The 57,671-nt window shown below is 70.7% G+C and carries 40 protein-coding genes (2 of these 40 cut by a window edge); 24 read left to right on the forward strand and 16 right to left on the reverse strand.

Translation table 11 applies throughout. The features are described 5' to 3' along the window. Both DFR74_RS17100 and DFR74_RS17105 read left to right on the forward strand, forming a co-directional pair. On the forward strand, positions 1–23,418 hold the 3' portion of the coding sequence (locus DFR74_RS17100) for a non-ribosomal peptide synthetase (protein WP_113975145.1). 1,893 nt of this gene lie to the left of the window's left edge; the window shows 23,418 of its 25,311 coding nt (coding positions 1,894–25,311); the start codon falls outside the window, past its left edge; its stop codon occupies positions 23,416–23,418. Between the two features lie 39 nt (positions 23,419–23,457). Further along, complete coding sequence (locus DFR74_RS17105; protein WP_067513171.1) at positions 23,458–23,676, forward strand: MbtH family protein; 219 nt, start codon at positions 23,458–23,460, stop codon at positions 23,674–23,676. Between the two features lie 47 nt (positions 23,677–23,723). Here DFR74_RS17105 and DFR74_RS17110 read toward each other — a convergent pair whose 3' ends face one another. Further along, positions 23,724–25,031 (reverse strand): helix-turn-helix domain-containing protein, encoded by a 1,308-nt coding sequence (locus DFR74_RS17110; protein WP_147265844.1) that lies wholly within the window; start codon positions 25,029–25,031, stop codon positions 23,724–23,726. 306 nt (positions 25,032–25,337) lie between these two features. On the opposite strand from DFR74_RS17110, the gene DFR74_RS17115 reads away from it, so the two are divergent. Both DFR74_RS17115 and DFR74_RS17120 read left to right on the forward strand, forming a co-directional pair. Beyond that, on the forward strand, positions 25,338–25,526 hold the full coding sequence (locus tag DFR74_RS17115) for a hypothetical protein (RefSeq protein ID WP_067513175.1): 189 nt from the start codon (positions 25,338–25,340) through the stop codon (positions 25,524–25,526). 130 nt (positions 25,527–25,656) lie between these two features. Then, positions 25,657–25,818 (forward strand): serine hydrolase, encoded by a 162-nt coding sequence (locus DFR74_RS17120; RefSeq protein WP_113975146.1) that lies wholly within the window; start codon positions 25,657–25,659, stop codon positions 25,816–25,818. Between the two features lie 40 nt (positions 25,819–25,858). Here the strand turns inward: DFR74_RS17120 and DFR74_RS17125 are convergent, their stop codons facing one another. Then, complete coding sequence (locus DFR74_RS17125) at positions 25,859–26,764, reverse strand: oxygenase MpaB family protein (protein WP_067513177.1); 906 nt, start codon at positions 26,762–26,764, stop codon at positions 25,859–25,861. Positions 26,765–27,131: 367 nt separating this feature from the next. Between DFR74_RS17125 and DFR74_RS17130 the strand changes: the two genes are divergently transcribed. From DFR74_RS17130 to DFR74_RS37185, 11 genes are all read left to right on the forward strand, one after another. Further along, positions 27,132–27,356, forward strand: a complete 225-nt coding sequence (locus DFR74_RS17130) for a hypothetical protein (protein ID WP_067513179.1) — start codon at positions 27,132–27,134, stop codon at positions 27,354–27,356. Next, positions 27,344–27,541 carry a hypothetical protein gene (locus DFR74_RS17135; RefSeq protein WP_067513181.1) on the forward strand — a complete coding sequence of 66 codons (198 nt, stop codon included), beginning with the start codon at positions 27,344–27,346 and terminating at the stop codon, positions 27,539–27,541. Before DFR74_RS17130 ends, DFR74_RS17135 begins: the two co-directional genes overlap by 13 nt. Before the next feature lie 291 nt (positions 27,542–27,832). Beyond that, positions 27,833–28,702: an MlaE family ABC transporter permease gene (locus tag DFR74_RS17140; RefSeq protein ID WP_067513183.1), complete on the forward strand. Its 870-nt coding sequence runs from the start codon at positions 27,833–27,835 to the stop codon at positions 28,700–28,702. Next, entirely contained in the window at positions 28,703–29,566 is an 864-nt protein-coding gene (locus DFR74_RS17145) for an ABC transporter permease (protein ID WP_067513185.1), read from the forward strand. 9 nt (positions 29,567–29,575) lie between these two features. Continuing rightward, complete coding sequence (locus DFR74_RS17150; protein WP_067513187.1) at positions 29,576–31,021, forward strand: MCE family protein; 1,446 nt, start codon at positions 29,576–29,578, stop codon at positions 31,019–31,021. A 2-nt stretch (positions 31,022–31,023) separates the two neighbouring features. Further along, positions 31,024–32,046, forward strand: a complete 1,023-nt coding sequence (locus DFR74_RS17155; RefSeq protein ID WP_067513189.1) for an MCE family protein — start codon at positions 31,024–31,026, stop codon at positions 32,044–32,046. After that, the gene (locus tag DFR74_RS17160; RefSeq protein WP_067513233.1) at positions 32,043–33,056 is read left to right on the forward strand and encodes an MCE family protein; all 1,014 of its coding nucleotides are present in this window, start codon (positions 32,043–32,045) and stop codon (positions 33,054–33,056) included. Before DFR74_RS17155 ends, DFR74_RS17160 begins: the two co-directional genes overlap by 4 nt. Beyond that, on the forward strand, positions 33,047–34,153 hold the full coding sequence (locus DFR74_RS17165) for an MCE family protein (protein WP_067513191.1): 1,107 nt from the start codon (positions 33,047–33,049) through the stop codon (positions 34,151–34,153). The genes DFR74_RS17160 and DFR74_RS17165 overlap by 10 nt, the downstream gene beginning before the upstream one ends. Beyond that, positions 34,150–35,259: an MCE family protein gene (locus DFR74_RS17170; protein WP_084538075.1), complete on the forward strand. Its 1,110-nt coding sequence runs from the start codon at positions 34,150–34,152 to the stop codon at positions 35,257–35,259. Before DFR74_RS17165 ends, DFR74_RS17170 begins: the two co-directional genes overlap by 4 nt. Continuing rightward, positions 35,256–36,434 carry an MCE family protein gene (locus DFR74_RS17175; RefSeq protein ID WP_067513194.1) on the forward strand — a complete coding sequence of 393 codons (1,179 nt, stop codon included), beginning with the start codon at positions 35,256–35,258 and terminating at the stop codon, positions 36,432–36,434. The genes DFR74_RS17170 and DFR74_RS17175 overlap by 4 nt, the downstream gene beginning before the upstream one ends. A 27-nt stretch (positions 36,435–36,461) precedes the next feature. Further along, positions 36,462–37,280 carry a hypothetical protein gene (locus tag DFR74_RS37185; RefSeq protein WP_228815330.1) on the forward strand — a complete coding sequence of 273 codons (819 nt, stop codon included), beginning with the start codon at positions 36,462–36,464 and terminating at the stop codon, positions 37,278–37,280. An 8-nt stretch (positions 37,281–37,288) separates the two neighbouring features. Here the strand turns inward: DFR74_RS37185 and DFR74_RS17185 are convergent, their stop codons facing one another. The 8 genes from DFR74_RS17185 to DFR74_RS17220 all read right to left on the reverse strand — a co-directional run bounded on the left by DFR74_RS17185 (position 37,289) and on the right by DFR74_RS17220 (position 48,309). Further along, positions 37,289–38,524: a TetR/AcrR family transcriptional regulator gene (locus tag DFR74_RS17185; protein WP_067513196.1), complete on the reverse strand. Its 1,236-nt coding sequence runs from the start codon at positions 38,522–38,524 to the stop codon at positions 37,289–37,291. Positions 38,525–38,668: 144 nt separating this feature from the next. After that, on the reverse strand, positions 38,669–39,916 hold the full coding sequence (locus tag DFR74_RS17190) for a TetR/AcrR family transcriptional regulator (RefSeq protein WP_067513235.1): 1,248 nt from the start codon (positions 39,914–39,916) through the stop codon (positions 38,669–38,671). Positions 39,917–39,998: 82 nt separating this feature from the next. Continuing rightward, entirely contained in the window at positions 39,999–41,933 is a 1,935-nt protein-coding gene (locus DFR74_RS17195; RefSeq protein WP_067513198.1) for an acetoacetate--CoA ligase, read from the reverse strand. Positions 41,934–41,956: 23 nt separating this feature from the next. Next, positions 41,957–42,772 (reverse strand): HpcH/HpaI aldolase/citrate lyase family protein, encoded by an 816-nt coding sequence (locus DFR74_RS17200; protein ID WP_067513200.1) that lies wholly within the window; start codon positions 42,770–42,772, stop codon positions 41,957–41,959. Next, the gene (locus DFR74_RS17205) at positions 42,769–43,257 is read right to left on the reverse strand and encodes a MaoC family dehydratase (protein ID WP_067513202.1); all 489 of its coding nucleotides are present in this window, start codon (positions 43,255–43,257) and stop codon (positions 42,769–42,771) included. The genes DFR74_RS17200 and DFR74_RS17205 overlap by 4 nt, the downstream gene beginning before the upstream one ends. Continuing rightward, complete coding sequence (locus DFR74_RS17210) at positions 43,254–44,414, reverse strand: acyl-CoA dehydrogenase family protein (protein WP_067513204.1); 1,161 nt, start codon at positions 44,412–44,414, stop codon at positions 43,254–43,256. The genes DFR74_RS17205 and DFR74_RS17210 overlap by 4 nt, the downstream gene beginning before the upstream one ends. Next, on the reverse strand, positions 44,411–46,708 hold the full coding sequence (locus DFR74_RS17215) for an acetyl/propionyl/methylcrotonyl-CoA carboxylase subunit alpha (RefSeq protein WP_113975156.1): 2,298 nt from the start codon (positions 46,706–46,708) through the stop codon (positions 44,411–44,413). The genes DFR74_RS17210 and DFR74_RS17215 overlap by 4 nt, the downstream gene beginning before the upstream one ends. 5 nt (positions 46,709–46,713) lie before the next feature. Beyond that, positions 46,714–48,309, reverse strand: coding sequence for a carboxyl transferase domain-containing protein (locus DFR74_RS17220; RefSeq protein ID WP_067513206.1), 1,596 nt, complete (start codon positions 48,307–48,309; stop codon positions 46,714–46,716). A gap of 89 nt (positions 48,310–48,398) precedes the next feature. Here DFR74_RS17220 and DFR74_RS17225 point away from each other — a divergent pair, with 89 nt between their 5' ends. Next, a complete protein-coding gene (locus DFR74_RS17225) occupies positions 48,399–48,992 on the forward strand; it encodes an SACE_7040 family transcriptional regulator (protein ID WP_067513208.1) in 594 nt (197 codons plus the stop codon). An 87-nt stretch (positions 48,993–49,079) separates the two neighbouring features. Here the strand turns inward: DFR74_RS17225 and DFR74_RS17230 are convergent, their stop codons facing one another. Further along, a complete protein-coding gene (locus DFR74_RS17230; protein ID WP_267898907.1) occupies positions 49,080–50,096 on the reverse strand; it encodes an NAD-dependent epimerase/dehydratase family protein in 1,017 nt (338 codons plus the stop codon). Between DFR74_RS17230 and DFR74_RS17235 the strand changes: the two genes are divergently transcribed. Both DFR74_RS17235 and DFR74_RS17240 read left to right on the forward strand, forming a co-directional pair. Further along, complete coding sequence (locus tag DFR74_RS17235) at positions 50,050–50,289, forward strand: helix-turn-helix domain-containing protein (protein WP_067513212.1); 240 nt, start codon at positions 50,050–50,052, stop codon at positions 50,287–50,289. The genes DFR74_RS17230 and DFR74_RS17235 overlap by 47 nt on opposite strands. Continuing rightward, positions 50,282–51,514 carry a type II toxin-antitoxin system HipA family toxin gene (locus tag DFR74_RS17240; protein ID WP_084538080.1) on the forward strand — a complete coding sequence of 411 codons (1,233 nt, stop codon included), beginning with the start codon at positions 50,282–50,284 and terminating at the stop codon, positions 51,512–51,514. Before DFR74_RS17235 ends, DFR74_RS17240 begins: the two co-directional genes overlap by 8 nt. Positions 51,515–51,547: 33 nt before the next feature. Here DFR74_RS17240 and DFR74_RS17245 read toward each other — a convergent pair whose 3' ends face one another. Continuing rightward, the gene (locus DFR74_RS17245) at positions 51,548–52,408 is read right to left on the reverse strand and encodes a haloalkane dehalogenase (protein WP_067513216.1); all 861 of its coding nucleotides are present in this window, start codon (positions 52,406–52,408) and stop codon (positions 51,548–51,550) included. Positions 52,409–52,528: 120 nt separating this feature from the next. Here DFR74_RS17245 and DFR74_RS17250 point away from each other — a divergent pair, with 120 nt between their 5' ends. Together DFR74_RS17250 and cobM are read left to right on the forward strand one after the other, a co-directional pair. After that, the gene (locus tag DFR74_RS17250; protein ID WP_067513218.1) at positions 52,529–52,954 is read left to right on the forward strand and encodes a PPOX class F420-dependent oxidoreductase; all 426 of its coding nucleotides are present in this window, start codon (positions 52,529–52,531) and stop codon (positions 52,952–52,954) included. Positions 52,955–53,015: 61 nt separating this feature from the next. After that, entirely contained in the window at positions 53,016–53,762 is a 747-nt protein-coding gene (gene cobM / locus DFR74_RS17255; RefSeq protein ID WP_067513220.1) for a precorrin-4 C(11)-methyltransferase, read from the forward strand. Positions 53,763–53,773: 11 nt separating this feature from the next. On the opposite strand, the gene DFR74_RS17260 is transcribed toward cobM, so the two are convergent. Then, positions 53,774–54,160, reverse strand: coding sequence for a hypothetical protein (locus tag DFR74_RS17260; protein ID WP_067513222.1), 387 nt, complete (start codon positions 54,158–54,160; stop codon positions 53,774–53,776). 178 nt (positions 54,161–54,338) lie between these two features. Continuing rightward, complete coding sequence (locus DFR74_RS17265) at positions 54,339–54,971, reverse strand: SMI1/KNR4 family protein (RefSeq protein WP_067513224.1); 633 nt, start codon at positions 54,969–54,971, stop codon at positions 54,339–54,341. Positions 54,972–55,103: 132 nt separating this feature from the next. Here DFR74_RS17265 and DFR74_RS17270 point away from each other — a divergent pair, with 132 nt between their 5' ends. The 4 genes from DFR74_RS17270 to DFR74_RS17285 all read left to right on the forward strand — a co-directional run bounded on the left by DFR74_RS17270 (position 55,104) and on the right by DFR74_RS17285 (position 56,984). After that, the gene (locus DFR74_RS17270) at positions 55,104–55,433 is read left to right on the forward strand and encodes a hypothetical protein (RefSeq protein ID WP_067513226.1); all 330 of its coding nucleotides are present in this window, start codon (positions 55,104–55,106) and stop codon (positions 55,431–55,433) included. A gap of 189 nt (positions 55,434–55,622) precedes the next feature. Continuing rightward, complete coding sequence (locus tag DFR74_RS37190; RefSeq protein WP_067513228.1) at positions 55,623–55,871, forward strand: type I restriction enzyme endonuclease domain-containing protein; 249 nt, start codon at positions 55,623–55,625, stop codon at positions 55,869–55,871. 82 nt (positions 55,872–55,953) lie between these two features. After that, on the forward strand, positions 55,954–56,541 hold the full coding sequence (locus DFR74_RS17280) for a DUF3558 domain-containing protein (RefSeq protein WP_067513230.1): 588 nt from the start codon (positions 55,954–55,956) through the stop codon (positions 56,539–56,541). 68 nt (positions 56,542–56,609) lie between these two features. Continuing rightward, positions 56,610–56,984 (forward strand): hypothetical protein, encoded by a 375-nt coding sequence (locus DFR74_RS17285; RefSeq protein WP_067513236.1) that lies wholly within the window; start codon positions 56,610–56,612, stop codon positions 56,982–56,984. A gap of 17 nt (positions 56,985–57,001) precedes the next feature. Here DFR74_RS17285 and DFR74_RS17290 read toward each other — a convergent pair whose 3' ends face one another. Both DFR74_RS17290 and DFR74_RS17295 read right to left on the reverse strand, forming a co-directional pair. After that, positions 57,002–57,445, reverse strand: coding sequence for a PIN domain-containing protein (locus DFR74_RS17290; RefSeq protein ID WP_198161881.1), 444 nt, complete (start codon positions 57,443–57,445; stop codon positions 57,002–57,004). Next, a protein-coding gene (locus DFR74_RS17295; protein ID WP_067513232.1) for a ribbon-helix-helix domain-containing protein crosses the window boundary here: on the reverse strand, positions 57,442–57,671 show its 3' portion. 1 nt of this gene lie beyond the right edge of the window; 230 of the gene's 231 nt are visible here — the last part of the coding sequence; its start codon straddles the right edge of the window (only 2 of its three bases are visible, at positions 57,670–57,671); its stop codon occupies positions 57,442–57,444. Before DFR74_RS17295 ends, DFR74_RS17290 begins: the two co-directional genes overlap by 4 nt.

Consider the following 57,671-nt stretch of genomic DNA (forward strand, 5'->3'; position numbering starts at 1 on the left):
CTGGTGCAGGTGCTGGACGCGATGCCGGTCAACGCCAACGGCAAGCTGGACCGCCGGGCCCTGCCCGAGCCCGACTTCGCCTCGGCCGCAGTCGAATACCGCGAGCCCAGCACGGAGTCCGAGCGCCGGGTGGCGGAGATCTTCGCCGACCTGCTCGGCGTGGAGCGCGTGGGCGCCGACGACGACTTCTTCAACCTGGGCGGCAATTCGCTGCTGGCCACCCGCGCCATCGCCCGGGTGGCGGCGGCGCTGGGTGCGGCCGTCGACGTGCGCGACTTCTTCGACCGGCCCTCGGTGGCCGCGCTGGCGGCGCTCGCCGGCACCGCCGCGCCGCGTCCGGCGCTGGTGGCGGGCCCGCGCCCCGAGCACCTTCCGCTCTCGCCCGCGCAGCGGCGCATGTGGTTCCTCAACCGGTTCGGTGACGCGTCCTCGGCCGTCGACAACATCCCGGTCGCGCTGCGCCTGCGCGGCGCTCTCGACATCGCGGCGCTCTCGGCCGCGATCACCGATCTGGTCGCCCGCCACGAGATCCTGCGCACCGTCTACCCGCAGACCGCGCACGGCCCCGCGCAGGTGGTGCGGCCGGTGCACGCGGTGTTCGATCTCGCGCCCTCGCAGATCCCCGCCGAGCGGCTGGCCGACGCGGCGCGCGCGGTGGCGGCACAGGGCTTCGACGTGACCGACGAGATCCCGGTGCGGGTGCGCCTGCTGACCAGCGGACCGCAGGACCACACCCTGGTCCTGGTCGTGCACCACATCGCGGCCGACGGCGTGTCGCTGGGCCCGCTCATGCGCGACCTGGTCACCGCCTACACCGCGCGCCGCGCGGGCACGGCCCCCGGCTGGGCGCCGCTGCCGGTGCAGTACGCCGACTACGCGCTGTGGCAGCGCGAGGTGCTGGGCTCCGAGGACGATCCGGAGTCGGCCGCCGCCCGGCAGCTGGCTTTCTGGCGCACCGAATTGGCCGAGCTCCCGGCGCAAGTGGACCTGCCCGCCGATCACGCCCGCCCCGCCGTCGCGTCCGCGCGCGGCGCGGTGCACGAGTTCGCGGTCGACGCCGAGCTGCGCGCCGCCGTCGACCGGGTGGCGGCCCGCTGCGGCGCGACGCCGTTCATGGTGGTGCACGCCGCGCTCGCCGCGCTGCTCGCGCGGCTGTCCGGCACCGCCGACATCGCGATCGGCACGCCGGTCGCGGGCCGGGGCGAACCCGCGCTGGACGATCTGGTGGGGATGTTCGTCAACACGCTGGTGCTGCGCACCCAGGTGCGGCCGGGGGTGAGCTTCGACGAGTTGGTGGCCCACGCCCGCGAGCGGGACCTGCGCGCCTTCGCGCACAGCGACGTGCCGTTCGAGCAGCTGGTGGAGGTGCTCAACCCGGCGCGTTCGCAGGCCAGGCACCCGCTGTTCCAGGTGGCGCTGTTCATGCAGAACATGGGCCCGGTCGCGCTGACCATGCCCGGACTGGCCACGGAGCTGGTCGATTTCGACTCCGGCTTCGCGAAGTTCGATCTGCAACTCACCCTCTCCGACTCGCCGCGCGGCGGCTACCGCGCGGAATTCACCTACGCCACCGACCTTTTCGAGGACGCGACGGTGGCGGAGTTCGCCACCAAGTTCGTGCGGCTGCTGCGCGCCGCCGTCACCGATCCGGCGATGCCCGTGGGCGATATCGCCCTGCTCGACGCGGGCGAACTCGACTACGTCACCGCCAGCTGGAATGCCAGCGGGCACAAGGTGGCCGACCGCTTCCTGCACGAGGGCTTCGACAACCAGGTGCGCCGCACACCCGGCGCGCTCGCCCTGGTCGCCGATGGTGACGCGCGGCCCGGACTGACCTACACCGAGCTGTCCGAGCGCGCCAATCAGCTGGCCCGGCTGCTCATCGACACCGGAGTCGGCCCGGAATCCCTTGTGGTGCTGGCGATGCCGAGGTCTGTCGAGCTGGTGGTCGCCATGTACGCGGTGCTGCGCGCGGGTGGGGCGTACGTGCCGGTGGACCCGTCGCATCCGGCCGAACGCATCGGCCACATTCTCGACACCGCGGCCCCGCACAGCATTCTCACCACCCGTGCGGCGGGCTTCACGGTGCCCGTGCGTGTGCCGGTGCACCATCTGGACGAGCTGGACCTCACCGGGTTCGGCACCGGCAAGATCGGGGACCGCGAGCGCGTCGCGCCGCTGCATCCCGAGCATCCGGCCTACGTGATCTTCACGTCCGGCTCCACCGGCCGTCCGAAGGGCGTGGCGACCAGCCACCGCGCCATCGCCAACCAGCTCGCGTGGATGCACGACGAGTACCGGCCGCGCACGGGGGACGTGTACCTCCAGAAGACCGCGACCACCTTCGACGTCGCGCTGTGGGGCTACTTCCTGCCGTTGCGCGCCGGAGCCCAACTGGTGCTGGCGACGCCCGACGGGCACCGCGACCCGCGCTACATCGCCGAAACCGTTGCGCGGTACGGGGTCACGCTCACCGACTTCGTGCCGTCGATGCTGGCGGTGTTCGCGGCGCACACCGAGGCGGGCGAATTGTCCTCGTTGCGTGACGTCTTCGTCATCGGTGAGGCGCTGCCGCCCGAGACGATCGCCGCCTTCCACGATGTGTGCGACGCCGGCCTGCACAACCTCTACGGACCCACCGAGGCGGCCGTCTCCATCACTTATCGCGAGGTCACCGCCGCCGACGGGCCGCTGGTGCCCATCGGAGAGCCGGAGTGGAATTCGCAGGTGTACGTGCTGGATTCGCGTCTGCACCCGGTGCCGATCGGCGTGCCCGGCGAACTGTACCTGGCGGGTGCCCAGCTCGCCCGTGGGTATCACCGCCGGGTCGACCTGACCTCGGACAGGTTCGTGGCCAACCCTTTCGGGCTGCCCGGCGAGCGCATGTACCGCACCGGCGATCTGGTGCGCTGGAGCCCCGACGGTGAACTGATCTACCTGGGCCGCGCCGACTTCCAGATCAAGTTCCGCGGCCAGCGCATCGAACTGGCCGAGATCGAGACGGCCCTGCTGACCGCGCCCGAGGTGGGTCAGGCGGCGGTGCGCTTGGTGACCGGCGAGACCGGCGACTACCTGACCGGCTACGTGATCCGCACGCCAGGAGCGGAATTGGACCTGGACGCGGTGAAGGCGGGTCTGTCACGCCTGCTGCCCGCGTACATGGTGCCGACGGCGCTCGTGGAACTGACCGAGTTCCCGCTCAACACCAGCGGCAAGCTGGACCGCAAGGCCCTGCCGGTACCCGAGTTGCGCGCCAAGGCTTTCCGCGCGCCGGTCGACGCGGCGCAGCGCTTGGTGGCGGCCGTGTTCGCCGGGGTGCTGCGTGCCGAGCGGGCCGGTCTGGACGATGACTTCTTCGCGCTCGGCGGCAGTTCACTGGACGCCACGCAGGTCACGGCCCGCGTCGGCGAGGCGCTGGGCGTGCGGGTGCCGGTGCGCGCGCTGTTCGAGGCGTCGACGGTCGAGGGCTTCGCGGCCGCCGTGACCGCGCTGACCATCGAGGGGGAAACCCGCCCGCCGCTGGCGCGCCGCGAGCGGCCCGCGCGGATTCCGTTGTCCCCGGCGCAGAGTCGACTCTGGTTCCTCAACCGGATCGAGAGCCAGGAGGGCGGTGCGGCCGTCTACAACCTGCCGGTGGTGCTGCGCCTGACCGGCCGGTTGGACGCGCGGGCGCTGGAACGCGCCGTGCTGGACGTGCTGACCCGCCACGAATCTCTGCGCACCCTCTATCCGGAAGGCGAGGACGGCCCCTACCAGTCGATCCTGGACGCCGGGGAGATCGGCCTGACCCTGAACCCGGTCGCGGTGGCACCCGCCGAACTGCCCCGGGTGGTCGCGGCCATCGCGGGCGGCGGCTTCGACGTCACCTCGGAACCGCCCGCGCGGGTGGCGCTGCTGTCGGTCGCCGATGATCGCGGGGCTCCCGCCGACGAGCACGTGCTGGTTTTCGTGGTGCACCACATCGCGGCGGACGCGCTGTCGCTGGCGCCGCTGGTCGCGGATCTGGTGCGCGCGTACCGTTCCCGGCTCGCGGGCGCGGCGCCCGGCTGGGACGACCTGGCCGTGCAGTACGCCGACTACAGCCTGTGGCAGCGGGAACTGCTGGGTTCGGCCGAGCGGCCCGGCGACCTCGCGCACCGGCAGCTGCGGTTCTGGCGCGACACCCTCGCGGGCCTGCCCGCCGAGCTGCCGCTGCCCACCGACCGCCCGCGCCCCGCGCGCCCCACCCAGCGCGGCGCGGCCGTGGACCTGGCGGTCGGCCCCGAGGTCACCGCCGCGTTGCGCGCGCTGGCGGCCCGCTCAGGGGCGACGCTGTTCATGGTGCTGCACGCCGCCTTCGCCGCGACCCTGGCCCGTCTGGGCGGGGGCGACGACATCGTCGTCGGCACGCCGGTCGGCGGCCGCGGCGAGCGGGCGCTCGACCCGCTGATCGGCATGTTCGTCAACACCCTCGCGCTGCGCACCCGGCCCGTGCCGCAGCGGTCGTTCGCCGACTTCGTGGCCGAGGTGCGCGACGCCGATCTGGCCGCCTTCGCCCACGCCGACCTGCCGTTCGAGCAGTTGGTCGACGCCATGGACGTCGACCGCGACACCGGCGCGCACCCGCTGTTCCAGGTGCTGCTCAGCGTGGGGAACGCGCGCCTGGCGGGCCCTGCCGCGATCGAGCTGCCGGGCTTGACGGTCGAACCCGTCGAGATCCCCGACGAGGGCGCGAAGTTCGATCTGCACCTGGTGCTGAACGAATCCGCGTCCGGCCTCACCGGCGCGCTGCGCTACGCCACCGACCTCTTCGACGCCGAGACCGTCACCGCCGTGGCGGCCCGGTTGCGCCGGCTGCTCGCGGCCGTGGCCGCCGACCCGGAGCTCCCGCTGGGCGAGATCGACCTGTTCGACGCCGCCGAACGCGCGCTCGCCCTCGAGGGTTTCAACGCGACCGCGCACCCGATCGACGAATTCGCCACGCTCGCTTCGCTGTTCGACGCGCAGGCGTCGCGCACCCCGGCGCGTCCCGCGCTCACCTTCGAGGGTGAGACCGTCACCTACGGCGACCTCGCGGCCCGCGTGAACCGGCTGGCCCGGTGGCTCATCGGCCAAGGCGTCGGTCCGGAATCGCTTGTCGCCCTGGGGATGCGGCGCGGCATCGACCTGGTCACCGGTATGTACGCGATCGTCGCCGCGGGCGGCGGCTACGTGCCGATCGACCCCGACCACCCCGCCGAGCGCACCGCGCACGTCCTCGACACCGCCGCGCCCGTCGCGGTGCTCACCTCGGGCGAGGACCTGGCTCTGGATGTCGCGCAGGTCCGCATCGACCGGCTCGACCTGTCGGGCTACTCGGCCGCGCCGATCACCGACGCCGAGCGCACCGCCGCGCTGCGGCCCGGCAACACCGCCTACGTGCTGTTCACCTCCGGCTCCACCGGCCGGCCCAAGGGCGTCGCGATGACCCACGGCGGCATCGTGAACCGGCTGCTGTGGATGCAGTCCGCGCACGTCACGCTCGGCGCGGCCGACGTCGTGGTGCAGAAGACGCCGGTGACGTTCGACGTGTCGATTCCGGAGTTCTTCTGGCCCTTGCAGATCGGCGCGCGCCTGGTGCTCGCCGCGCCCGACGGGCACCGCGACCCCGCGTACCTGGCCGACCTGATCCGCCGCGAAGGCGTCACGGCCGCGCACTTCGTGCCGTCCATGCTGGCCGCCTTCGTGGCCGAGGAACCGTACGTCCCCAGCCTGCGCCACATCTTCTGCTCGGGTGAGACGCTGCCCGCCGCCACCGCGCGGCGCGCCCGCGCCCTGACGTCGGCCCAGGTGCACAACATGTATGGCCCCACCGAGACCGCCGTGGAGGTGTCGGCGCACCGGGTGACCGACGCCGATCCGGAAGTGCTGCCGATGGGCGGCCCCAACTGGAACACCCGGATGTACGTGCTGGACGCGCGGTTGCGCCCGGTGCCCGTCGGCGTGCCCGGCGAATTGTTCATCGCCGGTGCGCAAGTGGCGCGCGGCTACCTGGGCCGCCCGGATCTGACCTCGGATCGCTTCGTCGCCGACCCGTTCGGCGTGCCCGGCGAACGCATGTACCGCACCGGCGATCTGGTGCGCTGGACGCGCGCGGGAGAGCTGGAGTTCCTGGGGCGCACCGACTTCCAGGTGAAGGTGCGCGGCCTGCGCATCGAGCTGGGCGAGGTCGAGGTGGCGCTGCTGGCCGTGCCCGGCGTCGCGCAGGCTGCCGTGCTGGTGCGTGACGATCACGGCACCGGTGACCAGCTGGTGGCCTACCTGGTGGCGGACGGCCCGCTGGACGTGGCGGTTGTGCGGGAGTCGGTGGCCGGGCGGTTGCCGGGCTACATGGTGCCGACCGCCTTCGTGGTGCTCGACGCCTTCCCCGTCACCGCGTCGGGCAAGCTGGACCGCAAGGCGCTGCCCGCGCCGGAGGCTCCGTCGGTCGAGTTCCGTGCGCCGTCGGGCCCGGCGGAAACACTTGTCGCCGAGACCTTCCGCGCACTGCTGGGCGCCGAGCGGGTCGGCGCCGACGACGACTTCTTCGCCCTCGGCGGCAACTCGCTCATCGCGACCCAGCTCGCGGCGCGCCTGTCCAAGGCGGCGGGCGCGACGGTGCCGGTGCGCGCGGTGTTCGACGCGTCCACCGTGCGCGACCTGGCGGCGCACCCGGCCCTGGACGGCCGTGTCTCCGAGACACCCGTGGCCTTGCCGCCGCTGGTCGCCGGTCCGCGCGAGACGCCGATCCCGCTCTCGGTCGCGCAGCGGCGCATGTGGTTCCTCAACCGATTCGACAGTGCCGGTGGGGGATACAACATCCCGTTCGCGCTGCGGCTCACCGGCGCGTTGAACACCGAGGCGCTCGGCCTCGCCATCGCCGACGTGATCGACCGGCACGAGACGCTGCGCACCCTGTATCCCGAACACGACGGCGTCGCCACGCAGGTCGTGCTGCCGCCGGGCACCCACCTGGTCGACGCGCAACCGGTGCCGGTGCGCACCGCCGAACTCCCCGCCCTCGTCGCCGAGGCCGCCGGCGCCCCGTTCGACGTGACTTCCGAAGTGCCGCTGCGGATCCGGCTGCTGCATGTCGCGGACGCGGGCGAGCCGACCCACGTGCTGCTGTTCGTCGTGCACCACATCGCCGCCGACGGTTGGTCCTTCGCGCCGCTCACCCGCGACCTGGCCGCCGCCTACGTGTCGCGCTGCGCGAACACCGCCCCCGCGTGGCCGCCGCTGCCCGTGCAGTACGCCGATTTCGCGCTCTGGCAGCGAACCGCCCTGGGGGCCGCCGACGACGAGAACTCCCTGCTGGCAAGGCAATTGCGCTTCTGGACCGAGCGGCTCGCCGGTATTCCCGACGTGCTGGAGCTGCCCTCGGATCGCCCGCGTCCCGCCGTCGCGTCGAACCGGGGCGGCGCGGTCACCGGGCGCCTCGACGCCGCGCTGCACCGCGACATCCTGCGGATCGCCGCCGAGCACCGCGCGACCCCGTTCATGGTCCTGCACACCGCGCTCGCGGCGCTGCTGAGCAGGCTGTCGGGCACCGGCGACATCGTGGTCGGCGCGCCGGTCGCCGGGCGCGGGGACGAGGCGCTGGACGAGCTGGTCGGCATGTTCGTCAACACCGTGGTGCTGCGCACCCCCGTGCGCGGCGACGCCACCCTGGCCGCCCTGCTCGGCACGGCCCGCGCGGCCGACCTGGCCGCCTTCGATCACGCCGAAGTGCCGTTCGAGGATCTGGTCGACGCGCTCAACCCGGTCCGCTCCCAGGCCCACGCCCCGATCTACCAGGTCGCGCTGACGCTCCAGAACCAGGCCGCGCCCGACTTCCGGCTCCAGCGCCTGGCCATCGGCGCGCTCGAGGTCGGCCCGGCGCCCATCCAGTTCGACCTGGACTGGACCTGCTCGGAACGCCACGGCGCCGAGGGCGCGCCCGAGGGCATCGATGTGCACCTGCACTACGCGACCGACCTGTTCGACGAGAGCACGGCCGCGGGCTTCCTCGCCGGATTCGAGCGCGTGCTGCGCGCCATGGCCCGCGATCTCGGCACGGCCGTCGGCGACGTGGAATTGCTGTCGCAGGCCGAACGCGGCCTGCTGCTGTCGGAGCGCAACGCCACCGCGCACCCGCTGGCCGAGGAGACCCTCGACGATCTGCTCACCGTCCGCGCCGCCGCCGAGCCGAACGGTCACGCGGTCACCTTCGAGGGCGCATCCCTCACCTACGGTGAGCTGGCGTCGCGCGCGAATCGCCTGGCGCGCTTGCTGATCGCGGCGGGTGTGGGCCCCGAGTCGATCGTCGCGCTGGCGGCGCTGCGCTCGCTCGACATGCTCGTCGCGATGTACGCGATCGTCCGCGCGGGCGGCGCGTACCTGCCGCTGGACCCGGCGCACCCGGCCGATCGCCTGGCCCAGCTGCTCGACAGCGCCGACCCGGCCCTGGTGCTGGTGGTGGGCGGCGCCGAACCGGAACTGCCCGCCGGGACCGCGACCCTGCGCCTGGACGACCTCGACCTCACCGGCTTCGCGGATACACCGGTCACCGACGCCGAGCGCATCGTCGCGCTGCGGCCCGACAACACCGCGTACGTGCTGTTCACCTCCGGCTCCACCGGCCGGCCCAAGGGCGTCGCGGTGAGCCACCGCGCCATCATGAACCAGCTGCGCTGGCTCGAGCACCGCTACGAGGTGACCGCCGCCGACCGCATCCTCCAGCGTGCCCCGCTGACCTTCGACGTGTCGGTGTGGGAGTGCTTCCTGCCGATCGCGGTCGGCGCGCCGCTGGTGATCGCGCGACCGGGCGGGCACCTGGACCTCGAATACTTCGCGGGTCTGCTGCGCGAGCACGGCATCACCATCGCCGAGTACGTGCCGTCGGTGCTGGCCGCCCTCCTCGGCGAGGGGATGGGCGACGCGCTGCGCTCGTTCCGCCACCTGCACTGCGGCGGCGAGGCGCTGACCCCCGATCTGCTCGCCGCGATCCGCGCGAGCTTCGACGGCGCGATCCACAACTCCTACGGGCCCACCGAGGCCGCCATCTCGGCGGTCTTCCACGAGTTCACCGACGCCGACGTGGCGTCGGGCCGGGACGTCGCGATCGGGCGGCCGTGCTGGAACACCCACGTATACGTGCTGGACGCGCGCCTGCGGCCGGTGCCGGTCGGGGTGACCGGCGAGCTGTACCTGGCGGGCGATCAGCTGGCGCGCGGCTACCACCGGCGGCCGGGCATCACCGCCGACCGGTTCGTCGCCGATCCGTTCGGTGCGCCGGGCGCGGTCATGTACCGCACCGGCGACCTGGTGCGATGGAACCGCGAGGGGGATCTGATCTACCTGGGCCGCAACGACTTCCAGGTGAAGTTGCGCGGCCAGCGGATCGAGCTGGGCGAGATCGAGTCGGCGCTGGCCGCCGTGGACGGCGTCACCAACGCCGCCGTGGTGGTCGCCGAGGACACCTCGGGTGCGGACAGTCTGGTCGGCTACGTGAGCGGTGCGGACCTGTCCGCCGACACCGTGCGGGACCGGGTGCGCGACCGCCTGCCCGGCTACATGGTGCCCGCGCACCTGGTGGTGCTGGACGAGATGCCGCTCACCGCTGTCGGCAAACTGGACCGCAAGGCGCTGCCCGCCGTCGAGTTCGCGGGCGGCACCGCCTACCGCGCGCCGCGCGAGGGCGCCGAGGCGGTGCTCGCCGCGCTGGCGGGTGATCTGCTCGGCGGCGAGCGGCTGGGCGCCGACGACGATTTCTTCGCGCGCGGCGGCAATTCGCTGCTGGCGATGCGCCTGGTCGCGCGCGCCAATGCCGCGCTCGGGGCGGCGCTCACCGTGCGGGAAGTGTTCGAGGCCCCGACGGTCGCGGCGCTGGCCGCGCGGGTGACCAGCGGTGCCGCACCGCGGCCCGCGCTGGTGGCGGGGGAGCGGCCCGAGCGAATCCCGTTGTCGCTGGCGCAGACCCGCATGTGGCTGCTGCACCGGCTCGACCCGGATTCGCCGGTCTACAACATCCCGATCACCATCCGGCTGGCCGGCGCGCTCGACGTGGCCGCGCTGCGCGCCGCGCTCGGCGACGTGATCGCGCGGCACGAATCGCTGCGGACCGTCTTCCCCGCCGACGCCGACGGGCCGTTCCAGTCCGTGCGTGCGGCCGAACTGTCCGGTGCCGACGCGGCGGCGCTCGAACTCGGTCCCGTGCTCGTAGCGGAAGGCGATCTGGCCGAAGCCGTCGCCGGGTACGCGGGTCTCGGATTCGAGCTGCGTACGCGTATCCCTGTGCGCGCCAAACTGTTCCAGGTGCGCGCCGACGAGCACGTGCTGGTCGTCGTCGTGCACCACATCGCGGCCGACGGCGTGTCCACCGCGCCGCTGGCCCGCGATCTGATGACCGCCTACACCGCCCGCTGCGCGGGAACCGCCCCACGCTGGGTGGCGCTGCCGGTGCAGTACGCCGACTTCACGCTCTGGCAGCACCGGGTGCTCGGTGCGGCGGAGGACCCCGAATCCGTGCTGGCGCAACAGATCGCGCGGTGGCGCACCGAACTCGACGGGCTCGCCCCCGTGCTGGAACTGCCTACCGACCGTCCCCGCCCACCCGTGGCGAGCGGGCGCGGCGCGGCGGTCGAGTTCGCCGTCCCGGCCGAACTCACCGCCGGGATCGCCGAACTGGCTCGCCAACAGGGTGTTTCGACGTTCATGGTCGTGCACGCCGCGTTCGCCGCGCTGCTGGCCCGGTTGGCCCGCACCGACGACGTCGCCCTGGGCACCCCGGTCGCGGGCCGCGCCGAGGAAGCGCTCGACGATCTGGTCGGCATGTTCGTCAACACCCTGGTGCTGCGTACCGCCGTCCCGGCGGGCGCCCCGTTCACCGAACTGCTGCGCCAGGTCCGCGACACCGATGTGCGCGCCTTCGCCAACGCCGACCTGCCGTTCGAGCGGCTGGTCGAGGAACTGAATCCGGTCCGTTCCCAGGCGCATTCGCCGATCGTGCAGGCGTTGCTCACCTTCGAGCACCGCGACGACACCGTGTTGCGCCTGCCCGGACTCGAGGTGTCGGCGTATCCGCTGGACAACCGGGTCGCCCAGTTCGACCTCGCGCTGGAGCTGGCCGAGCACGCCGAGGGCGAGGGCACCGCGCTGCGCGCCCTGCTGCGCTACGCGACCGACCTGTTCGACCGCGCCACCGCGCGCTCCTTCGCCGAGCGGTTCACCCGGGTGCTCACCGCCGTGGTCGCCGATCCGGGCGTGCGGGTGGGCGATATCGAACTCCTCGACGACGCCGAACGCCGCCTGGTGCTGGAGGGCTGGAACGACACCGCCCACCCGCTCGCCGCCACCACGGACACGCTCGTCTCGCTGTTCGAGCGGCAGGTCGCGCGCACCCCGCACGCGCCCGCCGTCACCGTCGACGGCACCACGCTCGAGTACGGCACCTTCGCCGACCGGGTGCACCGCCTCGCCCGCTGGCTGGTGGATCAGGGCGTGGGCCCCGATTCCCTGGTGGCCCTGGGCATGCGGCGTTCGCTGGACCTGGTCACCGCCATGTACGCGGTGACGGTGGCGGGCGGCGCGTACGTGCCGGTCGATCCCGATCACCCGGCCGACCGCGTCGAGTACGTGCTGTCCACCGCGCGGCCCGTCTGCGTGCTCACGTCCGGGCTGGATTTGGAAACCGGTGTGGCGCGCGAAGTTCGCGTCGACCGGCTCGACCTGTCGGGCTACGACTCGGCGCCGCTCACCGACGCCGACCGGCTCGGCGCGGTCTCGCCCGCCCACCCGGCCTACGTGATCTTCACCTCCGGGTCGACCGGCCGCCCCAAGGGCGTGGCCGTCACCCACGGCGCGATCGTCAACCGGCTGGTGTGGATGCAGGACCGCTACGGCCTGCGCGCCGACGACGTGGTGTTGCAGAAGACCCCCGCCACATTCGACGTGTCGGTGTGGGAGTTCTTCTGGCCCTTGCAGATCGGCGCGCGCCTGGTGGTCGCCGCGCCCGACGGGCACCGCGATCCGGCCTACCTGGCGCGGCTGATCACCGCCGAGGGCGTCACCACCGTGCATTTCGTGCCCTCGCTGCTCACGGTGTTCCTGGCCGAACCCGCGGCTGTCGAATGCCGTTCGCTGCGGCGGATTTTCGCGTCCGGCGAGGCGCTGCCCGCGTCCACGGCGCAGCGCGCGCGGGCGCTGCTCCCCGCCCGCGTGCACAACCTGTACGGGCCCACCGAGGCGGCCGTGGACGTGACCTTCCACGAGGTCACCGACGCCGACACCGCCACGGTCCCGATCGGGCGACCCGTCTTCAACACCCGCCTGCTCGTGCTGGATTCGCGATTGCGGCCGGTCCCGGCGGGAGTCCCGGGTGAGCTGTACCTGGCCGGTGAGCAGTTGGCGCGCGGCTACGTCGGGCGTCCCGATCTGACGGCGGATCGCTTCCTGGCCAACCCGTTCGGCGCGCCGGGCGAACGCATGTACCGCACGGGCGATCTCGTCACGTGGACGCCGCACGGTGAGCTGGAGTACCTGGGCCGCACCGACTTCCAGGTGAAGCTGCGTGGCCTGCGCATCGAACTCGGGGAGGTCGAGGCCGCCCTGTCCGCCCTGGACGGGATCGAGCAGGCCGTGGTCGTCGTGCGCGCCGACGAGCGCACCGGTGACCAGCTGGTGGCGTACGTGACCGGAGCCGTCGATGTGCGGGCGGTTCGGGAGCGGCTGGCCGCCGACCTGCCCGCCTACATGGTCCCGGCCGCGTTCGTGGTGCTCGCGGAGTTCCCGCTGAACTCCTCCGGCAAGCTGGACCGGAAAGCGTTGCCCGCGCCCGTGTTCGAGGCGGCCGAGTACCGCGCCCCCGAGACCGAGGCCGAGCGGACGGTCGCGCGATTGTTCGCCGAACTGCTCGGCGTCGACCGGGCGGGCCTGGACGACGACTTCTTCGCCCTCGGCGGCAACTCGCTGCTGGCCACCCGGCTCGCGGCCCGCCTCGGCGAAGCACTCGATGCCGACATCCCCGTGCGCCTGCTCTTCGACGCGCCGACCGTCGCGGCGCTGGCGGCCCGTGCCGCCGACCGCATCGGTTCGGCGCACCGCCCGCGCCTCACCGCCGGCCCGCGCCCGGAGCCGGTGCCGCTGTCCCCGGCCCAGCGGCGCATGTGGTTCCTCAACCGCTTCGATCCCGCCGAGACCGTCAATAACATCCCGGTCGCGCTGCGGTTCACCGGTGACCTCGACCTCGGCGCGCTGCGCGCCGCGATCACCGACCTGATCAGCAGGCACGAGACCCTGCGCACCGTCTACCCCGACCACGAGGGCATCGGCTACCAGCGGATTCTCCCGCCGCGGGAGCCGGAGCTCGCCGACCTCGAATCCGCCGGCGCGCTGGTCGATTTCGCCGCGACGCCGTTCGACGTGACCACCGAGATCCCGCTGCGCATCGGCCTGGTCCGGCTCGCGCCGCGCGAACACCTGCTCGCGCTGGTGGTGCACCACATCGCGGCCGACGGGTTCTCCCTGGGTCCGCTCGCCCGCGATCTGGCCACCGCCTACGCGGCCCGCGTCGCCGGCGCCGAACCGGTGTGGCGGCCGCTGCCGGTCCAGTACGCCGACTACGCGCTGTGGCAGCGCGAGGTGCTGGGCACCGAGGACGATCCGGCCTCGCCGCTGGCCCGCCAGCTCGCCTACTGGCGCGACGCGCTGCGCGGCCTGCCCGCGCAGCTCGACCTGCCCACCGACCGCCCCCGGCCCGCCGTCGCCTCGCACGCGGCGGCGAGCACCACCGTCACGCTGGACGCGGCGCTGCGCGCGAAGATCGCGGCGCTGGCGGCGCGGTGCGACGCGACGCCGTTCATGGTGGTGCACGCGGCGCTGTCGGTGCTGCTTGCTCGGCTCTCGGGTACCGGCGATATCGCCATCGGCGCCCCCGTCGCGGGTCGCGGCGAACGGGCGCTGGATGATCTGGTCGGCATGTTCGTGAACACGCTGGTGCTGCGCGTCGAGGTGTCCGGCGCGGACTCCTTCACCGAAGTCCTGCGCCGGGTGCGCGAGACCGATCTGAACGCCTTCGCCCACGCCGACGTGCCGTTCGAGCGGCTGGTGGAGGTGCTCGACCCACCGCGTTCGGAGGCCAGGCACCCACTGTTCCAGGTGGCGCTGTTCTTCCAGAACCTGTCCACCGTCACCGTGGAGCTGCCCGGCGCCACCGTCGCCGAACACGAAGTCGATTACGAGACCACCCGATTCGACCTCCAGTTCACGGTCTCCGACGACGCGGTGCGCCTCACCTACGCCACCGACCTGTTCGACGAGACCACCGTGCGCACGGTCGGCGCGCGGTTGCTGCGCCTGCTGGGCGCGGTCACCGCCGACCCGGACCGCCCGGTCGGCGATATCGACCTGTTCGCGCCCGGTGAGCTGCACCGCGTGGTCACCGAGTGGAACGATTCGGCGCACACCGCGTTCGTCGCGGAGATGCTGCTCGACGAGTTCGAGGCGCAGGCCGCCGCCACGCCGGACGATCCGGCGCTGGTGTACGTCCCCGACGGCGGCGCGGCGGCCACCGTGGTCACCTACGGCGAGCTCGACCGGCGCTCCAACCAGCTGGCCCGACACCTGACAGCGGCCGGAGTCGGCCCGGAATCGCTGGTGGCACTGGCTATTCGGCGTTCCACCGATCTGGTGCTGGCCATGTACGCGGTGCTCAAGGCGGGCGGCGCGTACGTGCCGATCGACCCGGACCACCCGGCCCAGCGCATCGCCCACATCCTCGACACCGCGCGCCCGGCGGCGCTGCTCACCACCGAGCGCGACCGCGTCGACCACGGCTACGCGGGCCCGGTCGTGGCCGTGGACACCGTCGCGCTGCACGGCTACGCCGACGATCCGGTCGCCGCGGAGGAGCGCGGCGCGCCCATCCATCCCGGCAATCCGGCGTACGTGATCTTCACCTCCGGCTCCACCGGAAGACCCAAGGGCGTCAGCGTGTCCCACGCGGCGATCGTCAACCAGGTGAACTGGATGCAGGCCGAGTACCGGCTCGAACCCGAGGACGTGTATCTCCAGAAGACCGCGACCACCTTCGACGTGTCGCTGTGGGGCTACTTCCTGCCGCTGCGGGTCGGCGCGACCCTGGTGCTGGCCACCCCCGACGGGCATCGCGATCCCGGCTACCTGGCCGAGGTCGTCGGCGCGTACGGCGTCACCGTCACCGATTTCGTGCCGTCGATGCTCAGCGTGTTCGCCGGGCACGTGGCGGCCGCCGGCCTGCGGGACGCGCTCGCCTCGCTGCGCACCGTGTTCGTGATCGGCGAGGCGCTGCCCGCCGAGACCGTGCGCGCGTTCGCCGAGGTGAGTGCGGCGCGCCTGCACAACCTGTACGGCCCGACCGAGGCCGCGGTGTCCATCACGCACCGCGATGTCACCGGCGAGACCGAGCGCGCCGCCCTGCCGATCGGCAACCCGGAGTGGAACAGCCGCCTGTACGTGCTGGATTCGCGCCTGCGGCCCACGCTGCCCGGCGTGGCGGGCGAGCTGTACCTGGCCGGCGTGCAGTTGGCGCGCGGCTACCACGGCAGGCCCGACCTCACCGCGGATCGCTTCGTGGCCAACCCGTTCGGCGCGCCCGGTGAGCGGATGTATCGCACCGGCGACCTGGTGCGCTGGGAGACCTCCGGCGAGTCCGCCGAGCTGGTCTACCTGGGGCGCACCGACTTCCAGGTGAAGTTCCGGGGCCAGCGCATCGAACTCGGCGAGATCGAGGCCGCGCTCGCGGCCGTGCCGGGCGTCGCGCAGGCCGCCGCTGCGGTGGTGACGACGGGTGGCGGCGACCACCTGGTCGGCTACGTGACGCCGTTGCCCGGCGAGCGGAGCGAGCGGTTCGAGGACGCGCTGCGTGCGGCGGCGCGAGAGACGTTGCCGTCGTACATGATTCCGTCGGCCTACGTGGTGCTCGACGAGTTCCCGCTGAACTCCTCCGGCAAGCTGGACCGGAAGGCGTTGCCGGAACCGGTGTTCGACCGTGGCGCGTACGTCGCGCCGGTCAGCCCGGCCGAACGTCTCGTCGCCGACGCGTTCGCGACCGTCCTCGGCCTGGACACGGTGAGCGTGACCGACGGCTTCTTCGACCTGGGCGGCAACTCGCTCAGCGCCACCCGGGTGCTGGCCAGGCTGGGGGAGCGCCTGGGCCGGCGGGTGCCGGTGCGGCTGCTGTTCGAGGCGCCCACGGTGCGCGCGCTGGCGCAGCGTGTGACCACCGAGGCGGTGGCGGGCGCGCTGCCGGTGCCGCTGATCGCGGGCCCGCGCCCGGAGGTCGTGCCGCTGGCTCCGGTGCAGCGCGGCATGTGGTTCCTGAACCGTCTCGATCCGTCCTCGCCCGCGCACAACATCCCGGTGGCGCTGCGCATCTCGGGTGAGGTGGACGAAGTCGCGCTGGCCGCGGCGTTCACCGACGTGGTCGCCCGGCACGAGGTGCTGCGCACGGTGTATCCGGCGGCCGCCGACGGCACCGCCCACCAGGTGGTGCTGCCCGCCGAACCGGCCCCGGTCCGGCTCGCGGTCGAAGCCGTGCCCGCCGGTGGGCGCGACGCGCGGATCGCCGAATTCCTCTCGGCCGGTTTCGATATCGCCACCGAGGTGCCGGTGCGCGCGGTGCTCCTGCGCGAGAGCGTGGGCGACCGGGTGCTGGTCGCGGTGCTGCATCACATCGCCGCCGACGGCTATTCGATGCGCCCGCTGCTGCGAGACCTGCTGGCGGCCTATCTGTCCCGCGTGCTGGGCGCCGCGCCGCTGTGGCCGGAACTGCCCGCGCAGTATGCCGACTACGCGCTGTGGCAGGCCGCGGAGGTGGAGGCCGTTGCGGCGGAGGAACTCTCGTACTGGCGGGACGCGTTGCGCGATCTGCCCGACGAACTCGCCCTGCCCACCGACCGTCCGCGCCCGGCGGTGGTGTCGAAACGCGGTGCGAGCGTGCGCGCCCGGGTCGGCGGCGACGTCGCGCGGCGGGTGGTCGAGCTGGCCCGCCGCCACGACGCGACGCCGTTCATGGTGGTGCACGCGGCGCTGTCGGTGTTGCTGGCGCGACTGTCCGGCTCTGAGGACATCGCCGTCGGCACCCCGGTCGCCGGGCGTGGCGTGGCCGCGCTGGACGACCTGGTGGGCATGTTCATCAACACCCTGGTACTGCGCACCTCCCCGCGCCCGGAGCACACCTTCGCCGAGCTGATCGCCGAGACGAAGGCCGCCGACCTGGCCGCCTTCGCGCACGCCACGGTGCCGTTCGAGCGGGTGGTGGACGCCCTCGGCGTCCCCGCCTCGCAGGCCGCGCACCCGCTGTTCACCGTCATGCTCAGCTACCTGAACGCGGGGGCGGACAGTTTCTCGGTGCCGGGTCTGGAGCTCGCGCCGGTCGAGTTCGACGAGCCGGTGGCGCGTTTCGATCTCCAGTTCACCGTCGCCGCCGAACCCGACGCCGCCGGGCACCTGTCCGTCGAACTGAACTACGCCACCGATCTGTTCGACCGCGCGACCGCCGAGGCGCTGCTGCGCCGCTTCGGCCGCGCCCTCGGCGCGCTCACCGCCGACCCGGACCACCCGGTGGGCGACGTCGACCTGCTCACCCCCGGCGAACGCGCGGGTCTGCTGGACAGGCGCGGCGCGCCCACGGTGCCGCCGTGCACCCTGGCCGACATGATGGCGGCGGCCGTCGCCCTCGCGCCGGACGGCGTCGCCGTCGTGGACGGCGACCGGGAACTGACCTACCGCGAGATCGAGAAACGGTCCGCGCGGCTGGCCCGGACCTTGATCGGGCTGGGGATCGGTGCGGAAGACATTGTCGCCCTGGCTATTCCGCGTTCACTGGAATCGCTGGTCGCGGTGTGGGCCGTGGCGCGGACGGGCGCTGCCTTCGTGCCCGTCGATCCGACGTACCCGCCGGAGCGCATCGCGCACATGCTCACCGATTCCGGTGCGGCGCTGGGCCTCACGGTCACCGAGGCGCACGCCGCGCTGCCCGACGCCACCGAATGGCTGGTGCTCGACACCCCGGCCATGGCGGCCCGCATGCGGCACATGAGCGCCGCGCCGCTGGTGGCCGACGAACTGGTGCGCCCGGTGCGGGTGGAGAACCCGGCCTGGATGATCTACACGTCCGGCTCCACCGGTGTGCCGAAGGGCGTGCTGGTGACGCACGGCGGCGTCGCGGGAGTGGCCCGCGCGCAACGGGATCGGTACCGCGTGACCGAGACCGCCCGCGTCCTGCATGTCTCCTCGCCCAGCTTCGACGCCTCGATGCTGGAACTGCTGCTCGCGCTGGCGGCCGGGGCGACGCTGGTCGTCGCACCGGCGGGCGTGTTCGGCGGGGCCGAGCTGACCGCGCTGATCCGCGACCGCCGGGTGACGCACGCGTTCCTCACCCCCGCCGTGCTCCAGACCTTGGACCCCGACCAGGTGCCCGAACTCGCGCACTTGACCGTCGGAGGTGAGGCGTTCGGCCCGGAGGTGGTGCGGCGCTGGGGGATCGGGCGCAGCCTGTACAACACCTACGGCCCGACCGAGACCACCGTCATCACGACGATCAGCGAGCGGATGCGCCCCGGCGACCCGTTCGATATGGGCACGCCGATCCACGGCATGTCCGCGGTCGTGCTGGACGCGCGGCTGCGCCCGGTGCCGGTGGGCGTCGCGGGCGAGCTGTACCTGCGGGGGCCGGGGCTGGCGCGCGGATACCATGCGCGGCCGGGACTTTCAGCCGAACGGTTCGTCGCCGATCCCTACGGTGAGCCGGGCGGGCGGCTGTACCGCACCGGAGACCTGGTGCGCTGGACGCCGGCGGGTGCGCTGCAACACCTGGGCCGCACCGACTTCCAGGTGAAGGTGCGCGGTCTGCGCATCGAACTCGGCGAGATCGACGCGGTGCTCACCGCGCACGAGTCCGTGGAGTACGCGGTGACCGTCGGCCACACCGATCGCGTGAGCGGCGCGGTCTCGCTGGTGTCGTACGTGGTGCCCGCGCCCGGTCACACCGTCGATCCCGACGGGCTCACGGAATTCGCCGGCCGCTCGCTGGCCGCCTACATGGTGCCCGCCGCCATCGTCTCGCTGGACGCGCTGCCGCTGACCCCGGTCGGCAAACTGGATCGAAAGGCGTTGCCGGAACCGCGGTTCCGCACGGCGGAGTTCCGCGCCCCGCGCACCGAGGTGGCGCGCGCCGTCGCCGCCACCGTCGCGGACGTGCTGGGCCTGACCACGCCCGTCGGCCTGGACGACGACTTCTTCGCCCTCGGCGGCAACTCGCTCACCGCCACCCAGCTGGCGGCGCGCCTCGGCGCGGCACTCGGGGTGACCGTGGGCGTGCGGCGGGTCTTCGAACACGCCACCGTCGCCGGTCTCGCGGCCGAACTCGACACGGGCGAGCGGGAATCCGCGCGTCCGGTGCTCGCGCCGCGCACGGGCGACGGGCCCGTCCCGCTCTCGCTGGCGCAGCAGCGCATGTGGTTCCTCAACCGGCTCGACCGGCAGTCCACCGCCTACAACATCCCCCTCGCCGTGCGGCTGACCGGCGCGCTGGACGCGGCCGCGCTCACCGCCGCCGTCGCCGACGTGGTCGCCCGCCACGAGGTGCTGCGCACCGTTTACCCGCAGCGCGAGGACGGGCCGGTGCAGGTCGTGCTCCCGGTCGAGGCGGCGCGGCCGCCGGTGCTCGCGCCGATCGCCGTCGTCGCCGACGACCTGCCGGTCGCCGTCGCCGATTTCGTGGGCGCGGGCTTCGACGTGACCGAGGCGGTGCCGTTGCGCGCCAGGCTCTTCCGCCCCGTCGCCGAGGACGGCGTGGAACCGGATGCCCCCGAACACGTCCTGGTCGTGGTCGTGCACCATATCGCGGCCGACGGGTCCTCGCTGGTGCCGCTGGCCAGGGACGTCATGCTCGCCTACGCGGCGCGCACCAGGGGCGCGGCGCCGGCGTGGACGCCGCTGCCGGTGCAGTACGCCGACTACGCGCTGTGGCAGCGGGAACTGCTCGGCTCGGAGGACGACCCGGACGCACTCGTCAGCAGGCAGCTCGCCTTCTGGACCGATGCGCTGGCCGGCCTGCCCGCCCAGCTGCCGCTGCCCACCGACCGGCCGCGCCCGGCGGTCGCCTCCACCAGGGGCAGGCACGTCGACTTCGCCGTCGACGCCGAAAGGCACGCCGCGCTCGTGGCATTGGGGCGCGCGAGCGGCGCGACCCCGTTCATGGTCATGCACGCCGCGTTCGCGGTGCTGCTGGCCCGGCTCTCCGGCACCGACGATATCGCCGTCGGCACGCCGGTGGCGGGCCGCGGCGAGGCCGCCCTCGACGACATGGTGGGCATGTTCGTGAACACCCTCGTACTGCGCACGCCGGTGCGCGGCGGCGACGATTTCACCACCCTGCTCGAGCGGGTGCGCGCGGCGGATCTGGCGGCCTTCGCCCACGCCGACGTGCCCTTCGAGCGGCTGGTGGAAGTGCTCAACCCGGAGCGCTCCACCGCCCGCCACCCGCTGTTCCAGGTGGGCTTCTCCTTCCACAACCAGGCCGAGGCCGACTTCACCCTGGACGGGATCACCGCCACGGCGGTCGATTTCGACTCCGAGGTGTCCCAGTTCGATCTGCACTTGGTGGTCACCGACCGCTACGACGCCGACGGCGAGCCCGCCGGCGTGGCGGCCACGCTCACCTACGCCACGGCGCTGTTCGACGAGTCCACCGTCGCGGGCTTCGCGAGCCGGTTGCAGCGTTTGCTGGCCCGGGTGTGCGAGAGCCCCGATGCGCCGGTCGGTGACCTGCCGCTGCTCGACGGCGCGGAGGCCGAGCGGATTCTCACCGCCTGGCACGGCTCGGACCGGGCGTTCCCGGCCGCCACCCTGATCACCGCGTTCGACGCGCAAGTGGCCCGCACGCCGGACGCGATCGCGCTGGTCGCCGACGCCGACACCGTCACCTACGGCGAGTTCGCCGCCCGGGTGCGCCGCCTGGCCCGCGTGCTCATCGGGCGCGGCGTCGGGCCGGAATCGCTGGTGGCCCTGGCCATTCCGCGCAGTGTGGACTTGGTGGTCGCGATGTACGCGGTGGTGACGGCAGGCGGCGCGTACGTGCCGCTGGAGCCGGCGCACCCATTGGACCGCACCGCCGCCGTGCTGGCGGCGGCCGCGCCCGAACTGGTGCTCACCTCGTCGCGGTGGTCGATGCTGCCCGGCGACGTGGCGGATCGCGAAGTGCTGCTGGACATCTCGGCCGTGCCGGAGGGCGTCGACGACGCGCCCGTCACCGACGGCGAGCGACGGCGTCCGCTGCGGCCCGCCGACACCGCCTACGTTCTGTTCACCTCCGGTTCCACCGGCACGCCCAAGGGCGTGGCGGTCCCGCACGCCGCGATCGCCCACCAGCTGGACTGGGTGCAGTCGGAGTACGCGCTCGGCGCCGACGACGCCACGCTGCTGATGACCTCCGCCGCGTTCGACCTCTCGGTATGGGAATTCTGGTGGGCCCCGCGCACCGGGGCCAGGATCGTCCTTGCTCCGCAAGGGGCGCAACGGGATCCGGACGGCGTGCTGGAGCTGATCCGGAACGCCTCGGTCACCACGGTGACGCTGGTGCCCTCGCTGCTGGCCATGCTCGCCGAGGTATGCGGGGCGCGGCGGCTGCCGCGTTCGCTGCGCAGGCTGCTGGTGATCGGCGAGGCGTTGCCCGCCGCCACCGTCGCCAAGATCGGCGCGCTCACCGACGCCCGCGTGGACAACCTGTACGGGCCGACCGAGGCGGCTGTCTCGGTAACCCGCTACCGCACCTCGCCCGCCGAGGGCGGGGCGGTGACTCCGATCGGCACACCCGAACCGGGCAACCGCGTCTACGTGCTCGACGACCGCTTGCACCCGGTGCCGGTAGGCGTCACCGGCGAGCTGTACCTGGGCGGTGCGCAGCTGGCGCGCGGCTACTACGGCCGCGCCGATCTGACCGCCGAGCGGTTCGTCGCCGATCCGTTCGGCGCGCCCGGCGACCGCCTCTACCGCACCGGCGACATGGTGCGCTGGTCCGCCGGCGGTGAGCTGATCTACGTGGAGCGGCGCGACTTCCAGGTGAAGGTGCGCGGCTACCGGATCGAGCTCGCCGACATCGAGTACGCGCTGCGCGCGCGGACCGGTGTCACCGACGCGGTCGTGCTCGCGCACGGCACGGGCGAGAATATCGCGCTGGTCGGCTATTACACGCCCGCCACCGCACCGGAGCCCGCCGAGGTGCGGGCGGCGCTGAGCGAGGCGCTGCCCAGCTACATGGTGCCCACCGTGCTGATGCGGCTGGACGCGTTGCCGCTCAACGCCAACGGCAAGGTGGACCGCGCCGCGCTGCCGCGCCCCGAACTCACCGCGCGGGCGTTCCGCGCGCCGGAGACCGACCTCGAGACCGCCGTGTGCGCGGTCTTCGCCGAGGTCCTCGACGCCGAGCGGATCGGGCTGGATGACAACTTCTTCGACCGCGGCGGCAACTCGCTGCTGGCGACCCGGCTGGCTTCCCGGCTGAGTGAGGCGCTGGCCGAACGGGTTCCGGTGGTCTGGTTGTTCTCGGCCCCGACGCCGGCCGAGCTGGTGACGCAGCTGGAACTCGCCAGGTCGGGGCGCGGGCGGGTCGACACCGCCGCCGCGTTCGACGTGCTGCTGCCGCTGCGGACCGGTGGTGCGAAGGCACCGCTGTTCTGCCTGCACCCGATCGGCGGTGTGGCGTGGTCGTTCGCGGGTCTGGCCGCGCACGTCGATGCGGAGCGCCCGATCTATGGCCTCCAGTCGCCGGTGCTGAATTCGGCGGAGCCGCTGCCGGATTCGATCGACGAGTGGGCCCGCCGCTACGTGCGCGAGATCCGCGCCGTGCAGCCGGAGGGGCCGTACCACCTGCTCGGCTGGTCGCTCGGCGGCGTGCTCGCGCACGCGGTGGCGGTGCAGTTGCAGGACGAGGGGCAGCACGTCGCGACGCTGGCCATGATGGACAGCCCGCGCGGCGTGACGGCGACCGGCACGACCGTGCCGCTGGCCGATCTGCTGGGCGGCCTGCTGGGGGCGCGGGCGGCCGACGCCGACGCCGAACTCGACCTGCCCGCGCTGGCCCGCCGCCTCGCGGACCTGCCCGAACCGTTCGCCTCGTTCGGCGCGGAACGGCTGGGCCGGGTCCTCGACTCGGGCGCCCACTCGCTGTCGGTGATCACGCGCTACCGGCCCCGCCGCTACAAGGGCAACCTGGTGTATTTCACCGCCGCCCTGGACGATCCGACCGGCGCGACGGGCGCCGCGAGCTGGGCCGAGGCTGTCGACGGCACCGTGCACAACCACGCCGTCGCCGCCACCCACTGGCGCATGACCTCCGAGGCGGCGCTGGCCCGCATCGGCCACGTCCTCACCGCGGTCTGGTCCGACACCGACCGCCCCTGACCGCGCACATCCTCAGTCCCCCCACTGGAAGGCACTCCGATGACGAACCCCTTCGACGATGACGACGCCCAGTTCTACGTCCTCACCAACGCCGAAGGCGAGCACTCCCTCTGGCCGATCTTCGCCGCCGTCCCCACCGGCTGGACCATCGCCTACGGCGCGGCCCCCCGCTCCGCCTGCCTCGAATACGTCGAAACCCACTGGCTCGACATGCGTCCCAACTCCCTCGTCGCCGCCATGACCCCCGAAACCACCTGAATAGCCGGGGCGCGCCGGTCCCCCTGCCAACCGGCGCGCCCCGTCCCTCACACCTGCGCGCGGGATTCGATGACGGCGCGGGCGTGTTGGCGCCATTCGGTGACCGGGCGGGCGTAGGGGAGGCCGGCGTCGAATTGTTTGGCGCGCTTGGTGACCGTGAGGCCGACGTAGGTGTGGCCGTCGGTGAGGGCGCGGGTGGCGACCGCGCAGGCCTCGTCGGTTTCGCCGGTGGCGAGCAGCGCGGTGGCGTGTTCGAAACGGGCCAGGGCGGGTTCGGTGGTCTCGCTCGGGTCGTAGAGCGAAATCGCCTGGGCCGCCGCGGCCGCCGTCTCCGCCGGTTTGCCGAGGCGGGCGTAACCGACGGCGCGGTAGAACGCCAGCTTCTCCGGGCGGAACGAGAAGATGCCCACGGGCAGTTCGGTGTTCGCGACGCTGTCCAGCGCCCGCTGGGAGCTGTCGATGCACTGCGTGAAGCGGCGCTCGTCGCCGAGCGCGGCGTGCGCGCGGGCGGCCATGCCCCACAACCACGCCGCCGCCGCGCCGGTGCGCGGGTCCTGGGCGAGCCTGCCGTCGAGCAACCGCAGCACCTCGTCGGGCCGGTCGCTGTAGGTCGGCAGGTACGCCAGGCCGGCCAGCGCGATGTCCTCGGAGTACCGGTCGCCGATGTCCTGCGCGGCGTGGATGGCGGTGCCGTACCACAGCCGCGCCTGGCCGAAATGCCCCTCGTTGAACAGGATCTCGCCCACCACGTTGGCGAGCCGCCCCGCCGTGTGCACCAACCGGATCTGCTGGTTGGTGGACTGGCGCTCGGCCAGACAGCCCCGCACCGCGCGGAACTGCTCGAGCGTGGTCTGCAACAGTTCGTGCGGCGGCACCCGCACCACCTGCCTGCCCAGCGCCGCCGTCGATTCCTCGAACAGGCCGAGCCTGCGTTCGCTGATCGACCCGGCGTCCAGGGTGGCCAGCATCTTGGCCGGTTCGCGCGCCACCAGCTCGGCGGCCTGGCCCAGCAGGCCCGCGCCTGCGAAGGCCAGCAGTTCTCGCCGTCTCACCTCGTCGTCCTCGACTTCCTCGTCGAGCCCGGTCGGCGCGGGACGAATCCCGCTGCCGCCCGGCGCCTTTCCACTACCGAGCCGTTCGGAACCGGGCGCGCCGCCCGGTTCGCCCGGCGCCTCGCGGTGCGTGAGCGCCCGTTCGAAGCGGGCGCGGACGTCCGGTGCCGCGCCGGACAGCGCGGCGTCGAGCAACCGTCGGCTCGCGGCGTGCATCCGGGTGGTCCGGCCGTTCTCCCACAAGACGACGGTGCGCGGGGTGACCCCCACCGTGCGCGCGAACTCGTATCGACTCCGTTTCATCGCCGAGCGAAGCGCGCGCACGTCTTCGCCGGTCCAGTCGACCTCAACCATAGGTTCCGCTTTCTCGTACCAGGTCGATTCACTCGAAAATTACTCGCATTTACCGCATTCGGGACTGTTATGCGCCCAATCGCAACGCGCAGTCTGGAACGGCACCCGGCGCCGGGGTTGTGCCCAGGCCCTATGGGGGCACCCGCTCTCCGGAACTCGGCGCACGGTCCCGACGCGGCCTCGATCCAGCCGCCTCGAGCGCGATTCCGACGGTGCCTCCGGCGCCGGGTGCACCGACCTTGCGGAGGTACCACCATGAACGTGCCGGATTCCGATACCAGGGAGCTGTGGCGCATCCAGAGCCGCGATTGCGCGCAGGAACCGCAGGTCCTCGACGACGATCGCGCCCGGTTCATCCTGTCGGTGCACGCGGGCCACGGCGCCGGCTGTCGCCAGTACCTGGCCGCCTCGGCTTTCTGTTTCCGCCGCACCACCGAACGCTGACGGCGCTCCGGGCGATCAGGATGAGCCGTCCCGATGCCGTTGCGGCCCTGCGGTTCCTACCGTTCAGGCACGCGTCCGGCACCGATCGTCGTGACCTCGTCCCCGGTCGCCTTGCCGGCCGGTTGCTCGAGTGACGCGGTGGAGAACCGCGTCCGGCGTCTCGCCCAGCCGGGTCGGCGGCATCACCACATCGTTCACGAGTGCCCTTGTACTGCAACTGGTTTCTGAGGGCAAGGTGGCGCTGGACGAGCCGACCGACACCTACCTGCCCGGACTGCTGCGCGGCGAGTGAATCAGCACGCGGGTAGACCGAAACTCGCTGGGCGGCAAGCTCAGACCAGCGGCTTGGTCTTGCGCAGCCGCCTGCGCAGGTCGGTCATCAGGGCGTGGCTGCCGCCGTGGCGCAGGAAGCGGGGGATGAACCGGTTGACGAAGCCGACGAAGACGAACAGGTGCTGGAAGCGGCGCTGATCGGCGTCCGACCACGCCAGGCCCATCTGCTCGCGGAAATGCGGCGCGAGGAACCCGGTGGTGAGGAACTTCAACAGGTTCCGGAACGGCAGGCGCAGGTACCAGTGGATCATCCGCAGGTTCAGCAGGTCGTCGAGGTAGGCGCGCACCTTGTCGTCGAGGACGGCCTGCGCGCACGCCGCGTTCCAGTAGACGTCGAACTCCGCGCGGGTGGCGGGCCACATGTCCTCGGTGACCTGCAAGGTGGTGCCCAGCGTCGAGGAGGTCGCGTAGAACGCCTCGGCCTGCTCGGGATTCATCTTGCCGTGCAGCAGCTGGTAGGTGTCCTCGAAGCCGATGTAGAGGCAGGCGGCGACCCACAGTTGCAGGTTGCGGTCGAAGGCGTTGTATCGCACGGGCGCACCCGGTTCGGAGCGGACGTGCCGGTGCACGGCGTTGACCGCCTCGCGATAGGCCAGCCGCTCCTCCTCGGTACCGAGGATCGCCACCGCGAGGTACTGGGTGGTGGTGCGGGCGCGCTTCCACGGGTGGCTCATGAGCGCGCCGGATTCGACCTTGCTCTCGGCGACGCCGTGCCCGACGCCGGGCCGCGCCATCTGCATGGCCACGTTCGCGGCCGCGCCGGCGAAGGACCAGAAGTCCAGCGCGTCGGAGAGGCGCAGCGGCCGTTTGGTGAACGGGCGGTGCGCCGCGTCGATGTGGATGCGCGTGCGTTCGGTGGTGAGGGGTTCGTCGTGGGACCGGTGGGCGACGGCGTTGCTCGTCATCGAACATCTCCTGCTGGCTCTGGCCGGTGGCCGTCCGGGGTTAAGTTACTGATGATTCTGCACGAACTCCGGGCTGATGTCTCGTCTTCCCGCCAGATTGCGGCGGATCCTCAGAGTGAGAACAGTCGGTAACTTATTCCGTCCCCCCGACCTGGGCGGCGATTCGCCCTTACTAGCGCGATCTCGTGTTCCGACTGCGGTTTCGATCTTGCTGAAAAGCTTCCGAAACAGTGTGAATCGTGCGTAACATACGGATCCGAACCGGTGTGTCGGCGCACGGGCGGGGCGGGTCGCGCAGTCGCGGCGCGACACCGTGGACTCGGCCCGACCCGCCGGGTGCACGCCGGGTCAGAAAGGACACGACCGCATGCTGCGACGGCTGGACCGAGTGCTGAGTTACGAGATGAAGGTGTCGGAATTCCTCGGCACCCTCGTCATCCTCGGCATCCCCTACGGACTGATCGGCGTCGTCTGGACGCTCACGCACACCGACCACCTGCGCGAGATGCACGGCATCGACGTGGTGATCTCGTTCCTCGGATCGATCGTGTGCTGGCCGGTGCTCACCTTCTCGAATGTGTGCATGACGTGATGGCGCTGGTGTGGCTCATCGACGTTCTGGTGATCGTCGTCAAGATTCTCGGTGGGCGGATGAAGGTCAATCCGGTGCTGCGTTTCGGGCTGTGGGTGTCGGTGCTGTGCGCGCTCGCCGCCGGCGTCGCGGTGCTCGGGTACGGGCTCGTCGGGCTGGAGCGGGTGCTGTCGGCGCTGGGATGAGTGGCGAATTCAGCGGCTAACACCAGACAACATCGCTCGGCGTAGGACGGCCGGTCCGGTCATGGCATCTCGATCTCTTCGTCGACGATATGGCCAGTTCAGAGCTGCTGTAGTCGCTTCGGTGCGACTGGATGGACGCCGAGCGATCCGTCCTCGAATTTGTAAGAATTCCAGTTAACATGTGTCTTGTGTCGCGGCCCTCGGCTGTGCGACACTTCACACGCTCCGCGCCAGGGAGAGGGCCGCACACCGGCCGGCGGGGACGGACACCGGGGAAAGGACTCGGGCAGCGTGACATCCACCGAACGACCTGCCGATCGCGAGGCGCCACGGCGCGGCGATCTGGACCGGGCCGTCGACGATCTGCTGGGACTGTGGCGGCGGCATCCGCAGCGGTCCCTGGAGACGCTCGGCCGCCAGGTGACCCTCGGCCGCGACGCCGTCGTCGAGCTGTTCCGCGCGCTCGCCGCCCGGCGCTTCCCGTACCACGAGTTCATCCGGCAGTGCGCGTTCATGGCCAGTGTCTCCGCCGCGCCCACGGTGTTCGTCGCCATCCCGATCGCGGTGGTGGTGTCGATCCAGGTCGGCGCGCTGGTCGATCAGGTCGGCGCCACCACATTCGTCGGCGCGGTCGCCGGGCTCGGCATCATCCGCCAGGGCGCGCCGCTGGTCACCTCGCTGATGATCGCGGGCGCGGTCGGCTCGGCCATCTGCGCCGACCTCGGCTCGCGCACCATCCGCGAGGAGATCGACGCCATGAAGGTGATGGGCGTGAACCCGGTGCGCAGGCTGGTCGCGCCGCGGCTGGTGGCGGCGGTGCTGGTGAGCATGCTGCTGTGCGGGTTCATCGTGTTCGTCGGCTTCGCGACGGCCTACATGTTCAACGTGTACGCCCAGTCCGGCACGCCCGGTTCGTTCATCGGCTCGTTCGCCTCGTTCGCCGTGGCCAACGACCTGCTGGTGGCGCTGGTGAAGGCGGCGGTGTTCGGCGCGCTCACCGCGATCATCGCCTGCGACATGGGATTACACGCCAAGGGCGGCCCCGGCGGCGTCGCGAACGCGGTGAACTCGGCCGTGGTCACCTCGGCGCTGATGCTGTTCGCCACCAACATCATCCTCACCCAGGTCTACAACACCTTGTTCCCCACGAAGGTGATCTGAGTGGGCAGCCGATATACACCGCCCGCGCTGCGCCCGTTCCGGGCGGTGGGCCTCGTCGCCGGCGTGCCCTACCAGGCCAACCAGCGCCTGGGCCACCAGGTCATCACCTTCTTCCGCGCGCTGGGCGCGGTGCCTTACGTGCTGCGCCACTACCGGTCCGAGGTGTTGCGCCTGACCGCCGACATCGGTTGGGGCAACGGCTCTCTCGTGGTCGGCGGCGGCACCGTGGGCGTGGTCGTCATCCTCTGCGCGTTCGGCGGCATCACCGTCGGCATGGAGTCGTTCACCGCGCTGAACCTGCTCACCATGGGCCCGCTCACCGGCGCCATCTCCGGCTTCGCCACCACCCGCGAACTGGCCCCGATCCTGGCCACGCTCGCCTTCGCCATCCAGGCGGGCTGCCGGTTCACCGCGCAGTTGGGCTCCATGCGCATCTCCGAGGAGATCGACGCGCTGGAATCGATCGCCATCCGGCCGCTGCCCTACCTGGTGACCACCCGGATGATCGCGGCCACGCTCACCATCATCCCGCTCTACACCATCGGCCTGGCCACCGCGTACCTGGCGACCAAGCTGTCGGTGCTGTTTCTCGGCGGCACCTCGGCGGGCACCTACGACCACTACTTCTTCCAATTCCTCATCGGGACAGATGTTTTCTTCTCGCTGCTCAAAGTCGTCGTGTTCGTGCTGCTCGCGACGTTCATCCAGTGCTACTACGGCTACGTCGCGACCGGCGGGCCCGAAGGCGTCGGCGTCGCGGCCGGGCGCGCGATCAAGATGGTGATCGTCGTAATGGTCTTCGCGAATCTCTTCATGACCCTGGCCATCTGGGGTATCGACCCCGGCTTCCGGATCTCGGGATAGGGGCCGGACATGCTGCTCGATCCCAGTGGCCGCGGACCCACCGCCCGTCAGCTCACCCTGGCCGGCCTGGCCATGATCGCCGCCGTCGCCCTGCTGCTCGGTCTGCTGATGATGCGCTACGACGGCCGTTTCGAGAACAAGGTCGCCGTCACCGCCGAGCTCACCAGCACCGGCGACGGGCTGCCCGCCCGCGCGGACGTGAAGTTCCGCGGCATGGTGGTGGGCGCCGTCGACGCCGTGGACGTGGTCGCCGCCGGCCAGCGCCAGCGCGCCACGCTGCACCTGAAACCGGAAGTCGCGCACACGATTCCGGCGGATGTCACGGCGCGGGTGGTGCCCAACAACCTGTTCGGCGTCACGGCGGTCGAACTCGTCGGCAGCGGCGACGCGGGCGGGGCCGGACTGCGCGCGGGCGCGGTGATCCCCGAGGACACCGGCGGCGAGACCGTGCAGTTGCAGACCACGCTCACCGTGCTGCGCGATGTACTCGACAATATCCAGCCCGAGAAGCTGGGCCGCGTGCTGGCCACGCTCGCCGCGGCGCTCGACCCGGGTTCCCGGGTGCCGGGCTCCACCGTGGAACGGCTCGACGCGTGGGTCACCGACGTGCGCGCCATTCCCGGTGTCGGTGACCTGCTCGGCGACCTGGGCCGGGCCACCACGCGGTTGAGCGAATCCGCGCCCGACCTGGTGGGCGTGCTCGCCGAATCCGTCACCACGGCGCGCACTCTCACCGAACGGCGCGCCAATCTGGTCGCGCTGCTGACCAACGCGAGCGGCGCGGTCGACTCGGTGAACAGCCTGTTCGCGCGAAATCCCAACGCCGCCAAGGAACTGGTGCCCGGACTCGGCGGCCTGTTCGGCAGCCTCGCCGACGATCCGCAGGCCATCCCGCACACGGTGCGGAATCTGAGCGTGGCGCTGGAGCGGATGGCGTCGGTGTTCCACTTCGGGCCGAGCCGGCAGATGGTGTGGAAGATGGATGTGAGCTTCACGCCGTTCCAGCAGTACACGCTCGCGGACTGCCCGCGCTACGGCGGACTCTCCGGACCGCGCTGCGCCAACGGCACCGTGCCGGAAGTCGCTCCGCCGCAGGAGTTCCCGGAGCAGCTGCGGCCGGGCTGGCTGGACGCGGCGGGCCCCGCGCCGATCATCGCCGTGCCCGGCCCGCAGGGGGCGCCGGGCGAGGGAGCCGCGCAGGTGCCCGCGTTGCCGGGGTTGCCCACTCTGCCCGCGATCCCGGGCCTGCCCGCCATTCCCGGAATCACCGCGCCCGCTTCGTATTCGACGCCGCGGGGTGCGCCGATGCGTCCGGTCGCGGGCGGGCGCGGGTTCGCCGGCGTCGCGGCGGTGGTCGGCGGACAGCCCACCGCCGCCCAGCTCCTGCTGCTCACACCGCTGCTCGCGGGCGGCGAGGTGACCGTGTACGAGACCGATCCGGAAGGGGGCCGGTAGCCGTGAGATCCAGGAAGGCACTGGCCGGGTTCAGCCTGTTCGCGATCGTCGCGATCGCGCTGACCTACACGATCTGGTCCACACTGCAACGCGCGGTGCCCGGCGAAACCCACGCGTATTCCGCCACGTTCGCCGACGTGATGGGGGTGCGCGTCGGCGACGACGTGCGCATGGCGGGCGTGCGCGTGGGCCGGGTCGATCGCATCTCCTTCGAGGAGGACTACAAGGCCCGCCTCGACTTCAGTCTGCAAGCGCGCCAACGGCTCACGACCACCACCGAGGCGGTCGTCCGCTACCAGAACCTCATCGGGCAGCGCTACATCGCGCTGCTGCCCGGCCCGGAGGAGGGCGAGGCGCTGCCCCCGGGCGGGCACATCCCGGTCGAGAACACCGAACCGTCGTTCGACGTGTCGGCGCTGCTGTCCGGGTTCGAGCCGCTGTTCGGCGTGTTGCAGCCCGATCAGGTGAACTCGCTGTCGGAGACCATGATCCAGGCGTTGCAGGGTGACGACGTCTCCCTGAGTCTGCTCATCACCCAGGCCGCTGAACTGGCGGGCACCTTCGGGCAGCGCGACCGCATCCTCGCCGACGTGATCACCAACCTGAGCAGCGTCATCGCCGGATTGGCCAATCGCTCCGCGGAATTGGAGACCCTCATCACCCAGTCCAGGGCGCTGGTCGAAGCGCTGTACGCCGAAGGCGAATCGCTGAAGAGTTCGGTGGCCCAGGTCGCCGTCTCCACCGACGCGCTGGCCGGGCTCATCACGCAGGTGAAACCCGATTTGGCGCAGGCGCAGAACGACGCCACCACCGGTGTGGCGCTGCTGCTGTTGAACGGCGCCGCGCTGGACAAGGCCGCCGTGCAACTGCCCGGGGTGCTCAACGCGCTGGCGCGCGCCACCAGCTACGGCGCCTACGCCAACGCCTACATCTGCCGCCTGGACGTGTCGCTGTGGGGCGTGCTGCTGCCGCCCGGACTGTTCTCCCAGGTCGGCGGCGAATCACAGTCGGAGGTGTGCCGATGAGGCGGCGAATTCCCCTCCCGCGCTACGCCGACAACCGGTTCCTGTGGCTGGGCCTGCTCGCGGGCGCGGCCGTGGCGCTGCTGGTGGTCGGGTCCAGCGCGCTGTCCGAAGCGCGCTTGGCGGACAAGACGATTCACGCCGAGTTCGCGCAGGCCGCCGGGCTGCGCGCGGGCGCGACCGTCGATGTGTCCGGTATCGAGGTGGGCGCCGTGCGGGCCGTGCGGCTGGTGGGCGACAAGGTGGTCGCCGATCTGCGGGTCCGCCGCGACCTGCGGCTGGGCCCCGACGCCCGCGCCGCGATCAAGATGTCCACCATCCTCGGCAGGCTGCACGTCGAACTCGTGCCTGGCAACGGAAAAGGCTTGCCGGACGACACGATTCGCCTGGCGAACACCGCCGTGCCGTACAACCTCGCCAAGGTCATCCAGGACCCGGTGTACACCTCCTCCTTCGAGCGCATCGAGCGCATCGACCCGGAGAAGCTGCGCCAGGCCCTGGACACCCTGGAGCGGCAGATGGGCGATTCCCCGCAGCTCACCATCGCCGCGCTGGACAGCATCGGCGCGCTGGCCAAGGTCATCAACGAGCGCCGCGACGAGGTGGATTCGCTGCTGAAGGGCCTCGACCAGGTCTCGCAGCTGGTGGCCGACAACCAGAACAGCGTGCTGTTGCTGCTCACCCGGGGTGAGGCCATCGGCGAGGCGGTCGCGCTGCGCCAGGACCTGCTGCGGCAGTTGCTCGACAACGTCGCGGCCCTGTCGGGGCTGCTGCAAGAGATGGGCCTCGAGAACGAGGGCCAATTGGGCCCGCTCATCCAGAACCTCAACACCATGACCGAAGGGCTGGAGAAGAACCGGGAGAACCTGGACCGCCTGTACGAGATCATGCCGGTGACCATCCGGCAGTTCAATAACGCGCTCGGCAACGGTCCCTACGGCGAGGTGTGGGCGCCGTGGGTCTTCCCGGACAACTGGCTCTGCTTCGCACAGGCGGTACCCGGATGCAACTGAGAAGGTTTCGTGGCTCGCTGAAACTGGCGGCCCTCTGTGTGGCGGCCGCCGTGACCTCGGCGTGTTCGCTGCTGCCCGAGAGCGTGTCGTCGCTGCCTGGCGAGTACCTCGGCGAAAGACTGCGCATCAGCGCGGATTTCGAGAACGTGGCGGGGCTGTATGCGGGCAACGAGGTGGCGGTGCTCGGCGTGCCCGTGGGACGGGTCGAAACCGTCACGCCCAAGGGCGGTTTCGTGCAGGTCACCATGGCGATCGACAAGAGCGTGCGGATCCCCGCCGACGCGGTGGCCGCGCTGATCTCCCCGCAGCTGATCACCAACCGGCACGTCGAACTCGCGCCCGCCTACACCGAAGGTCCCGCGCTCGAAGACGGCGGGCACATTCCGCTGGAGCGCACCAGGACTCCGGTCGAACTCGACCGCATCCTGGACAATTTCGACCAGCTCGGCGCGGCGCTCAAAGGCGACAACACCGAGGGCCCGATGGCGAGCCGGGTGCTGTTCCCGCTGCTCGACGGCAACGGGGACCGGTTGCGCGAGACGCTCGACGCGCTCTCCTCGGCATTCCAGGTCACCTTCGCCAACGGCGACCAGATCGCCAACACCATCGTGAAACTCAACGAGATCACCCAGATCATCGCCGCCAACGACCAGACCGTGCGCGACTTCAGCGGCAGGCTCACCGAATTGGTGCGTCTGATGGGCGAGCAGTCACCCGGCCTGCACGCGGTGATCGCGCAACTCAACGAGTTCGTCGCCAACACCTCCACGGTGGTCGGCGAGAACCGGGATCAGCTGGCGGGCGCGCTGACCCGCTTCGTCACCATCACCGAGCAGATGCGCGCCAACGCGCGCAACCTCACCGAGATCGTGGACGTGACACCGCTGATGTTCGAGAACATCGACAATGCCGTCAGCCGCGAGCACCGCGCGATCCGCCTGCACGGCCTGCTGGACAAGGCGGTCCTCGACGGCGAGGCGCTGTCGCTGTTCTGCGAGCGCGTGCAGATGCGCCTCGACGGCTGCCGCACCGGCAAGATCCAGGACATGGGACCCGATTTCGGGCTCACCGCCGCGCTGCTGGGAATCGCGAAGTGAGCGGGCGGAGCGTGCGCAGGGGCGTGGTCGCGCTGGTCGCGGCGCTCGGTGTGGGCGCGGCGAGCGGGTGCGCGGTCACCGTCGACAACGTGCCGCTGCCGAAGCCGGGCCTCGACGCCCCCGGCTACACCCTGCACGCGACCTTCCGCGACGCCCTCAATCTGCCCGACCGCGCGCACGTGCGGATCGGCGGCACCGATATCGGGGTGGTGACCGGCATCAGCACCACCAACTTCATCGCCGACGTGGAAATGGAGATCCGCCACGACATCCGGTTGCCGCGCGGCACCACGGCCGAACTGCGCCAAGCCACCCCGCTCGGAGACATCTTCGTGGCCATGACCCTGCCGCCGCAGGACCCGGGGGCGCCTTTGCTCGGTCCGGGCGACACCATCGGCGTCGAGAACACCTCGGCGGGCGCGTCGGTCGAACAGCTCATGGTGTCGATCTCCATGCTGCTCAACGGCGGCGGGCTCAATCAGGCCGCCGAGATCACCGCCGAGATGAACTCCATGTTCGGCGGGCGCGCCCCGCAGCTGGCCCACCTGCTCTCCGAAATGACCGCGGCGATCACGGCTTTGAACGAGCGCACCGCCGACATCGACGCGGTGCTGGCCGGCGTCAACGTGCTCACCGGCGAATTGGCCGCGCGCAAAGCGGAATTGGGGCAGGCGGCCGACACGTTCCCGGATCTGCTCGGGTTGCTGGCCGAGAACAATCAGGACATCTCCGCGCTCATCGCCAAGGTGGCGGTCACCATGGCCGCGCTGGGCGATTTCACCGAGACCAGCGGCGGCGAGTTCGTGAGCCTGTTCGACTCCGTCGGCCGGCTGATGTCGGGGTTCACCCAGATGGGCGACGACCTGCGGCTCACGCTGGAGCGGCTGGACCAGCTGTACCCGTCCATCATGGCCTCGTTCGAGGGACCGAATCTCTCGGTGGCGGCCACGGTGTCGTACCTGAGCATCGGCGCGCTCACCGATCCCACCGGCAGCCGCGCACCCGAGCTCAACGACGTGCCGCTGTTCATCGGCAGCCTGGCCCAGGTGATCGAGAAGGTCATCGGCAGGCTCACCAGCCCGCCGCGGCAGGAGGGCGGACGATGAACATCCCGCTCTGGAACTATGTGGTGCGGCACCGGATCGCGGTGGCGAATATCGGATTGGTGCTGGTGCTGCTGGCCGGCTCGGCCTACCTCGCCGGTGCGGTGCTGCGGTTCGATCCGCTGGCCCGGACGTACTCGGTGACGGTGGAATTGGAGACCTCCGGCGGCCTCATGCTCAACAGCGACGTGAACTATCGCGGCACCCGGGTAGGCCGGGTGAGCGAGGTGCGGGTGTCGGGGACCGGCATCGCCGCGGTCGCCGAAATCGACTCCGCGGTAAGGATTCCGGTCGGCGGCACGGTGGCGGTGGGCAGACTCTCCGCCGCCGGCGAGCAGTACCTGGACTTCCGGCCCGACTCCGACAGCGGGCCATACCTGGCCGACGGCGCGGTGGTCGAGCGGGCGCGCACGGCCGCCCCGGCCACCATGCAGTCGGTGCTCACCAACGTGAGCGGACTGATCGGCGGCATGAACCCGGAGCGGTTGAGCGTCATCGTGGACGAACTCGACCGCGCGCTGGCCGGTGGCCCGGATCGGTTGCGCGACATGATCTCCGGGATCAGTCGCGCCATGGCGGGTCTGTCGGATCTGCTGCCGCAGACCCGGCAGCTCATCGAGAATCTGCGGGTCATCTCGTCCACCACGTCGCTGGCGCAACCGGATCTGACCACGCTCACCACCGGGGCGGGCGCGCTGTTCGAGCAGCTGACCGCCGCCGATCAGGAGGTGCGCCGGTTCCTGGACCTCGCGCCCGGCCAACTGGCCACGCTCGGCGGGTTCGTCGCCGAGACCGAGGACCCGGTCACCAACCTGGTCACGAACTTCGTGGCGATCACCAAGTCGGCGAAGCTGCGCCAGCCCGCCATCGCGGCGCTGTTCCCCGCGCTGCGGTCGGGCTCGGAGGCGCTGGGCATCCCAGCGCACGATGGCGCCTTCCACACCCTCGTCGACCCGTGGCCGCGCCCGAGCTGCGACTACGCCACCATTCCCATCGTGCCGACGCTGGCCACCGCCGACACCCGGGTGCGGCTCTACAACTACTGCGTCACTGACAATCCCGCGCTCCAGGTGCGCGGCTCGGCGAACGCGCCACGGCCCGACGTCCCCGACAACGGCTCCGGCCCGCCGCCCGGCGTCACCGGCGACGAACTGTCCCAACCCGCGCCCGGCCGGTGAGCCGTGGCGAGCAAGGAAGGAAAAGGCATGAGCGACAAGGATGTCGAGGGAGAAGCAGCGGCCGCGCCGGAGGTTGCTACCGAGAGCGCTGTCGGCGCAGGGAAAGACGGCGCCGACGATGCGCACGGAGCGAAAGGCGCTGACGCTGTGGAGGATGCGGCAAGTGCCGAGGGTGCGGGCGCTTCCCCGGAACAGTCTGCGGGCGAGGGGAAATCGAGACCAGTCGCCTCGGCGGCGGTCCCTGTCAGTGAGTCGGGCGGCGCCGATGACGGCGGTGCAGAGGCGCGGAAGGATGCCAAGGCCGAAACCGGCCCGGCCCTCCGGTCCCGGATCGCACTCGGCGGCAAGGGGATTCACCTCCTGCGCGCCGCCGTCGCGCTGATCGTGGTGGCCTCGGTGGCCTCGACCTTCTACTTCTTCATCCAGAACCGCGAGAACCGCGCCCTCCTCGATGCCCACGAGGAGGCGGCCGCGGCCGCGTGCCGATACGCGCCGGTGCTCGCCAACTACGACGCCAAGAACCTCGATCCCTACTTCGCTGCGGTGCTCGACGGCGCGACCGGCGACTGGAAGACGCAGTTCGACGACACCAGCAAGGAACTGCGCGAGGTGCTCACGCAGGGTGAGGTGGTGTCGAAGGTCGAGGACGTGCAGTGTGCCGTCAAGACCGGCGACGAGACCTCCGCCGAGGCGATCGTGGTGATCGGGCAGACCATCACCAGCCTGGGCACGCAGGGCCAGCCAGCTCCCGGCCAGCTCTCGATGGTCATGCGCATGGAGAAGGTGGACGGAACCTGGCTGGTGAACAACGTGAATTCCCCACTGGCGCAAGGGCCGCAGCAGTAGCACCGGCGTCAGCCGCAGCCGGACAGGATGACCCGCATGAGGTGCGCGACCCGGTCGCGGCCGCAGATCGGGTTGTCCGGGCCGAGCCACTGGGCGAGGTCCACCACCAGTGCCAACGCGGCGTGCACCAGCACCCGCGCCTCGGCGGGTGAGAGTTCGGGGCGCGCGCCCGCGGCGAGCTTGGCCCACTCTTCCACGTTGAGCCGCTGGATATTGCGCAGCACCGTGCGATCCTCGGCGGGCACGTTGCCGATCTCGGCGTAGTAGACGAACGTGAGTTCCCGCTCCGCGAACGACCCGGCCACGTACAGGTCGATCAGCGTGGACAGTGCCTGTTCCGGCCCGTCGGCGGCCGCGATGGTCGGGCCGATGACGGCCGAGACCCGGTCGGCCGCCCGGCGGAACGCGGCGGCCAGGATATCGCCTTTACCCCGGTAGTACCGGTACACCGCCGAAGACGCGGGCAGCCCGGCGGCGGTCGCGATATCCTCCACGCTGACGTTCGGATAACCCCGCTCGTGGAACAGCGCGATCGCGCGCTCCAGCAGCAGTTCGTGCTTGAACGCCCGCGGAATCTCCTCGGCGCGAACGACTTCCGTCTCGCCGGTCAGTGGCGGCAGTTCGCTCCCGGCCACCGCCCGCACCGCCGCGTGCAACAGCGCGGTGAGCGCCCGCACCGGGATCGAGACGTGGTGGTCGGAGATGCTGCCCGTCACGCTGAGCAGCGCGGCGGCCAGTACGGTGCGCTCCGCGCCGCCGAGGCCCGGCCGGGTCGCCACCAGCAGCCCGCCCAGCACGCCGTGGATCCGCACCAGCTGATCCACCAGGATCTGCCGGTCCTCGGGCTCCAGATACCGGCTCTGCCAGCGCAGCATCGCGGCGCCGCTGCGGTTGGCGATCGACTCGCGCACCATCGTGTCGAGCACGTGCGCCAGGCGCCGCTCGGCGGGTGCGTCCGTGAGCGCGGCGGGCACCAGCACCATCTGCTCGGCGAGGGCGCTCAGGCGCAGCGCCTCCTCCCGGAACAGCGCGTACTTGCTGGGGTAGTGGCGGTAGAGGGCGGTCGAGCTGATGTCGAGGCGCGAGGCGATCTCCTCCATGCTCACGCCGTGGTAGCCGAGCGCGCCGAACGCCTCCACCGACACCGCCGCGATCTGGGCCCGCCGGTCGCGCGGCCGCCGCCGGACCGGGCGCGCCGCGCCGTCCGCTGCGGTGCGCGAGGTGCGGCGATTCTGCGCGTCCATGCGGCGATGGTAGCCCAACCGGACGCTCGGTCGAGTGCCCTTTCCGGCTCCGAGACAGAACTGAACAATAGATCACAAGTGTGGCGTAACAGTGCTGTTCACCGCGACGATTGCATCGTTACGCCCGAGAATGCTCAGTAACATTCACGCGGCGTCGGCGCGTCCGAAGAGCACCGTCTGCATGAGCGCGCGCACCCGCTCCTGGGACGCGATCGGCTCGCTGCCGAACGACCGCCCGAGATCGACCACCAACGCGAAGGCGGCGTGCACGAGGAAGCGGGCCTCGGCGGGGGGGAGCTCGGGCCGCACCTCGCGCAGCAGTTTCGCCCACTCCTCGACGCTGAGGCGCTGGATATTGCGCAGCACCGTGCGCTCCTCGGCGGGCACGTGCCCGAACTCGGTGTAGTAGACGAAAGTCAGGGCGCGTTCGGCGAACGAGCCCGCCACGTAATGCTCGATCAGCGTGGTCAGCGCGTCCTTCGGGGAATCCGCCGCGGCCACGGCGGGACCGATCGCGGCCGACACGCGGTCGGCGGCACGGCGGAACGCGGCGGCGAGAATATCGCTCTTGCCCCGGTAGAAGCGGTAGACCGCCGACGCGGCGGAAAGCCCTGCGGCGGAGGCGATCTCCTCCACGCTCACATTCGGGTAGCCGCGATCGTGGAACAGCTCCACGGCCTTGTGTAGCAGCAGTTCGTGTTTGAACGAGTCCGGGATCTCCGGCGCCGCCGCCCGCTCGGCGGTGGCCCCGGCCGGCGGCAAGTCGGCGCGGGCGATCGACCAGCAGGCCGATTCCAGCAGGCGCGCAAGGGGTTTCACGGGCAGCGAGGCGTGGTGGTCGGCGATGCTGGTGATGGCGCTGAGCAGGGCGGCGCGCAGCACGCGCACGTCGTCGTCGGCGAGGCCGGGGCGCAGCGCGCGCAGTTCATCGCCGAGCGCGGCCAGCACGGTGGACTGCTGCTCGGCCAGCACCGCCCGGTCCTCGGGCTCGAGGTAGCGGACCTCCCAGCGCACCAGGGTGACGCTGGGCCGGTTCTCGATGGTCGCGGCGATCAGGGCGCCCAGCACGCGGCCGAGCCGTTGCGCCGGATCGTCGCCCGGGGCCGCCTCGGGTAGCCGCACCGAGTCGGTCATCGCGCGGCCGACGCGCAGCAGTTCCTCGCGGAACAGGGCGTATTTGCTCGGGTAGTGCCGGTACAGGGCGGCCGAGCTGATGCCGAGCCCGGAGGCGATGTCCTCCATGCTCACGCCGTGGTAGCCGAGCGCGCCGAACGCGGCGGCCGACGCCGCGGCGATCTGGGCCCGGCGATTCTTCGGCCTGCGCTTGATCTCCCGGGGTGCCTCCTCGCCGCTGACTGCCTTTCGCGCCGTACGGCGATTGTCGACACTCATGCCCGCCATGGTAACGACCGGGACCGCCGGGTGATTTGCCCAGGTCACCGGAGGCGGATGGGGCCGTGCGACGCGACCGCGCCTACCTGGGTCCGATCCCGGCGTACCAGTCCAGCAGATCGGGATCGTCGACGGCGCTGCGCTCCACCACCCGCGCGGCGTCGGCGCCCTGGAACAGCTTCTTGATCGGCACCTCGAGCTTCTTGCCGGTGCGGGTGTGCGGGATGCCGGGCGCGGCGATGATCTCGTCGGGCACGTGGCGCGGGGACACCTCGGTCCTGATCACCGCGCTGATCCGCGCGCGCAGCTCGTCGGTGAGATCCGCGCCGGGCGCGAGCAGGACGAACAGCGGCATCCAGTAGCCGCCGTCGGGGCGTTCGACGCCGATGACCAGCGCTTCGGCCACCTCGGGCAGGCGTTCCACGGCCTGGTAGATGTCGGCGCTGCCCATGCGGATGCCGTGGCGGTTGAGGGTGGAGTCGGAGCGTCCGTGCACGACGATGCTGCCGTGATCGGTGATCGTGATCCAGTCGCCGTGCCGCCACGCGCCGGGGAACATGTCGAAGTAGGCGTCGTGGTAGCGCCGGCCGTCCGGGTCGTTCCAGAACTGGACCGGCATGGACGGCATCGGCGCGGTGACGACGAGTTCGCCGACCTCGCCGCGCACCGGTTTGCCCTCGGTGTCGTAGGCGTCCAGCGCGACGCCGAGGTAGGGCGCGGAGAGTTCGCCCGGCCACACCGGGACCGTGCGGACGCCGCCGATGAAGGCCGACACCACATCGGTGCCGCCGCTGATCGAGTTCACCGGAATGTGCTCGCCCACGTTGTCGCGCAACCACAGGGCCGAACTCGGCGGCAGGGCCGAGCCGGTGATGCCGACCGAGCGCAGGGCCGACAGGTCGTGGTCGGCGCGCGGCACCGTGCCCGCCTTGATGCAGGCCAGCACGTAGCCGGGGCTGGTGCCGAGCACGGTGGCGCGCACGTCGGAAGCGATGCGCCACAACGCATCCGGCGCCGGGTAGGTGGGGCTGCCGTCGTAGGTGACGACGGTCGCGCCCACCAGCAGGCCCGCGATCTGGAAGTTCCACATCATCCAGCTGGGGCTGGTGTACCAGAGGAACGTGTCGTCGGGGCCGATATCGGATTGCAGGGCAACGGCTTTCAGATGTTCCAGCAGCACGCCGCCGTGGCCGTGCACGATGCCCTTCGGCAGGCCGGTGGTGCCGGAGGAGAACACGATCCACAGCGGGTGGTCGAAGGCCACGGCCTCGGTCTCGATCACGGTGCTGTCGTCCGGGGCGATGGCCTCGGCCCACGGCGTCGCGCCGGGCACCTCGAGGCCGAGCCGCGACACCGCGACCGTCGCGCGCAGTGTGCCGAATCCCTCACGCAGCGCGGCGATATCGGCGCGCTTGTCGTGCGTCTTGCCGCCGAAGCGGTACCCGTCGGCGGTGACCAGCACGACCGGTGCCAGCTGGCCGAGCCGGTCCAGCGCGGCCTTGGGCGAGTAGTCCTGTCCGCAGGCGCTCCAGATCGCGCCGATGCTCGCGGTGGCCAGGAACGCGACGATCGCCTCGGGGATGTTCGGGAGGTAGCCGACCACCCGGTCACCTGGTCCCACGCCCGCCGAGCGCAAGTACCGGGCGAACGACGCGGTGGCGTCGATCAATTCGATCCACGACACCTCGCGCACCGGTTCGTCCTCGTGCACCGCGAGGACGGCGGGCCGGTCGGTGCGGACCTGCCGGATGATCTGGTCGACGTAGTTCAGCTTGGTCCCGGGAAACCATCGCGCGCCCGGCATCTCGGCGCTCGCGAGCACCTCGCCGTCGATCTCGCCGAGCGCGAAGTAGTCCCACACCGCGTGCCAGAAGCCGGGCAGATCTTCCACCGACCAGCGCCAGAGCTGCTGGTAGTCCGAGGTTTCCACGCCCGTGCGCGCGGCGGCGAAGCGGGCGAAATCGGTGATCCTGGCTCCGGCGATGTCCCGATCGGTCGGCACCCACTGTGGTTCCACCGTGGTCCTCCTGGTTCGTGTGGTCAGTCTCGGGCGGCGGCGCGGCGCAGGATGCGTTCGGCGTGGCGCAGCACCGGTGCGTCCACCATCCTGCCCTCGAAGGCGAAGACGCCGCGATGGTTCGGCACCTCGTCCAGCAGACGCCGCGCCCAGGCGACCTCGTCGTCGGCGGGAGCGTAGGCGGCGCGGATCACCGGCACCTGGCTCGGGTGGATGGCGACCTTGGCGTCGAAGCCCACCGCCACCGCGTCGTCGGTCTCGGCCCGCAACCCGTCCAGATCGCGGATGTCGAGATACACCGAATCCAGCGCGAACTTACCGTAGGCCTTGGCCGCCAGCAGGGCGCTCGAGCGCACGTGGCGCGCGACGTCGCGGTAGGTGCCGTCGGCGTGCCTGCTCGCGTTGCCGCCCAGACCCGCGATCAGATCCTCCGCACCCCACATCACGCCGATCGCGTTGCGCGCCATGGCCGCCCGCGCCACCGCGAGCGCGCCGAGCGGCGATTCCACCAGCGCGATCACCTCGTAGCCGGACAGCGCCGTGATCTGTTCGGCGCTTTCGGTTTTCGGCAGCATCAGCCGCCGGTAGCCGGTGTCGGCGAGTGCCGCGAGATCCAGCGCGTGGTCCTCGGTGGCCGCGGCGTTCACGCGCACCACCGTGGTCTCCGGGTCGAGCGGTCCCGCCACCAGCGCCGCGCGCGCCGCGGCTTTGTCGGCAGGCGCGACGCCGTCCTCGAGGTCGAGGATCACCACATCGGCGGCGGCCGCGGCCTTCGCGTAGCGCTCGGGGCGGTCGGCGGGGCAGAACAGCCAGGCGGGGCCCGGCATCTCCCACGTCATGCGGGGGCCTTGCGCACCAGCGTCTTGCGGCCCGCCGTGGCCACCACCTCGCCGTGCTGGTTGCGGGCGGTGTGGGCCAGCGCCACGATGCCCTCACCCGGGCGCGACTTGGATTCGCGCTTCTCGGTGACCACGGTCTCGGCGTAGATGGTGTCGCCGTGGAACAGCGGCTTGGGGAACGCGATCTCGGAGAAGCCCAGGTTGGCGACCAGCGTGCCCTGGGTCAGCTGCGCCACCGACAGCCCCACCAGCGTCGACAGCGTGAACATCGAATTCACCAGGCGCTTGTTGAACGGCGGCAGCGCGTCGCTGAACGCGGCGTCCAGGTGCAGCGCCTGGGTGTTCATGGTGAGCGTGGTGAACAGGACGTTATCGGCCTCGGTGATGGTGCGCCCCGGTCGGTGCTCGTAGACCACGCCGGTCTCGAACTCCTCGAACCACAGCCCGCGCTGCACGATCCGGCGCGGCTCTTCCGGCGTCGTCACAGGCCCAGCTCCCGGCCGATCAGCATCAGCTGCACCTCCGTCGTGCCCTCACCGATTTCCAGGATCTTGCTGTCCCGATAGTGCCTGGCCACAGCGTATTCGTTCATGAAGCCATTGCCGCCGAAGATCTGCGTGGCGTCGCGCGCGTTGTCCATCGCGGCTTCGCTGGCCACCAGTTTGGCGATGGAGGCCTGCTTCTTGAACGGCTTGCCCGCCAGCATCAGCGCGGCCGCGTCGTAGTAGGCGGTGCGGGCGGCGTGCGCGCGGGTCTCCATGCGGGCGATCTTGAACGCGATGGCCTGGTTGCGCCCGATCGGCTGCCCGAACGCCAAGCGCTCCTTGGCGTAGCGGACGGACTCGTCCACGCAGCCCTGCGCCGCGCCCACCGAGAGCGCCGCGATGGCGATGCGGCCCTCGTCCAGGATGCGCAGGAAGTTCGCGTAGCCGCGCCCGCGCTCGCCGAGCAGGTTCTCCTGGGGCACCCGCACGTCGGTGAGGCTCAGCGGGTGGGTGTCCGAGGCGTTCCAGCCGACCTTGTTGTAGGCGGGCTCGGCCACGAAACCCGGTGTGCTCGTGGGCACCAGGATGGTGGAGATCTCCTTCTTGCCGCCGGTCGTCCCGGTGACCGCCGTGACGGTGACCAGTTCGGTGATGTCGGTGCCGGAGTTGGTGATGAACTGTTTGCGGCCGTTGATGATCCACTCGCCGCTGTCCAGCACGGCGGTGGTGCGGGTACCGCCCGCGTCGCTGCCCGCGTCGGGTTCGGTGAGGCCGAAACCGGCCAGCGCCCGGCCGCTGGTGAGGCGCGGCAACCACTCCCGCTTCTGCTCGTCGTTGCCGAAGCGGTAGATCGGCATCGCGCCCAGCGAGACGCCCGCCTCCAGGGTGATCGCGACGCTCTGGTCGACCTTGCCGAGCTCCTCCAGCGCCAGGCACAGCGCGAAGTAGTCGCCGCCCATACCGCCGAACTCCTCCGGGAACGGCAGGCCGAACAGGCCCATATCGGCCATACCCTTGACGACCTCGTACGGGAAGGTGTGGTTGGCGTCGTGCTCGGCGGCGACCGGCGCGACCACCTGCTGCGCGAAATCCCGCACAGTGAGGGCGAGATCGCGGTAGTCCTCGGGCAGGGAGCCGGTGGAGAGGAAGTCGGTCATGCGGGGATTCCTTCTGACTCTGGGGTTTTCGCGGACGCGATGACGCGGGCCAGCGGTTGATCGAGGCGCACCTGGGTGCCGGCTTCGACGAGGATCTCGACGGTGCCGGTCACGGGCGCGGTGAGGGTGTGCTCCATCTTCATCGCCTCCACCACCACGACCGCGTCGCCCGCGGCCACGGTGGCGCCGGAGGCGACCGGCGTCGCGATCACCGAACCCGGCATGGGGCTGCGGATCTCGGCGTCGCCGACGTGCTCGCCGCCGCCACGGACGTTCACCTCGGCGACCTCGCGCAGCGCGACGACACCGGTCGGGCCCGCGACCCAGAGTTGGTCGTCGTGCTCGGCGACGAGGTAGTCGCGGCGGAGGCCGTCGAGGGTGAGGGTGAGGGTGTTCGGGATTTCAGCGAAAGTGGCTGTCAGTGAAAGGGATTCGGTCGTCGGCTGATGATCCGCTGATGCCGTCGTTGGCGTGGCGCGCGGTGGAACCGATCCACCGGCCGTACCGCCGCGAGGCGCGGAGAACCCGCCTTCCGCGTGGGCCACGGTCGAATCCGGTGTCGCGCCGTGGCTGGTCGCGGGCGGTTGGTCCGGCGGGGAATCGTGACCGGGGATCGCGGTGCCCGCGCTGTCACCGGCCGCTCGAGCAGTCAGGGTGCTGCTCCGAACCGTGCCGGAGGTCGCGTTCGGCGCGGTGTCGGACTCGTCGCCGATACGCGCGCGTGCGGCGTCGGGAGTACCGGTGAGATGGACGTGCTCGGTACGATCGCCGCCGGCGAGCCGGATGGTCGTGGGCGCGGTGCCGCCGACCCGCCAGCCCGACGGGACGTCCCACGGGTCGGCCGGGCCGGTCGGCCAGCGCCGCAGCCAGTGGTAGGCGGCCGCGGCGATGAACTGCTCGTCGGTGGGCGGCGCGGGAACGAAGTCGCCCACCCGGCGATCCAGCAGTGCGGTGTCGAGGTTTCCGGCCTGCACGTCGGGGTCGGCGAGCAGGAAGCGCAGGAACTCGATATTGGACGTGACGCCCAGCAGCTGCGTATCACCCAGCGCGCGATCGAGTTTCGCCAGCGCGGCGGTGCGATCGGGGGCGTGGGCGATGACCTTGGACAGCATCGGGTCGTAGTCGCTGCCCACCACCGTGCCCACGCGCAGGCCCGAATCCACGCGCACGCCTTCGCCTTCCGGCTCCACCAGGTCCAGCACCGTGCCGCCGGTGGGCAGGAAGCCGCGCCCCGGATCCTCGGCGTACACGCGGGCTTCGACGGCGTGGCCGGTGAGGCGGATGTCCTCTTGGCGGACGGTGATCTTCTGGCCCGCCGCCACCCGCACCTGGCACTCCACCAGATCCACGCCCGTCACCAGCTCGGTGACCGGATGCTCCACCTGTAGGCGGGTGTTCATCTCCATGAAGAAGAACTCGTCGGGACGGTCGGCGGAGACGATGAACTCCACCGTGCCCGCGCCCACGTAGTCGACGCTGCGGGCGGTGTTGCAGGCCGCCGCGCCGATGCGGGCGCGGGTCTCGGCGTCCAGCAGCGGTGAGGGGGCCTCCTCGATCACCTTCTGATGCCTGCGCTGCAAACTGCATTCGCGTTCGCCGAGGTGCACCACGTTGCCGAACTGGTCGGCGAGGATCTGCACCTCGATGTGGCGGGGACGGGTGACGAACCGCTCCAGGAACAGCGTGTCGTCGCCGAACGCGGCGCCCGCCTCCCGGCGCGCGCTGACCAGCGCGTCGGGCAGCAGCGCCGGATCGTCCACGCGGCGCATGCCTTTGCCGCCGCCGCCCGCCGAGGGCTTCACCAGCACCGGGTAGCCCACTTCGGCCGCCGCCGCGACGAGCTGCGCGTCGGTGAGGCCGGGCTGCGCGATGCCGGGCACCACGGGCACGTCGAACGCGGCCACGGTGTTCTTGGCCGCGATCTTGTCGCCCATGATCTCGATGGCGCGCGCGGGCGGGCCGAGGAACACGATCCCGGCCTCGGCCAGCGCCGCCGCGAAAGCCGCGTTCTCGGAAAGGAATCCGTAGCCGGGGTGCACGGCCTGCGCACCGGTGCGCACGGCCGCCGCGACGACTTTCCCGATGTCGAGGTAGCTTTCGCGGGCCGGCGCCGGGCCGAGGCGCACGGCGGTGTCGGCCTCGGCGACGTGGCGCGCGTTCACGTCGGCGTCGCTGTACACCGCGACCGAGCGAATGCCCATGGCGCGCAATGTGCGGATCACGCGCACCGCGATCTCGCCGCGATTGGCGACCAGCACGGTGTCGAAACCGACGGGTTGTGACTTGTTCAGCATCGCGATCACATCCGGAAGACGCCGTAGGAGACGGGTTCGAGCGGCGCCTGCCCGCACACCGAAAGGGCAAGGCCGAGCACGGTTCTGGTGTCGGCGGGGTCGATGACCCCGTCGTCCCACAGGCGCGCCGTCGAGTAGTACGGGTTGCCCTGGCGCTCGTACTGGTCGCGGATCGGGGCCTTGAACGTCTCCTGATCCGCCTCCGACCACGGGCGGCCGCCGCTGTCGAGCTGGTCGCCGCGCACCGTGGCCAGCACCGAGGCGGCCTGTTCGCCGCCCATCACCGAGATCCGCGCGTTCGGCCACATCCACAGGAAGCGCGGCGAATACGCGCGCCCGCACATGGAGTAGTTGCCCGCGCCGTAGGAGCCGCCGATCACCACCGTGAGCTTGGGCACCCGCGCGCACGCCACCGCGGTGACCATCTTCGCGCCGTGCTTGGCGATGCCGCCCGCCTCGTAGTCGCGGCCCACCATGAAGCCGGTGATGTTCTGCAGGAACAGCAGTGGGATCTCGCGCTTGTCGCACAGTTCGATGAAATGCGCGCCCTTCATGGCGGATTCGCTGAACAGCACGCCGTTATTGGCGACGATGCCGACCGGGTGGCCGTGGATGCGGGCGAAGCCGGTGACCAGCGTCTTGCCGTACTCCGCCTTGAACTCGTGGAAACCGTTGCCGCCGAGGGGATCACCGTCCACGATGCGGTGGATGACCTCGCGCACGTCGTACGGGGTGCGCAGATCGACCGGGACCACGTCGTAGAGTTCGGATTCCGGCGCGGCGGGTGCCACCGAAGGCAGTGCCTGCCAAGGGGATTCGGGGCGCGGGCCGAGGGTGGCGACGATCTTGCGGACGATGCGCAGCGCGTCGCGATCGTCCTCGGCGAGATGGTCGGTGACGCCCGAGGTGCGCGAATGCAGTGCGCCGCCGCCGAGTTCCTCCGCCGTCACCACCTCGCCGGTCGCGGCCTTCACCAGCGGCGGGCCGCCCAGGAAGATGGTGCCCTGATCGCGGACGATCACCGCCTCGTCGCTCATCGCGGGCACGTACGCGCCGCCCGCGGTGCACGACCCCATCACCGCCGCGATCTGCGCGATGCCCTTGGCGCTCATGGTGGCCTGGTTGTAGAAGATGCGGCCGAAGTGTTCGCGATCGGGGAAGACCTCGTCCTGGTGGGGCAGGAACGCGCCGCCCGAGTCCACCAGATAGATGCAGGGGAGTCGGTTCTGGAGCGCCACTTCCTGCGCGCGCAGATGCTTCTTGACCGAGAGCGGGTAGTAGGTGCCGCCCTTGACGGTGGCGTCGTTCGCCACGATCACGCATTCGCGCCCAGACACCCGCCCGATGCCGGCGATCACGCCCGCGCCGGGGCATTCGTCGCCGTACATGCCGTTCGCGGCGAGGGGGGAGAGCTCGAGGAAGGGGCTGCCCGGATCGAGCAGCTGGTCCACGCGCTCGCGGGGCAGCAGTTTGCCGCGCGCCACATGGCGCTCGCGCGCCTTGGCCGGGCCGCCGAGCGCGGCGGTGGCCAGCTTCTCGCGCAGCTCGTCCACCAGTGCCTCGTGCGCCGCGCGGTTGCCGACCTCCTGGGTAACCGTCATCACGTCCGCCGTTCAGTTAGTCACCAATAACTGAGAGTTAGGTTAATCTGTATTAACCGAGATGTCCAGACCGGGTGGGAGGAGCGCGTGTGACCGGCACGGAGACCGTCGCGCCGACCCGTCGCGAGCAGTTGAAGGCGCAGCGCAGGCAGCAGTTGCTCGAGGCGGGCGCGCGGCTCATCGCCGACCGCGGGTTCCTCGGGGTGCGCCTCGACGACCTCGGCGCGGCCGTCGGCATCAGTGGCCCCGCCGTCTACCGGCACTTCCCGAACAAGGAGGCGCTGCTGGTGGAGCTGCTGGTCGGCGTCAGCCAGCGGCTGCTCGCGGGCGGGCACGCGGTGGTCGCCGAAACCGGCTCCGATGCCGAGGCGCTGTCGGCGCTCATCGAGTTCCACCTCGACTTCGCCCTCGGCGAGCCCGAACTCATCCGCATCCAGGACCGCGACCTCGACAGCGTGCCCGCCGGGCCGCGCCGCGAACTGCGCCGGTTGCAGCGCCAGTACGTGGAGATCTGGGTCGAGACGCTGCGCCGCCTGCATCCCGGCCTCCCCGAGGACGCGGCGCGGGTGCGGGCGCACGCGGCGTTCGGGTTGCTGAACTCCACCCCGCACAGCGCCACGCCGGCGACGGCTAATCGGGCGCGGCCGATTCTCCGGGAGATGGCGCTGTCGGCGTTGGGGTGAGGGTGCGGTGGCACCGGGCTGTTCGTCACGCTCGGGCGGCTGCTGTGCGGCGCGTGAGGTGTGAGTCGGGCCGGCGTTGTCCGGCCGCTAAGCGCGGGGGAGGGGGTGAGTGTCGCGGATGATGGTGTCGATATCGGATTTCGTTGGCTTCCAGCCTAATTCGGCGATGGCCCGGGAGGGGTCGGCTACCAGCGCGCTCGGCTCCTGAACGGCGGGACGATGCTCGCCGGCGACCCGCCTCCCGGTGATCCGCTCGACCGCCGCGACCACCTCCAGCACGCTGGTGCCCCGCCCGCTGCCCACGACGTAGCGCGCGAAGCCCGCCTGCGGTTCGACTCCGGCCACGAACGCGGCGGCGGCATCCTCGACGTGGAGGTAGTCGCGGACCGCGCTGCCGTCACCGTTGATCTCCAGCGCCGACCCCGACGCGGCGGCGGCCAGCGTCCTCGGAATCAGCCGCGTCGGATCGGGATCCTCCCCACCCGCCACATTCATCAGCCGCAGCACGCGGGCCGACACCTTCCCCGCCGCCACCTGCGCCTCGATCGCCCACTCGGCCGCCAGCTTGCTCGCCGCATACGGATGCGGCGGCGCGTCCGGCAACTCCTCACTCATCGGCTGCCGCTCCGGACTCCCGTAGATCGCCCCGGTGGACGCGAACACCAACCGCCCCACCCCGACGTCCTTCATCGCCTCCAGCAGCGCGACCGTCCCACCCGCATTCACCCGGAAGTACCGCAGCGGCTCCGCGACCGACTCCCGCGCCCGCCCGACCCCGGCGAGATGACACACCGCATCCACCCCCTCCATCACTCGCCGCACCCCACCCGCATCGAACAAATCCACACCCCGCCCCATCGCGACCACCTCACACCCTCGACCCCGCATGGCCCGAACCACCACGCGCCCGAGATATCCACCCGCTCCGGTGACCAGTACCCGCACCCACCCAATCCTGCCAGCCACCCCGCCCGTGACTACCTTTTCGTAGTCACGGCGGTTGACTACGAAAAGGTAGTCACGTATCTTGACTACGAAAAAGTAGTCAGGAGGTGCCGTGGCGTATACGGGCAAGGTCACCAGCGCGGAGTCGCTGGGTCGCATCCTGCAGCAGGCGCGATTGCTGAGCGGGTTGAGTCAGCGTGAACTCGCCGAGCGCCTCGGCACCACCCAGCGCTACATCTGGGAGATCGAAGCGGGGAAACCGTCGATCTACACCGACCGCCTGTTCGCCATGATGCGCGAAACCGGAATGGAGTTGACCGCCACCATCGAACCTAAGGATGCCCGTGGCTGACCTGGTCGTAGAGCTGTACGGCACCCGTGTCGGCGTGCTCACCGGCACCTGGCGAAACTTCGACTTCGTCTCCGATCCGGGAGCCGTCGAGCAGTTCGGGATCGACAGTCCGATCCTGTCCGTCGCCATTCCCTTGGTGGCGGTCACCACCCGTGCGCGCAAAGCTCGGCGGCAGGCGTTCTTTCGTGAGTTGCTACCGGAGGGGCGAATGCTGACTCGTCTCGCTGCGGAAGCAGGTGTCGCCGAACAGGATTCGATCGGGTTGCTTCGCCGATTCGGCCGGGACACAGCAGGGGCGCTGCAGATCTGGGATCCTGACGTGCCGGGCGAGCCGAAACAGCCCCAGATCGAGTTGCTGTCCGCGGCCGATGTCGCGCGAATGCTGACCAATGTGCACGACAATCCGCTGGGCAACAAGCCGATCGGCGGCAAGACGTCGTTGGCGGGCGTGCAGGACAAGATCGTGCTTGCACGTACCGCGGAGGGATGGAATCGCGTGATCGACGGATACCCGTCCACGCATATCCTCAAGCCGGTCTTGCAGGACTTTCCGACGGTCATCTATGACGAAGAGTACGGCGCTCGCTTCGCCCGAGCGATCGGCCTTACCGAATTCCACACGTGGATAGAGGATTTCGATGGAGTGCCGACTCTGGTAGTAGAGCGGTACGACCGGTCGGCGGATGCGCCGGCTGGCCGCATTCACCAGGAGGATTTCAACCAAGCACTCGGTGCCGTCGGGACGCAGAAGTATCAGAGGCTCGGCGGCAAGGTCTCCCTTGCTCGCATCGCCGGCGTACTGGAGGCGATCGGTGACCTGGAGTCGAGGCAACGGCTACTGCGAATGACCGTGCTGGCCGTGGCTGTCGGCAATCTGGACATGCACGCGAAGAACCTCTCGCTTCTACACCGCCCTGACGGTTCGATGACGCTGGCGCCGGCCTACGACACGGTCCCGCAGGCACATCAACCGAGTGACGGTGAGCTGGCGCTGGCGGTCGACGGCGTGTACCGCCATGCCGCGATCACGCGCGCTCACTTGGTGAGCGAGGGACGAAGCTGGGGCCTTCCCGATGTCGAGCGGATCATTGACGAGACGCTCGACACCATCCGGGCGACCGCGGCTTCCGAACGACCGCATCCCAGCGCTCACAAGAGCCTCGACGAGGACATCTTGCGATTCACCGCGAACCTGATATCCGGGCGAGCAGTGGGTGATAAGTAGCGGCCGTGTCGCCGGTCAGGGACCGTGGCAGGGCTAGGGGAATCGTTCGGCTATGGCGGCGGCTATTTCGGTCGGGGCGTGTTCCTGGATGTAGTGGCGGGCGTGGGGGAGTTCGACGATTTCCAGGTCGGTGAAGGCGGTGCGCAGGTGGGGGAGGCAGGCGCGAGGGCGGAAGGCCATGTCGCGCATGCCCCAGAGCGCGAGGGTCGGTTTGTCGCCGAGGTGGGTGGGCACGTCGCGGGCGAGCCGGTCCAGTAGAGGGCGGGCGGCGCGAATCTCCTTGGGCATCACCGCGAGTCCGCGCCGGGCCGCCGCGGTGGGCTGCACGGCGCGATAGTGGTCGGCCTCGTCGGCGGTGAGGGTGCGCCCGAGTTCGCCGAGCAGCACGCGCTCGATGAGGAAGTTGTGTTCGAGGATGCGCCGCTGCACGGGCCCGCTGCTCAGGACCGCGCTGAACGCCCGGTTGGCCAGCGCGTCGATCGGCCAGAACATGGTGTTGCCCAACACGATTCCCCGCACGCGGTCGGCGCGGGTGAGGGCCGCGCCCAGGCCGATCGGGCCGCCCCAGTCGTGTCCCATCACCACGAAGTCCTCGAGCCGCAGGTGGTCGATCAACTCGCCGGCGACCTCGGTGTGTTCGGCCACGGTGTAGCCGAAATCCGTTGGGCGCTCGGACAGCCCGAAACCCAAGTAGTCGACGGCGACGCACCGGTACCGGTCGCGCAGGTCCGCGACGATCCGGCGGTACAGGAAACTCCACGCCGGCGCGCCGTGCAGGAACAGGATCGTGGGCCCGAAACCCTCATCGATGTAGTGCACCCGGCCGGACGACGAGTCGAACCATCGTGACTCGAACGGGTACAGCGACCGGTCCGGAACGAAATTGATCAGCATTGCCCCTCCCTCCGGCGCTCACGGTACGCGCGCCGTTCCCCGGCGCGACAGTCCCTGTGATCGGGCAGACACTGGTTTGTCATGGGCGGAACAGGCGGGGTCCGGGCCTAGGGTGGGGATATGACATCGCTGACGGATCCGAAGGTTCGAGAGTTCCTGGAGCACGGCACGCGGACGGGGAAGGTGGCGATCGTGGCGCCCGATGGGCGGCCGGTCGTCACGCCGGTGTGGTTCCTGGTGGAGGGCGAGGAGATCGTCTTCAACACCGGCAAGTCGTCGGCGAAGGGGAAGGCGTTCGCGCGGGATCCCCGGGTCGCGCTGTGCGTGGACGGGGAGGCGCCGCCGTATCCGTCGGTTCAGGTGCAGGGGACGGTCAGGCTGTCGGAAGACCCGGCGGAGCTGCTGCGCACCGCGACCGCGCTCGGCGCCCGGTACATGGGCGCCGACCGCGCGGAGGAGTTCGGCAAGCGCAACGGCGTGCCCGGTGAGCTGGTGGTGCGGTTGCGGCCGACGAAGGTGCTCGCGCACTTCGACGCGACGGCCTGATTCATCGGACCGCGCTCTCCGGCCACGAACACCCTTCGAGGCCGGGCCTAGACTCACGTCCATGACCGTGCACTTCATCGGGGCCGGGCCCGGCGCCGCGGACCTGCTGACCGTGCGCGCGGTCGAGCTCCTGCGCTCGTCGCCGGTGTGCCTGTACGCGGGCACCTACCTGGACCCCGACGTGCTGGCGCACTGCGCGCCGGGCGCCGAACTGATCGACACCCAGCACCTCGACATCGAGCAGATCACCGCCCACCTGTCCCGCGCCCACGCGGCCGGGCACGACGTGGCGCGGCTGTGTTCGGGCGACCCGTCGCTGTACTCGGCGCTCACCGAGCAGACCCGCCGCCTCGACGCCCTCGGCATCCCCTGGGACGTCACGCCCGGCGTCCCCGCCTACGCGGCCGCCGCCGCCCTGCTCGGCACCGAACTGACCGTGCCGGAACTCGTGCAGTCGGTGGTGCTGACCCGCACCCAGGCCCGCTCCACCGCCATGCCCGCCTCCGAAGCGCTGAGCTCATTCGCCCGCACCCGCGCGACCCTGGTCCTGCACCTGGCCATCACCCGCATCCGCCCCCTCGCCGAGGAACTGGTCGCCGAGTACGGCGCCGACTGCCCCGTCGCCGTGGTCTACCGCGCCTCCCAACCCGACCAACTCGTCCTGCGCGGCACCCTCACCGACATCGCCGACCAAGTGGAATCCGCCGCCCTCCGCCGAGCCGCCGTCATCCTCATCGGCCCCGCTCTCACCCCCACTCCCCACTGCGCCGGCTCCCACCTCTACGACCCCGCCCGCGCCCGCATGTGAGGGGCAAGTCCTCAGAAGTAGGTCAAGACTGCCGCGTCGAATTCGTCGTTGTCCGGCGCCGCCGCCGGGGGCTGGTAGTTGGCTCCGCGCACGTGGTAGAGGAACGGCTCCGGGAAGGCGAGGCGGTAGGTGGCGAGGTAGTGGATGGAGTCGACGCGCCAGATCCACTGGCCGTCCGAGAGGAGCGACGATCCGCTGGGGATGACCGTGGTGTTGTCGAACAGGTCGACCACGTCTTCCAGGACGTCGAACACCGGTGGTGCGGCGCGCATGTAGTCGAGAATCGCCTGCCGGTCGGTGAGCGGCTGCGTGTTGCTCGCCTCCCGCAACGACGGCAGCCCTTCCTTCGGCACGCTGTACATCTCCCGGTAGATCCCGACGGTGCCCAACCCGGCCATACGGCCCCCCTCAACTGTCGAACCATGCAAACTTCCGGCCCCGAGCCTACCCACCCGCTCGGTACTCACAATGCCGAAGGCTCGTGCACATCCAGAAGATCGGCCCGGCCTCCCGCCCCAGGCCTCGTTGTCCCCGGGAATCCTGCCCCCTCCCGGGTGGCGGGATGATCGTGACGACCTACTGCACAGTGCGCCTCTCGAACCGGTCGTACAGGGCGTTGAAGAAGTGCTCCTCCGGGTCGCCGAACCACGGGACCTGTTGGGCGCCATGGGGGATCTGGGAGGCGCGCCAGGCGCCGGTGCGGACTTCCTCGAGCAGCATGGTCAGGAGGTCGGTGAAATCCGTGGCGCACACGAAGTGTTTCTCCTCGTCGCGACCGAAATTGATGATCTGGCCGTGGGTTCCGCCGGTGTCGGGATCCAGATCGAGCCCGGTGTAGTCCGATCGGACCGGATCCGACCACAGCGGGATCCAGCCCGCGCTGGTGTAGAGCGGCTTGACTTTCCCTCTCGCGCCGGGGAATACGTCGCCCACCTGCTGCAATCCCGCCAGGTCCGGATCGCGCCGCAGCTCGGCTCCGTCCTCCCAGCACTCACGGATCAGCGCGGTGGAGAGAAACGACAGCGTCGGCACGCACGGTACGGCGGGTTCGGTCCGCGAGGCCGTCATCGTCACCCGCTGACCGTTGTGCACCGACAGCACCGCCCGCACCTCCTCGGGCAACGCGAACCCCACCCCCTCCTCCAACTCCCGCAACTCCGCCTCGCTCGCCCCGGGCGCCAAATTCTCATGCGCCAGAGGCACATTCACCCGCAATCACTCGGTGTACTCCCCGAAACATCGACAGCTCGCATGCGAGCAACCTTCTGCCCGGCATCGACACCGCCCGCCGGGCAGGCCGGCCCGAGCCGTGAGACCGGCGGCATCGGGCAGACTTGGGTCATGTCCGATCAGTCCGGTGCGCCCGTCAGCTTTTCCGAGGTCAAGCCATACGACGTCGTCGAGACCTTGGGGGAACTTCGCGGGCCCGAACACGGAGTGCTGCACCTGCCGACCGAGCTGGCGTGGGGTGGGCGTACCGAATTCGACCTCGATGACGCCTATGACCGAACTGCGGTGTACAAGATCGTGCTCGAGGAGGGCACTCGCCGCCACTTGCGTGAACTGATCAGCGGGCGCCTGCTCGCCGCGGTGTGGGGGCAGATGCGTCCGGCGCGACAAGTGCGGGCGCTCTGGGAGAGGCAGTTCCCGCAATTGCGGGCTTCTGCCTGATGGATGCGCACGCGAGCCGAAGCTGACCGCATCACACTCCGAATCCGGCAGCCGAACGCGATCGTCGCAAAAAATTCGCGCCCGCCCTCTCTGAAGACGAGTCCGCTTTCTATGACGCGGTAGGTGAGAACGAATCCACGGTGCGGGAGATGAGCGAGTAGGTGCTCGGTAATATCGCTTGTAGCGATCATGCGCCGTGAGGTCAAGACCGACTGGACCGTTCGTGACGACGTCCGTGTCAAGTTGCGTTTTTCGGAGAATCGGTTGCTGATCAAGCACAAGTACCCACCGGACAATCAGCCACAGGCGATCCGGTTGGTGATCGAACAGATGGACGCGCTCGCCCCACACTTTGTTGCGAGTGGGGGTGACGAGGATGCTCTCGAATGCTCGTCCGGCCCGAGTTGTCCGATCGGTGAGTCGGGAGTCGTGGGCTAGCCTGGGTGGGCGGTCCGGTGCGCGTGGGATGTCCAGCTCCGGGCGCATGGTCGGCTCGAGAGCAGGAGGGGTGTAGGCGTTGATGGCTGGCAGGGCAGGCCGGGGCTTGGTGGGGGTGATTGCCGCCGGGGTTGCGGTGGCCGCGGTGGCCGCGGGGTGTTCGTCCACTGTGGATGGGCGGGCGACGGAAGAGGGGAGTGTGCCGACGAGTGTGGACACGAGTCTGCCGCTGTTCAATCCCTGTACTGATCTGTCGGATGAGGTGTTGAGCGGAGATAATCTGGACCCTTCGACGAAGCGGGTATCGGTGGACAGCCGTGATGAGGGGGTGGAGGCCTGGTGGAAGATATGCAATTGGGATTCCACCGAGGGGCCGTACGGTGTGAGCGTTTTCTCGACTCGGCGGACGGTGCCGGAGCGGCGGGCCAATCCGGAGAGCCTTTTCGTTCGTGACATGATGGTCGGCGACCGCGCGGGAATCGTGACAACGAAACGGGAGTCCAATCCGCTCTATGACCTCACCTGTTATGTGAGCTTTCCCGCCGCTCACGGGATGTTCGAAATCGGGGTGAGCTGGATGCACAGCGAGCGCGACATGCTGGTGGAGTCGCCCCCGTGTGGCATCGCGGTCGAGCATGCGATCTATTTCGAGAAGAACTTGCCGGACTGACATCACGGCTGGGTATTGTCCCTCGGTTTCGACCTGAAGATTGGAATGTCGTGACGCAAGAATCTTCGATGGAGGCCAGCCTGTCGCAATGGCGGCAGTACAAGCAGAGCGCCGAATCCGGTGAGTTCCGGATGGATGAGCAATTGGGTGGAGCCCTGAAAAAGCGGTGCGATACGCCTTTTTTGAGCGGCCTGGAGAAAGATCTGCTCCGCATGGCGGGTGACCTCGGCCAGCTGAGTGGTTTTGGAACGCTTCCCTCCGCCGAGGCGCTACGGCAGAAGTTCCAGAACAAGGCAGTCAGCGACGCCGACTCGGCGGTCAATCAGTTGATGAAGCACATCGAGTTGGTCTCCCTGATGCGCGACACCTACGCGCTGGCGATCCGCAAGCTCACCGATCAGGATCAGGCAAATGCGAACGGCCTCAACCAAACTCAGGTGTAGCTGATGCTCCGAGGGCGTTACGCGTCCTGGAGAAGTAGCCGGAATGCGTTGTGGGCGGGGGTGAGTGGGCGAAGGGCGCGGAAGTCCTTTTCATCGAGCGTCAGGATGTCGTTGGTGAGGTAGCGCTCGGCGAGGACGACGTTGACCGCGTCCGCCAGGTCCAGCCGCAGGCCCCGGTACTGCCCGATGACCTTCTGTGCGACGCGGACGTCGTCTCGATCGACGGCCGGGATCAGCACAGCGCCCTCCTCCGCCGAGGTCAGCAGGTCATCGAGGACCAGGTCGGCGATCCGGCGGTCCTTGCCGAACCGTGCGATCAGCAGGTGATCGATTTCGTCGAGCACCATGGGCGAGACCACGGCGACCGAGGTGGCCAGCAGATCGCGCGCACGGTCGTGCAGGTCGGCGGCGCGGTCGTAGGCGGCGATGATCGCGGACGTGTCGGCGATGAAGAAGCTCACCGCTCGTAGGCCTCGCCGAGCAGCTCTTCCGAGTCGGCGGCGAAGCGCGGGTCGCCGGAATCGAAGCTCGGCCACGGCCTGGTCCGGCGCACGGTGTGGGTCCGGAGCAGGACGAGGTCGATCCCCTCGCGGATCAACTCGGCTTCCGACCGTCCGGATTCCTCGGCGGCGGCCTTGAGGCGCGCGGCCTGTTCGGCTTCGAGGTACACGCTCGTCTTGCTCTTCA

Origin of the sequence: Nocardia puris, assembly GCF_003315035.1 — a bacterium.
GTDB classification, from domain to species: domain Bacteria; phylum Actinomycetota; class Actinomycetes; order Mycobacteriales; family Mycobacteriaceae; genus Nocardia; species Nocardia puris.

Coding starts and splice junctions, on each gene's coding strand:
- DFR74_RS17105 (WP_067513171.1), top strand. CDS start 23,458: ATGACGAACCCCTTCGACGATGACGACGCCCAGTTCTACGTCCTCACC.
- DFR74_RS17110 (WP_147265844.1), bottom strand. CDS start 25,031: ATGAAACGGAGTCGATACGAGTTCGCGCGCACGGTGGGGGTCACCCCG.
- DFR74_RS17115 (WP_067513175.1), top strand. CDS start 25,338: ATGAACGTGCCGGATTCCGATACCAGGGAGCTGTGGCGCATCCAGAGC.
- DFR74_RS17125 (WP_067513177.1), bottom strand. CDS start 26,764: ATGACGAGCAACGCCGTCGCCCACCGGTCCCACGACGAACCCCTCACC.
- DFR74_RS17130 (WP_067513179.1), top strand. CDS start 27,132: ATGCTGCGACGGCTGGACCGAGTGCTGAGTTACGAGATGAAGGTGTCG.
- DFR74_RS17150 (WP_067513187.1), top strand. CDS start 29,576: ATGCTGCTCGATCCCAGTGGCCGCGGACCCACCGCCCGTCAGCTCACC.
- DFR74_RS17160 (WP_067513233.1), top strand. CDS start 32,043: ATGAGGCGGCGAATTCCCCTCCCGCGCTACGCCGACAACCGGTTCCTG.
- DFR74_RS17165 (WP_067513191.1), top strand. CDS start 33,047: ATGCAACTGAGAAGGTTTCGTGGCTCGCTGAAACTGGCGGCCCTCTGT.
- DFR74_RS17175 (WP_067513194.1), top strand. CDS start 35,256: ATGAACATCCCGCTCTGGAACTATGTGGTGCGGCACCGGATCGCGGTG.
- DFR74_RS37185 (WP_228815330.1), top strand. CDS start 36,462: ATGAGCGACAAGGATGTCGAGGGAGAAGCAGCGGCCGCGCCGGAGGTT.
- DFR74_RS17185 (WP_067513196.1), bottom strand. CDS start 38,524: ATGGACGCGCAGAATCGCCGCACCTCGCGCACCGCAGCGGACGGCGCG.
- DFR74_RS17190 (WP_067513235.1), bottom strand. CDS start 39,916: ATGAGTGTCGACAATCGCCGTACGGCGCGAAAGGCAGTCAGCGGCGAG.
- DFR74_RS17200 (WP_067513200.1), bottom strand. CDS start 42,772: ATGACGTGGGAGATGCCGGGCCCCGCCTGGCTGTTCTGCCCCGCCGAC.
- DFR74_RS17210 (WP_067513204.1), bottom strand. CDS start 44,414: ATGACCGACTTCCTCTCCACCGGCTCCCTGCCCGAGGACTACCGCGAT.
- DFR74_RS17215 (WP_113975156.1), bottom strand. CDS start 46,708: ATGCTGAACAAGTCACAACCCGTCGGTTTCGACACCGTGCTGGTCGCC.
- DFR74_RS17220 (WP_067513206.1), bottom strand. CDS start 48,309: ATGACGGTTACCCAGGAGGTCGGCAACCGCGCGGCGCACGAGGCACTG.
- DFR74_RS17230 (WP_267898907.1), bottom strand. CDS start 50,096: ATGCGACCCAGCGACTCCGCGCTGGTGACCTTGCCCGTATACGCCACG.
- DFR74_RS17245 (WP_067513216.1), bottom strand. CDS start 52,408: ATGCTGATCAATTTCGTTCCGGACCGGTCGCTGTACCCGTTCGAGTCA.
- DFR74_RS17250 (WP_067513218.1), top strand. CDS start 52,529: ATGACATCGCTGACGGATCCGAAGGTTCGAGAGTTCCTGGAGCACGGC.
- cobM (WP_067513220.1), top strand. CDS start 53,016: ATGACCGTGCACTTCATCGGGGCCGGGCCCGGCGCCGCGGACCTGCTG.
- DFR74_RS17260 (WP_067513222.1), bottom strand. CDS start 54,160: ATGGCCGGGTTGGGCACCGTCGGGATCTACCGGGAGATGTACAGCGTG.
- DFR74_RS17270 (WP_067513226.1), top strand. CDS start 55,104: ATGTCCGATCAGTCCGGTGCGCCCGTCAGCTTTTCCGAGGTCAAGCCA.
- DFR74_RS37190 (WP_067513228.1), top strand. CDS start 55,623: ATGCGCCGTGAGGTCAAGACCGACTGGACCGTTCGTGACGACGTCCGT.
- DFR74_RS17280 (WP_067513230.1), top strand. CDS start 55,954: ATGGCTGGCAGGGCAGGCCGGGGCTTGGTGGGGGTGATTGCCGCCGGG.
- DFR74_RS17285 (WP_067513236.1), top strand. CDS start 56,610: ATGGAGGCCAGCCTGTCGCAATGGCGGCAGTACAAGCAGAGCGCCGAA.